The 57,671-nt window shown below is 40.7% G+C and carries 53 protein-coding genes, 1 tRNA gene and 1 pseudogene; 21 read left to right on the forward strand and 34 right to left on the reverse strand.

The features are described 5' to 3' along the window. Positions 1 to 88: 88 nt before the first annotated feature. Positions 89 to 307 (reverse strand): annotated as a pseudogene (locus JMX13_RS10835) (TrmO family methyltransferase); the annotation flags it as partial. A 431-nt stretch (positions 308 to 738) separates the two neighbouring features. On the opposite strand from JMX13_RS10835, the gene JMX13_RS10840 reads away from it, so the two are divergent. The 5 genes from JMX13_RS10840 (at position 739) to JMX13_RS10860 (ending at position 5,671) form a co-directional block, all read left to right on the forward strand. After that, on the forward strand, positions 739 to 1,512 hold the full coding sequence (locus JMX13_RS10840; RefSeq protein WP_201612505.1) for a ferredoxin--NADP reductase: 774 nt from the start codon (positions 739 to 741) through the stop codon (positions 1,510 to 1,512). 137 nt (positions 1,513 to 1,649) lie between these two features. Further along, positions 1,650 to 1,736 (forward strand) — tRNA-Leu (locus JMX13_RS10845). Between the two features lie 162 nt (positions 1,737 to 1,898). Further along, the gene (locus JMX13_RS10850) at positions 1,899 to 3,263 is read left to right on the forward strand and encodes a tyrosine-type recombinase/integrase (protein ID WP_201612506.1); all 1,365 of its coding nucleotides are present in this window, start codon (positions 1,899 to 1,901) and stop codon (positions 3,261 to 3,263) included. A gap of 88 nt (positions 3,264 to 3,351) precedes the next feature. Then, a complete protein-coding gene (locus JMX13_RS10855) occupies positions 3,352 to 5,187 on the forward strand; it encodes a DUF262 domain-containing protein (RefSeq protein ID WP_201612507.1) in 1,836 nt (611 codons plus the stop codon). A 148-nt stretch (positions 5,188 to 5,335) separates the two neighbouring features. Further along, the gene (locus JMX13_RS10860) at positions 5,336 to 5,671 is read left to right on the forward strand and encodes a hypothetical protein (RefSeq protein WP_201612508.1); all 336 of its coding nucleotides are present in this window, start codon (positions 5,336 to 5,338) and stop codon (positions 5,669 to 5,671) included. 807 nt (positions 5,672 to 6,478) lie between these two features. Here JMX13_RS10860 and JMX13_RS10865 read toward each other — a convergent pair. The 10 genes from JMX13_RS10865 to JMX13_RS10910 all read right to left on the reverse strand — a co-directional run bounded on the left by JMX13_RS10865 (position 6,479) and on the right by JMX13_RS10910 (position 17,003). Beyond that, the gene (locus JMX13_RS10865) at positions 6,479 to 7,075 is read right to left on the reverse strand and encodes a tetratricopeptide repeat protein (RefSeq protein ID WP_227686294.1); all 597 of its coding nucleotides are present in this window, start codon (positions 7,073 to 7,075) and stop codon (positions 6,479 to 6,481) included. A 165-nt stretch (positions 7,076 to 7,240) separates the two neighbouring features. Next, positions 7,241 to 8,959, reverse strand: a complete 1,719-nt coding sequence (locus tag JMX13_RS10870; RefSeq protein ID WP_201612509.1) for a tetratricopeptide repeat protein — start codon at positions 8,957 to 8,959, stop codon at positions 7,241 to 7,243. Positions 8,960 to 9,744: 785 nt separating this feature from the next. Beyond that, positions 9,745 to 10,116 (reverse strand): hypothetical protein, encoded by a 372-nt coding sequence (locus JMX13_RS10875; protein WP_201612510.1) that lies wholly within the window; start codon positions 10,114 to 10,116, stop codon positions 9,745 to 9,747. Between the two features lie 17 nt (positions 10,117 to 10,133). After that, on the reverse strand, positions 10,134 to 10,487 hold the full coding sequence (locus JMX13_RS10880; RefSeq protein WP_201612511.1) for a hypothetical protein: 354 nt from the start codon (positions 10,485 to 10,487) through the stop codon (positions 10,134 to 10,136). A gap of 4 nt (positions 10,488 to 10,491) precedes the next feature. Further along, positions 10,492 to 11,850, reverse strand: a complete 1,359-nt coding sequence (locus tag JMX13_RS10885; protein WP_201612512.1) for a hypothetical protein — start codon at positions 11,848 to 11,850, stop codon at positions 10,492 to 10,494. Positions 11,851 to 12,325: 475 nt separating this feature from the next. After that, the gene (locus tag JMX13_RS10890) at positions 12,326 to 12,946 is read right to left on the reverse strand and encodes a class I SAM-dependent methyltransferase (RefSeq protein WP_201612513.1); all 621 of its coding nucleotides are present in this window, start codon (positions 12,944 to 12,946) and stop codon (positions 12,326 to 12,328) included. 8 nt (positions 12,947 to 12,954) lie between these two features. Beyond that, positions 12,955 to 14,004 (reverse strand): HNH endonuclease, encoded by a 1,050-nt coding sequence (locus JMX13_RS10895; RefSeq protein ID WP_201612514.1) that lies wholly within the window; start codon positions 14,002 to 14,004, stop codon positions 12,955 to 12,957. Positions 14,005 to 14,032: 28 nt separating this feature from the next. After that, positions 14,033 to 14,830 carry a tetratricopeptide repeat protein gene (locus tag JMX13_RS10900; RefSeq protein ID WP_201612515.1) on the reverse strand — a complete coding sequence of 266 codons (798 nt, stop codon included), beginning with the start codon at positions 14,828 to 14,830 and terminating at the stop codon, positions 14,033 to 14,035. A 27-nt stretch (positions 14,831 to 14,857) separates the two neighbouring features. Continuing rightward, positions 14,858 to 15,550 carry a tetratricopeptide repeat protein gene (locus JMX13_RS10905; RefSeq protein ID WP_201612516.1) on the reverse strand — a complete coding sequence of 231 codons (693 nt, stop codon included), beginning with the start codon at positions 15,548 to 15,550 and terminating at the stop codon, positions 14,858 to 14,860. A gap of 502 nt (positions 15,551 to 16,052) precedes the next feature. Further along, positions 16,053 to 17,003, reverse strand: coding sequence for an EamA family transporter (locus JMX13_RS10910; RefSeq protein ID WP_201612517.1), 951 nt, complete (start codon positions 17,001 to 17,003; stop codon positions 16,053 to 16,055). 501 nt (positions 17,004 to 17,504) lie between these two features. Here JMX13_RS10910 and JMX13_RS10915 point away from each other — a divergent pair. Together JMX13_RS10915 and JMX13_RS10920 are read left to right on the forward strand one after the other, a co-directional pair. Further along, positions 17,505 to 17,861, forward strand: a complete 357-nt coding sequence (locus JMX13_RS10915) for an IS630 transposase-related protein (protein ID WP_201612518.1) — start codon at positions 17,505 to 17,507, stop codon at positions 17,859 to 17,861. Beyond that, positions 17,782 to 18,354: an IS630 family transposase gene (locus tag JMX13_RS10920; RefSeq protein WP_201612519.1), complete on the forward strand. Its 573-nt coding sequence runs from the start codon at positions 17,782 to 17,784 to the stop codon at positions 18,352 to 18,354. Before JMX13_RS10915 ends, JMX13_RS10920 begins: the two co-directional genes overlap by 80 nt. Before the next feature lie 507 nt (positions 18,355 to 18,861). On the opposite strand, the gene JMX13_RS10925 is transcribed toward JMX13_RS10920, so the two are convergent. From JMX13_RS10925 to JMX13_RS10975, 11 genes are all read right to left on the reverse strand, one after another. After that, complete coding sequence (locus JMX13_RS10925; protein ID WP_201612520.1) at positions 18,862 to 19,359, reverse strand: tetratricopeptide repeat protein; 498 nt, start codon at positions 19,357 to 19,359, stop codon at positions 18,862 to 18,864. A gap of 459 nt (positions 19,360 to 19,818) precedes the next feature. Continuing rightward, positions 19,819 to 20,538, reverse strand: coding sequence for a hypothetical protein (locus tag JMX13_RS10930; RefSeq protein ID WP_201612521.1), 720 nt, complete (start codon positions 20,536 to 20,538; stop codon positions 19,819 to 19,821). A gap of 116 nt (positions 20,539 to 20,654) precedes the next feature. Further along, positions 20,655 to 21,020, reverse strand: coding sequence for a hypothetical protein (locus JMX13_RS10935; protein WP_201612522.1), 366 nt, complete (start codon positions 21,018 to 21,020; stop codon positions 20,655 to 20,657). Positions 21,021 to 21,139: 119 nt separating this feature from the next. Continuing rightward, the gene (locus tag JMX13_RS10940) at positions 21,140 to 21,541 is read right to left on the reverse strand and encodes a hypothetical protein (RefSeq protein ID WP_201612523.1); all 402 of its coding nucleotides are present in this window, start codon (positions 21,539 to 21,541) and stop codon (positions 21,140 to 21,142) included. Further along, a complete protein-coding gene (locus JMX13_RS10945) occupies positions 21,526 to 21,801 on the reverse strand; it encodes an excalibur calcium-binding domain-containing protein (RefSeq protein WP_201555292.1) in 276 nt (91 codons plus the stop codon). Before JMX13_RS10945 ends, JMX13_RS10940 begins: the two co-directional genes overlap by 16 nt. Positions 21,802 to 22,115: 314 nt before the next feature. After that, the gene (locus JMX13_RS10950) at positions 22,116 to 22,355 is read right to left on the reverse strand and encodes a helix-turn-helix transcriptional regulator (protein ID WP_201612524.1); all 240 of its coding nucleotides are present in this window, start codon (positions 22,353 to 22,355) and stop codon (positions 22,116 to 22,118) included. 178 nt (positions 22,356 to 22,533) lie between these two features. Further along, positions 22,534 to 23,445 carry a hydrolase or metal-binding protein gene (locus JMX13_RS10955; protein ID WP_201612525.1) on the reverse strand — a complete coding sequence of 304 codons (912 nt, stop codon included), beginning with the start codon at positions 23,443 to 23,445 and terminating at the stop codon, positions 22,534 to 22,536. Positions 23,446 to 23,568: 123 nt separating this feature from the next. Next, the gene (locus JMX13_RS10960) at positions 23,569 to 24,636 is read right to left on the reverse strand and encodes a YqaJ viral recombinase family protein (RefSeq protein ID WP_201612526.1); all 1,068 of its coding nucleotides are present in this window, start codon (positions 24,634 to 24,636) and stop codon (positions 23,569 to 23,571) included. Positions 24,637 to 24,752: 116 nt separating this feature from the next. After that, positions 24,753 to 25,745 (reverse strand): DUF932 domain-containing protein, encoded by a 993-nt coding sequence (locus JMX13_RS10965; protein ID WP_201612527.1) that lies wholly within the window; start codon positions 25,743 to 25,745, stop codon positions 24,753 to 24,755. Positions 25,746 to 25,790: 45 nt separating this feature from the next. Continuing rightward, complete coding sequence (locus JMX13_RS10970; RefSeq protein WP_201612528.1) at positions 25,791 to 26,072, reverse strand: hypothetical protein; 282 nt, start codon at positions 26,070 to 26,072, stop codon at positions 25,791 to 25,793. A gap of 128 nt (positions 26,073 to 26,200) precedes the next feature. Further along, complete coding sequence (locus JMX13_RS10975; RefSeq protein ID WP_201612529.1) at positions 26,201 to 27,130, reverse strand: inovirus-type Gp2 protein; 930 nt, start codon at positions 27,128 to 27,130, stop codon at positions 26,201 to 26,203. Positions 27,131 to 27,577: 447 nt separating this feature from the next. Here JMX13_RS10975 and JMX13_RS10980 point away from each other — a divergent pair, with 447 nt between their 5' ends. Continuing rightward, positions 27,578 to 28,807: a hypothetical protein gene (locus JMX13_RS10980; RefSeq protein WP_201612530.1), complete on the forward strand. Its 1,230-nt coding sequence runs from the start codon at positions 27,578 to 27,580 to the stop codon at positions 28,805 to 28,807. A gap of 289 nt (positions 28,808 to 29,096) precedes the next feature. Here the strand turns inward: JMX13_RS10980 and JMX13_RS10985 are convergent, their stop codons facing one another. The 5 genes from JMX13_RS10985 to hppD all read right to left on the reverse strand — a co-directional run bounded on the left by JMX13_RS10985 (position 29,097) and on the right by hppD (position 34,274). Then, positions 29,097 to 29,801 carry a hypothetical protein gene (locus tag JMX13_RS10985; protein WP_201612531.1) on the reverse strand — a complete coding sequence of 235 codons (705 nt, stop codon included), beginning with the start codon at positions 29,799 to 29,801 and terminating at the stop codon, positions 29,097 to 29,099. A gap of 247 nt (positions 29,802 to 30,048) precedes the next feature. Next, positions 30,049 to 31,473, reverse strand: a complete 1,425-nt coding sequence (nhaC, locus tag JMX13_RS10990) for a Na+/H+ antiporter NhaC (protein WP_201612532.1) — start codon at positions 31,471 to 31,473, stop codon at positions 30,049 to 30,051. A 96-nt stretch (positions 31,474 to 31,569) separates the two neighbouring features. Then, a complete protein-coding gene (locus JMX13_RS10995) occupies positions 31,570 to 31,911 on the reverse strand; it encodes a 4a-hydroxytetrahydrobiopterin dehydratase (RefSeq protein WP_201612533.1) in 342 nt (113 codons plus the stop codon). Positions 31,912 to 32,031: 120 nt separating this feature from the next. Beyond that, positions 32,032 to 32,997, reverse strand: a complete 966-nt coding sequence (gene phhA / locus JMX13_RS11000) for a phenylalanine 4-monooxygenase (RefSeq protein WP_201612534.1) — start codon at positions 32,995 to 32,997, stop codon at positions 32,032 to 32,034. Between the two features lie 164 nt (positions 32,998 to 33,161). Next, positions 33,162 to 34,274: a 4-hydroxyphenylpyruvate dioxygenase gene (hppD, locus tag JMX13_RS11005; protein ID WP_201612535.1), complete on the reverse strand. Its 1,113-nt coding sequence runs from the start codon at positions 34,272 to 34,274 to the stop codon at positions 33,162 to 33,164. 154 nt (positions 34,275 to 34,428) lie between these two features. Here hppD and JMX13_RS11010 point away from each other — a divergent pair, with 154 nt between their 5' ends. The 4 genes from JMX13_RS11010 (at position 34,429) to JMX13_RS11025 (ending at position 38,990) form a co-directional block, all read left to right on the forward strand. After that, positions 34,429 to 35,358 carry a LysR family transcriptional regulator gene (locus tag JMX13_RS11010; protein WP_201612536.1) on the forward strand — a complete coding sequence of 310 codons (930 nt, stop codon included), beginning with the start codon at positions 34,429 to 34,431 and terminating at the stop codon, positions 35,356 to 35,358. Between the two features lie 177 nt (positions 35,359 to 35,535). Continuing rightward, entirely contained in the window at positions 35,536 to 36,732 is a 1,197-nt protein-coding gene (locus tag JMX13_RS11015; protein ID WP_201612537.1) for an aromatic amino acid transaminase, read from the forward strand. 264 nt (positions 36,733 to 36,996) lie between these two features. Then, positions 36,997 to 38,298, forward strand: coding sequence for a fumarylacetoacetase (fahA, locus tag JMX13_RS11020; RefSeq protein ID WP_201612538.1), 1,302 nt, complete (start codon positions 36,997 to 36,999; stop codon positions 38,296 to 38,298). A gap of 116 nt (positions 38,299 to 38,414) precedes the next feature. Further along, positions 38,415 to 38,990: a VOC family protein gene (locus tag JMX13_RS11025; protein ID WP_201612539.1), complete on the forward strand. Its 576-nt coding sequence runs from the start codon at positions 38,415 to 38,417 to the stop codon at positions 38,988 to 38,990. Between the two features lie 73 nt (positions 38,991 to 39,063). Here JMX13_RS11025 and JMX13_RS11030 read toward each other — a convergent pair whose 3' ends face one another. Then, positions 39,064 to 39,957, reverse strand: a complete 894-nt coding sequence (locus JMX13_RS11030; protein ID WP_227686295.1) for an IclR family transcriptional regulator — start codon at positions 39,955 to 39,957, stop codon at positions 39,064 to 39,066. Between the two features lie 123 nt (positions 39,958 to 40,080). Between JMX13_RS11030 and maiA the strand changes: the two genes are divergently transcribed. Next, positions 40,081 to 40,719: a maleylacetoacetate isomerase gene (gene maiA / locus JMX13_RS11035; protein ID WP_201612558.1), complete on the forward strand. Its 639-nt coding sequence runs from the start codon at positions 40,081 to 40,083 to the stop codon at positions 40,717 to 40,719. Between the two features lie 87 nt (positions 40,720 to 40,806). On the opposite strand, the gene JMX13_RS11040 is transcribed toward maiA, so the two are convergent. Then, entirely contained in the window at positions 40,807 to 41,052 is a 246-nt protein-coding gene (locus JMX13_RS11040; RefSeq protein WP_201612540.1) for a hypothetical protein, read from the reverse strand. Positions 41,053 to 41,504: 452 nt separating this feature from the next. Here JMX13_RS11040 and dinB point away from each other — a divergent pair, with 452 nt between their 5' ends. The 7 genes from dinB to infA all read left to right on the forward strand — a co-directional run bounded on the left by dinB (position 41,505) and on the right by infA (position 49,887). Beyond that, a complete protein-coding gene (gene dinB, locus JMX13_RS11045) occupies positions 41,505 to 42,590 on the forward strand; it encodes a DNA polymerase IV (RefSeq protein WP_201612541.1) in 1,086 nt (361 codons plus the stop codon). 175 nt (positions 42,591 to 42,765) lie between these two features. After that, positions 42,766 to 44,016 (forward strand): tRNA preQ1(34) S-adenosylmethionine ribosyltransferase-isomerase QueA, encoded by a 1,251-nt coding sequence (gene queA / locus JMX13_RS11050; protein ID WP_201612542.1) that lies wholly within the window; start codon positions 42,766 to 42,768, stop codon positions 44,014 to 44,016. A 198-nt stretch (positions 44,017 to 44,214) separates the two neighbouring features. Then, on the forward strand, positions 44,215 to 45,711 hold the full coding sequence (locus JMX13_RS11055; protein WP_227686296.1) for a FimV family protein: 1,497 nt from the start codon (positions 44,215 to 44,217) through the stop codon (positions 45,709 to 45,711). Positions 45,712 to 45,768: 57 nt separating this feature from the next. Then, complete coding sequence (locus tag JMX13_RS11060; RefSeq protein WP_201612544.1) at positions 45,769 to 47,274, forward strand: FimV/HubP family polar landmark protein; 1,506 nt, start codon at positions 45,769 to 45,771, stop codon at positions 47,272 to 47,274. Between the two features lie 194 nt (positions 47,275 to 47,468). Continuing rightward, the gene (locus JMX13_RS11065; RefSeq protein WP_265088411.1) at positions 47,469 to 48,569 is read left to right on the forward strand and encodes an asparaginase; all 1,101 of its coding nucleotides are present in this window, start codon (positions 47,469 to 47,471) and stop codon (positions 48,567 to 48,569) included. Between the two features lie 78 nt (positions 48,570 to 48,647). Continuing rightward, positions 48,648 to 49,502 carry a tRNA pseudouridine(38-40) synthase TruA gene (gene truA, locus JMX13_RS11070; protein ID WP_227686297.1) on the forward strand — a complete coding sequence of 285 codons (855 nt, stop codon included), beginning with the start codon at positions 48,648 to 48,650 and terminating at the stop codon, positions 49,500 to 49,502. A gap of 163 nt (positions 49,503 to 49,665) precedes the next feature. Further along, positions 49,666 to 49,887, forward strand: coding sequence for a translation initiation factor IF-1 (infA, locus tag JMX13_RS11075; RefSeq protein ID WP_010199824.1), 222 nt, complete (start codon positions 49,666 to 49,668; stop codon positions 49,885 to 49,887). A 253-nt stretch (positions 49,888 to 50,140) separates the two neighbouring features. On the opposite strand, the gene JMX13_RS11080 is transcribed toward infA, so the two are convergent. From JMX13_RS11080 to leuC, 5 genes are all read right to left on the reverse strand, one after another. Beyond that, on the reverse strand, positions 50,141 to 51,262 hold the full coding sequence (locus tag JMX13_RS11080) for a L,D-transpeptidase family protein (RefSeq protein WP_201612545.1): 1,122 nt from the start codon (positions 51,260 to 51,262) through the stop codon (positions 50,141 to 50,143). Positions 51,263 to 51,683: 421 nt separating this feature from the next. Continuing rightward, a complete protein-coding gene (gene leuB, locus JMX13_RS11085) occupies positions 51,684 to 52,787 on the reverse strand; it encodes a 3-isopropylmalate dehydrogenase (RefSeq protein ID WP_201612546.1) in 1,104 nt (367 codons plus the stop codon). A gap of 183 nt (positions 52,788 to 52,970) precedes the next feature. After that, positions 52,971 to 53,738: a hypothetical protein gene (locus JMX13_RS11090; protein ID WP_201612547.1), complete on the reverse strand. Its 768-nt coding sequence runs from the start codon at positions 53,736 to 53,738 to the stop codon at positions 52,971 to 52,973. Between the two features lie 243 nt (positions 53,739 to 53,981). Beyond that, positions 53,982 to 54,632 carry a 3-isopropylmalate dehydratase small subunit gene (gene leuD, locus JMX13_RS11095; RefSeq protein WP_201612548.1) on the reverse strand — a complete coding sequence of 217 codons (651 nt, stop codon included), beginning with the start codon at positions 54,630 to 54,632 and terminating at the stop codon, positions 53,982 to 53,984. A 54-nt stretch (positions 54,633 to 54,686) separates the two neighbouring features. Continuing rightward, complete coding sequence (gene leuC, locus JMX13_RS11100) at positions 54,687 to 56,105, reverse strand: 3-isopropylmalate dehydratase large subunit (RefSeq protein WP_201612549.1); 1,419 nt, start codon at positions 56,103 to 56,105, stop codon at positions 54,687 to 54,689. Between the two features lie 373 nt (positions 56,106 to 56,478). Between leuC and JMX13_RS11105 the strand changes: the two genes are divergently transcribed. Then, positions 56,479 to 57,351, forward strand: a complete 873-nt coding sequence (locus tag JMX13_RS11105) for a LysR family transcriptional regulator (protein WP_201612550.1) — start codon at positions 56,479 to 56,481, stop codon at positions 57,349 to 57,351. Positions 57,352 to 57,671: the final 320 nt, after the last annotated feature.

The raw sequence follows: 57,671 nt of genomic DNA on the forward strand, positions 1-57,671 counted from the left end.
TGCTTTGTACTCAATAAAAAACTTGGTAACCCGCCTCTTCAGTTTGATTTGCTTATTTCAAGTTGAGAGTGGGGTCTTTATATAAATAGTTATGATGAAACTGCCAACTGACCCAAATGTGGCTAAAATCCTCCAGTCCGACAAATGCTGCTGGCGTATCATACGGCGCGAGCATTTCAATCACACTGGTGAGCGCCACCAAATTTGGCTGCCTTGGCGCGCCAAATTTTTGCGACAGCGGTGCACGATGGTAGCCAATAATGGGTGATATATGATGGCTTAAAGGTGTCGTAGTCTGACAAATCATAACTCTAATCTCAAGAAGTAAATGGCTAACAATAAATGGCGCGCGCCAATCATAGAAAATTATCCGCTAACGATATTCCATTTTATCATGCTACAGACAGGCAGCCAGACGGATTTTTACTTTAAAGTTTGTTATGATGAGCGAGAAATTTATTGAGAATGGCTTGCATTCATATAGTTGCATTCACAAAGCCTTCATTTATAAAGTACGGGCATCAAGATTTACTCTTATGAACAAGGCTGGTTTGATAAAACCTGACGTCTTATAAAAACTGATAATAATGTTAAAATAACGGTTTTTTGCTGGCGTCATTTGCTTGTCTGAATTAATAAACGCTTTATCTTATTAAAACTTTGCATCACTTTAAACTTTTTTATTTAACACAGATTTCAATTACCGAATACACATTACCACTTACTAACGAGGGCTTTATGTCAAAACTCCGCACCGAAACGGTCACAGAAGTTCATCATTGGAATGACTCTCTATTCAGCATTAAAACCACGCGTGACGATGGCTTACGCTTCCGTAATGGCGAGTTTGCGATGATTGGTATCGTTGTCGATGGTAGGCCGCTATTGCGCGCTTATTCGATTGCCAGCCCTAACTATGAAGAGCATCTGGAATTTTTCTCTATTAAAGTACAAGATGGTCCATTGACCTCGCGTTTGCAGCATATCAAAGTTGGCGATGAATTATTGGTCAGTAAAAAACCGACAGGCACTTTGGTACTGGACGATTTATTACCGGGTAAGCATTTATATATGCTCTCAACTGGTACAGGGCTGGCGCCATTTTTAGCGTTAGCACGTGACCCTGAAGTCTATGAGCGTTTTGATAAGATTATTTTGGTACACGGCGTACGTCAGGTCAAAGACTTGGCTTATCGCGAGATGTTCGAAGAAGAACTGCCAAACGACGAAATATTTGGTGAAGAGTTTCGCGAGAAGTTTATCTACTACCCTACAGTCACCCGTGAAGAGTTTAGAAATACTGGCCGTATCACTGACCTGATGAAATCGGGTAAATTCTTTGAAGATATTGGTCTGCCTCCGATGAATAAAGACGACGACCGTGTCATGATTTGCGGTAGTATGCCTTTTAACGCTGAAGTGTCAGCGATTTTGGACGATTTTGGTCTCACTGTCTCGCCACGCATGGGCGTGCAAGCAGATTATGCCGTTGAACGCGCCTTCGTTGGTTAAAAATGAATTTTTATCGTAAATATAATAAATAATTCTTGACGCTCGAAAATAGGCTGCTATAATACGCAGCCTATACAGAGATAACCCTGTAGCCCAATTCGATACAGTCTAGCACTAAAGACTTTATCACCTAACACGCCGGTGTGATGGAATTGGTAGACATGACGGATTCAAAATCCGTTGCCTTTAAAAGCGTGTCGGTTCAAGTCCGACCACCGGTACCAATACCTAGTCCTATACTATCTTATAGAGTATGCAAAGCCCCTGATATCAGGGGCTTTGCTGTATCTAGTGTCTCATACTGTCCTACTGTATCTACCCCAATCCATGCATCTGATGTACACTACTATGTACACTGGGTTTAAATATACATTGGGGTATCAGTCATGGAAGCACGTAAGCCTATCAGCTCTGATCGCAGCATTAGCAGTCATAAAGCTGATGCCAAGGAATATCTAGTCTCTGTCAAAAACTATCCAATGCTGTATCTAATGGTCAGACCTAACGGTACTAAGTCTTGGGTTTATCGCTACCTCTCTCCTACTCACTCAAAAAATAAACGTATATCGCTTGGTGTTTATCCAAACGTATCTTTTGCACGTGCCTGTGAAATCTGGCGTGACTATGAGGAGCTTCTGAGCCGCAATATTGACCCAAAGAGCTATCGTGAAGAATTAAAGCACAGTCTTATTAGTAAAACTAAAAACTCTTTTAATCACTTTGCATGGGAGTATTTTGACAGTTTAGATCAGACTCAAAAAGGTAATACGTTAATTCGTAAAAAAGGCCGTTTAGAACTTATATGTTCTTATATAGGTAATGAACCTATCAGTGAAATAGACTCACCTAGAATGCTTGAAGTATTATTAGACATCCAATCTAATTCATTAAACAAAGCTGGCAAGCCTACTGATAAAGCTGAACGCTGTGCAGGTATCGCTAGTGACGTATTTGTTTACGCTGGTGCTCGTGGGTTTTGTAGTAGCAATCCTGCGGCGCTTATTAAAAGTCAGTTGGCAAGATCCAGTTATGGTCATCGTCCAGCAGTTACCAAACCAGCAGACTTAGCCAAGTTACTACGAGCCATTGAAAAGACTAAAGGTGATTTGAATACAATCAACTCCCTTAGGCTATTGGCATTAATCTTTGTCCGTAATGGTGATTTACGTCGTATGAGATGGGCTGACTTGGATCTAGAAGCTAGCAGATGGCAATTTAAGCCTTTAAAGGGACAAGGCAAATTGAACATGGTCAAAGACATGGTTGTCCCCCTACCACGGCAAGCAGTAGCCATTTTACGTGAGCAGCAAAAGATTAACGGTCATACCGCATATGTCTTTTATAGTGAGACAGCAAAAAAGCATCAGATCATATCAGACGCTACTGCTAATAATCAACTACACAATTTAGGCTATCAAAATATACATTGCGCTCATGGTTTTAGAGCTACTGCAAAGACCATCATGCAAGAGCAGCTCAAGTACCCTCTCTTGCTTGTAGAGATGGCATTAGGACATACCACTAAAGATCCTAACGGAACGGCTTACGGACGATTTGATTACGTTGATGATCGTAGCGATATGATGCAGAAATGGGCTGATTATTTAGACGCTTTGAGAGAAGGTAGAGATACGGCTGAGTTTAGAGCAGATGCGCAAACCAAGATTAACCCTACTTCTAAGCTACAAGCATTGATTGATCAGCTAGGAGAGGATAAGGTTTTAGAAATGCTTAAAGGCAATGCATCCTAGGTATCTAAACTTATTGAGCAATATAGTATTAAATAAAAATTCACAATCGTTAGATATCTTCACTTATTCAATAAACTAAGAGCAAACTATGGGCATAATGCAGCAATCAAGTAAAGCGCAAGATAGAACGTTAGGTATATGGTATCAACACATTAAACAAGGACAAATTAAGCTACCACGTTTTCAACGTTTTGAAGCATGGGACTATAATCGCGTTAATAGCTTTCTAAATACTATTATTAACAACTTGCCCGTAGGGGTTACGCTTGCACTTGAAGTTGGTAATAAAGAGAAATTTATTTCAAGATATATAGTAACGGCAGAACCAACTACTATCGGTACTGTAAATCAGCACTTGCTTGATGGACAACAACGATTAACAGCCTTTTGGCGCAGTATGCATAACAACTATGAATCTGAGACGTACTTTGTCTATCTACCCGAATTTGATCAACGAGAAGCAAAATATAATGATGAAGTTGACGTTCATTGCCAGGGAAGATGGCGTGACAAAAATGGACGTAGAATGCCATTATGGGCAGATAATCCAGTAAGTTGTTTATATAGAGGATTGGTGCCTATTCATCTTTTGTGCCCTGGAGATCTGACTAATCAAGTTGATAAATGGGTGAATGAATCGACTAACGACTTAGAACCAAGCGATGATGATCCAAATGCTCTTAAGAAGTATAAAGTATATACAGCAACTAAAGAAAAACTCAAAGATGAGATCAAAAGCTTACGAGAGCGCGTCACTCATTTTAATTTACCATACTTATCCCTGCCCATCGAAACACCCAAAGACGTTGCACTACAGGTGTTTATTAATATGAATACAAATAGCAAACCCCTTTCCCTTTACGATATTATCGTTGCTGAAGTTGAGGGTGTTGCAGGAAAATCTTTACACGACTTAGAAGATCAGTTAGTTAACCAATGCCCAAGAGCTATAAGATTTGGTGATGTCAGAAATTTAATTTTATCTACATCCGCATTATTACAAGATAAAGCGCCTAATAATAAAGGCATGATAGAAATGGATAAGGAGATTTTATTAGACAATTGGGCTAAGTTAGAATCTGGTCTAGAAAAAATGGCTTGGTTATTAGACAGCCAAGGTGTTTTCGATGCCGCAAGATTGCCTACTAACGCAGTTCTTGCTGTAAGTGCAGCCCTATATAATTTGATACCAGAGCATGGTGATTTTGTTGCAAAAGCTGAAAAACTACTACGTGCTTATATATGGTCTGCCTTTTTTACAAACCGCTATGAAAACTCAGCTGCCTCTAGAGCATTTGCTGACTACAAAGGTTTAAAAGCACTACTAAGCAAACAAGACTTTTCTAATACTGATTGGAGTATTGTTCCTATATTCAATCAAGAAGAATACCCCTTATCCAATACTGACTCCTTAGCTGAAGCAGGTTGGCCTAAAAATGTTGGGATAGAAGCACGAGGTGTATTGGCTGTAGCAAGTTATTTTGGTGCATACGATTTCGCAGATAATCGTCAGGCAACGTTTGAGAGTATTCAAAATCGCGAATACCATCACTTATTTCCAGATGCTTTACTAAAAGAGATCGAAGTAAAGAGCTTATATGCGATGAACTGTTCATTGATTACTTGGAAAACAAATAGAGTTATAGGGCGTAAAGACCCAATTGAATATCTAAAAGAACGTATTGAGCTTTCAGATATCGATTCCGTTCAGACAAGACTTAGAACGCATCTCATACCTTATGAACTGTTAGCAAAAGCACATTACTCTAATATGAGTAACGAAGAGCTACAATCTAATCTTAATAAGGATTTTATCGAATTCCGACGTGCGCGAGCAAAACTATTTGAGATAGCTCTTAATAAGTTATGTTTGGGGGAGCAGCCAACTCTTGATGCTATTTGGAATGAATATCAAGGTAGCTAAAAGGCCCTTAATGACGTTGCTAATAGACAGATTTGTATCTAGCTATTATTTGTGTGTAGTATATCAACTATAAGTATTTATGCCCTACCAATAGAGCATAAATACTATACAAGGTGCATAGCACATTAATAATTTGCGGAGATCGATAATGACCAATATTTCAAGTGAGAAGTCTTTAGCCGATAGGATTGATGAAGGTACAGTCAAATTCGGTGGTATTAGTGGTAGCGACTCTATACCATCGTCTTGGGCTAAAAGTAGATATAAGATTGGCGCTATTAAGCAAGCTACTTTGCTTACAGCCAATGAGGGTGTTACCGTAGTTTTCAGTGGCTTTGAAGGGAAACCGCTATATAAAGGTGAGTCGCACATTCTGTGTGACGCTCTAAATATATTCCAGGCAACAGTTTTTAGAAACACTGAAGAAGCTACTTATTTTTTGAAGAATTTGGGCTTCGCAGACCAAGATATCATTGCGTCTTGACCATTACTATTTAGTTTAAAGGTTTTCTTTATTTATTAAACATAATAGCCGACATGGTTATAGCTATTATGTTAGTTATTTCAAACTAAAAATTCCTCTAACCCAATACCCCCTCAAACATATCATTTAAATAAGCAGTTTGACTGCCTACCATAAACAACACATTATTATTTTTAAGCTCATCTTCGCTCAATGAATTGTTTATCAACTACTTTATTGGCGTCGTGGTCAAAATAAAGCTATTTAGTATCAACTTATCTTCTAAACGGTTCTCAAGGGTTCTTATTTCTTTATACAGATTAATTTTGGCATCATCAGTATTTATGTTGCGGATACCTTTAGAATCAAGCAAAGTCAGGTATTGCTCACCTGTCTCTTTACTTACTAACCACAATAAAAAGTTTGGATAAGAATTACCGGCTAGTGCAAAATCTAATCCTTTATAGCGATTGTCAGGATTACGAAGTAAATAGATATGGTAATCCTTGAGCGCGTCAATCTGTTTATCAGAATTGATATGGCGCTGTAGATCATCAACGAATTTGACTTCGCTACCCTCACCCTTACTATCATAATCAAATACAGAAGGCGACCAAGTGAAAAGGAAGTAGAGGTAAATTTTGTTTGTAGTTTCTAATTTATATAACCGTTATTTGAGTCGCCTATGACTTCTACACCAGGAATCAAACAACATGCTGTAGCCCAAGTTTTTTCGGTCTTTCTCATTATTAGTTATTCTCTACAGTAACGAGAATACCAACAATCGGCTCGAGAGTGGCTGTTTTGGTACCATGCCTTGGTTACAGACTAACTTTGATTCAATATGCGATAGTTTTGACAGCTATCTTGATCTCCATTTCCGCAAGCCTTTCTAAACCATTCTTTGGCAGTAGCAGTGTTTTGACGTACACCTTTGCCATAATAGTACATGAAACCTAGATTGAATTGAGCCTCAGCATTATCTTGATAGGCAGATTCCTTGTACCACTTTATCGCAGTACCGTAGTCCTGACGCACGCCTTTGCCGTCGCTGTACATTGCACCTAGATTGTTTTTAGCAGTAACATACCCTTGGTTGGCAGCTTTTTCGAACCAAGATAATGCTTGTGTATAATCCTGACGAACGCCTTTACCTTCTTTGTACATCATACCAAGGTTGAATTGAGCTCTAGCATCCCCTTGTTTAGCAGATTTTTCGACCCACTTGGCTGCCTTGGCATAATCCTGACGAACACCTACGCCTTCGTGGTACATTGCGCCAGTCATAAACTGAGCATCAGCATCACCACGCTCCGCTAACGCTTTAGTCTTAGCAAAATCAGCAGCCATTGCTGATACAGACAGCATCGCTGCTGCTAGAAAAAGGATTGATTTACGTATAAATGGGATATTCAGAAAGGTCATGGCGTGGCTCTTTAGTTTGTTTTTTGGGATTTACATTTGTGCGCTGATGCCATGTTAGCAGATATATTTTAGAGCACTCGACCCGATAACTTTTTTTGTTCAGAAACCATTTATCATAACGTCCGAAAAACGAAGTTTAAGATCTTTTCTGCAAATTCAGACAGCCTATCTTTGGTTTATTACACGATAGTTATTACAGCCTTCTTGTTCTCCACCATTACAAGATTTGCTAAACCACTCTTTTGCTTTTGTATAATCCTGACGTACTCCAGTTCCATTCGCGTACATTAACCCTAAATTATTTTGAGCTTTTAAGTGACCTTGGTTAGCTGCTTTTTGGAACAAATCAGAAGCTCTGTTGTAATCTAGACGTACTCCAATGCCCCTCTCATACATTATGCCAAGACTATTCAATGATGGAGTAAAGCCTTGATTGGCAGATTTTTGATATAAATCAAAAGCTTTGTTGTAATCTTGAGGTACTCCAATACCTTTCTGGTAGATTGCGCCAAGATTGAATTGAGCTTCTGCATATCCTTGATTGGCAGATTTTTCATACCACTTTGCCGCCATAGCGTAATCCTGACGTACTCCAGTTCCATGCTCATACATTACGCCAAGATTATTTTGTCCTACAGCATGTCCTTGGTTAGCTGCTTTTTGGAACAAATCAGAAGCTCTGTTGTAATCTTGACGTACAACATTTCCGCTGTTATACATTAAACCTAAATTACTTTGTGATGCAGCAAGCCCTTGGTTAGCTGCTTTTTGGTACAAATCGAAAGCTTTGTTGTAATCTTGACGTACTCCAATACTCTTCTCATACATTACGCCAAGATTGTGTTGAGCTTCTGCATATCCTTGGTTAGCTGCTTTTTCATACCACTGTCTTGCTTTCACGTAGTCTTGAGGCACACGTTCGCCTTTTTCGTACATTATGCCAAGATCATTTTGGGCTGAAGCATTACCACGTTCGGCTAAATTTTTTGTAGTAGTAAAGTCTTTTACTATCGGTGTTACCGCCATTCCAAGATTTTTTTTAGGAACAACTTTGTTCTGACGCACATCTAAGCTCTTCTCGTATATAGAATCAAGACTGTCCTGAGCCCTAACTGAACCTTGGTCGGCGGCTTTTTGATACCATTCGACTGCCTTGACATAATCCTGACGAACGCCATTGCCTTTGTCGTACATTCCACCAAGATTGTGTTGAGCCCAAGCATGCCCTTGGTTGGCAGCTCTTTGATACCACTCAGCTGCCTTGGCATAATCCTGACTAACGCCGTTGCCATCGCTATACATCCCACCAAGATTGTATTGAGCATTAGAATCCCCTTGATTAGCAGCTTTTTGATACCATTCGATTGCTTTAACGTAATCCTGACTAACGCCATAACCTTTGTCGTACATTGCACCCAGTGTAAATTGAGCACGAGCAACCCCTTGGTCGGCAGATTTTTGATACCATTCGACTGCTTTAGCGTCATCCTGACGAACGCCGTTGCCTTTACCGTACATTGCACCCAGACTAAATTGAGCCTCAGCAAGCCCTTGATTAGCAACTTTTTGATACCACTCGACTGCCTTGACATAATCCTGACGAATGCCTCTACCTTGTTCATACATTAAAGCAAGATTGTATTGAGCAAAAGGCATCCCTTGATTGGCAGCTTTTTCATACCACTCGGCTGCCTTGACATAATCCTGACGCACGCCGTTGCCATTGTAATACATCAAACCAAGACTAAATTGAGCGTTGGCGTCCCCTTGTTTAGCTAAACGTTGATTTGGACTAATATCTACTGCTATGGCTGACGCAGATAGTATCGCTACCACTAAAAAAAGAGTTAATTTACGTATCAATGAAGTATTCGAAAAGTTCATGGTCTTGCTCTCATTATTATTTTGGGGGTTCACATTTGTATGTTAGCAGATATATTTTAGAGCAACCGATCCGGTGAATTTTTTGCGTCAGAATCATTTATCATAACGTTTTGGGAGTGTTGAATCAGCTATTTGCAAACCTATCTTCCTGCTCATCGCAAACCCTAAGTTCAACTTGTACGGCTTCGCTAAGATCAGCTCGCTCCTTGATACTATAAGGCACATTTGGAGCCATACCACCTAGCTTCACGCCCTCAACCGCTGATTTATTAAGAGGTGTACCAACATAAGATTCATCAGTGTATCCCTTAGGGTTAAAGTACACCTCACGACCAAAAGCAAGATTTTAGGCACACCCAATCTCACCCTCAGGCACCGTAAATGGATAAGGAGTCGTGTAATTCTCACTCTATGTCTGCTCATTCACTTCGATAAATCCCGAACCATATAAATCAAAAGCATTTGTCGCTGGTGTGCATGCGATCAACCCTATTACTGCTAAGCTAGTTAGCCATTTAATATTATTCGTTTGCATTGAGCGTCTCGCTCATCGATTCAATCGGTTATAACTCATCGCCGCCTTATGAATTATCTTAATCAGAAACTTCGTCATGTCATTACTGCAATTTAATTTTATCTTGCAGAGCACCTATATCTTCTTTATTTTGCCAACATGATCTCGAAGAATGGCTTTACGAAATCAATCTTCAAAAAACTGCAGGCACTTTTATGCTAATAATATACTTGTTAAAGGCGTCAGTATTGAATGCGACTAATGAGGCATATTAATTATTCATTAGTCTCAAGAACTGTGGGTTGGTGACCTGCATTTGCATGTTATTTTTATATTCCTCAATCTTCCCTCTAGCACAGAAACGTCTACCGACGAAACCATCTATCTTACCGAAACGCTCTTCAAACCAGCGATAGTCTTTATTCCACACGAGTACTGTTAATGATTGATTAGGATATTTTTTATCCAAGTTAAGATAATGCCTGTTAGAGAAATGCTTAGTCTCAGCTAATGTGCCACAAGCCATGACTGTTTTCCCAACATGGAACGGTGCTTTAAAAGCTTCAATTTTAGGCTCGGCAGCATATGACAATGTAGAGCCAAATAACATAATACTCATAACGACGGTAAGTTTTTTAAGCATAGTGATCTCAATAATAATCAGATTGAACTGATATTTTTAAAAAATAGAATAATGGCGATAGCAATAGCTATAAATACAGATGAGTAGATAATGAGCTGGCTAACTGTGAGATGGTTTTGACTTGCCTTTTTACTTGCTTCAATTTCTCTCTTTTCATGAGCAAGCTTTGCTTTCTCAGTTGCAAGTCTACGATCTTCTGCATCATTTAGCGCTTTTTTATTAGCTAACGCTGCATCAGTTTCATTATTTAGTCTTTCTCTCTCTTTCTGCCTCTTTCCTTGTTCACTGTACTCTTGATCATACATTGAAGATAAAGCTGGGAGTATCAGTAAAAAAAGGAAAATGAGTATAGCTATAAGAAAAGTCCACATGGCTTTACTGCAACTGATTCATAGAAGATAGTTTAACCTGCGGTGTACCTTTATAGGAGCTGACAGTACCTTGTACACATATATCTCTGCCTTCGTATTGATCTAGGTTATCGAAGTTACCCATATCAGAATTCCATACTACTACAGTGACATCTTGATTGGGGTATGAGGTACCAAGATTGAGATACTTGCCTTTGCTAAAGCCTTTGACCTGAGCAACATAACCACACACGACACGGTAATCACCTATATGATTATAGGCTTGTGCAGCTGGTACTGTGTTAGAGACCGCAGCTTCGTAGCTTTGGTTATTCTGTGCCTGATTAGAAGGCGGTTGATAGACGTCAACTTTTTCAACTTCTCTTTTGACGGTGGCGGCAGGTGGTGGTATATCTTGAAATACAGGTTCATTAGGAGTGTCTTCAAACGACGGTGTGTTGGTATTGCTATTCTGAGCTGCAATGACTGCCCTGCTTGTATCAAAAGCATCAGCGCTCGTTGACGCCTGATCATTACCAGTTATGATGTTACCGCTATCGATACTACTTTGCTCATCATCTGTATCGTACACTAAAGATGACGACTCATCGACTAACGTCATTGGCGCATTATCATTGCTTTTATTAAAGAAGGCATTGGCACCTAATGCCACAATCACTAATCCAGCAGAACCTGCTATGAGCATCTGGTTGCCTGTAACTTTTGTTTTAGCTGGCTCTTTAGGTTTACTTACGATGATTGGTTCGCTTGGAGTGGGTTGTACTTTAGGAGCGTTATTCTGATTGATATTGGCTTGTAGCTCTGCAATTGCTGCTTGGATACTTGCAATTTCGCTACCAGTAATCGTAGAAGAGGATTGGTTATGGTTGGCTTTCTGCTGGGTAAGCTCGTTCTTTAGTTGATTGAGCTCTTGTTGATACTCATCAACACGCTGCTGATTTTGCTTTTCAACTGTTTTTTGACTAAGCTGATTTTTACTTTGCATCTCTAGTGTTTTACGGATCTCAACAACGACTTTATCTGGCTCATGATTCATCTTATTATTGGTGTACCTAAGCAATACACCATAGATTGCCATTAAATCATTCTGTCTTTCTAACATATCGTTAAAATCACGATAGTTATTTACTTTCCAATAGCCATCTAGCTCAATGGGTAATTTATAGCCTTTTGATTCATTTGAGATCATAAAGTCAATGTATCTATTACCGCCATTTGAGTCTCTAAAATGGTATTGAGCGGTGACATCTTCTGGTCTTATCTCAGGTATTTTGGCTAAAATAGTTCTGACAAAGTTTTCTTCATAGCCGGCAACATGTTCAATCTGCTTGCGGTTTTCTGCTATCCATTCGTCCCAATTCATTACTACGTTCTACCTTGTCACTAAGAGATTTTGCTATAACTGAGTTATCGCTGATTGGTATATAAATGCTATTAATAGTTAAAAATTAAAAATCGATTTATGCTATATATGAGCAAATCAACTACCCTAAATATATTGAAAGGGCACTTGACTCCCTAACTGGGATTTCAAACACAACTATATAAAGCACCATAGACTAAAAAGTGATAAATGAGTTATTAGGAGTGGGATGATTAAATGTGGAGATTTAATCTATAATCGATTTATTGTTCAAACAAAATTATAGGCAAGTCAAAATTTTGTGTATGTTAACAGTATCCTAAACTTTAATCTAATAAATAGACGTCAAATCTTGGCTTCGAAATTGGATGAATTTATAAAGTAGTCTTTCGAAGTTATACGCTTAACTTCTGAAATAAAAAAATAAAAGCCGTTGTTTATATTATATTCTAGCGCCTTAAAAATAGAGGCAAAGTCATGATTCTATTAGCTTTATCATGATTATATTAAACCATATAGTTGAATTAGCGTAGCGCTTATCATAGCTTTGCCAGCTCTTAACCAAAGTCACGTTAGCTACTTTAGTTAAGAGCTGCTCTATACGGCTATCATTCATATCACAGAAAAACCTATCACCATCTAAGCGCTCTCTATCACCATACTTAAATGACAGATAAATCACACCATCTGTTTTGAGAGCTATGACTAATGTGTTTAAGATGCTGGGCAACTCATTAAAGGGTACATGGAGTAAAGACGCACAAGCCCAGATGCCGGTAAAGTGATTTATCCAATTTTGCTTAGCAATGTCATGAAAGCTCAGTTGCAGCCAATCGATATCGTGCTCACAATTTTCTTTCGCTAAATTAAGTAGTTTCACGCTTCCATCAACTGCTGTGACAGTAAAACCTAAATTAGCAAAATACTTGCTGTCTCGTCCACTACCACATCCGACATCAAGGATCATCTGAACTGAGTCAGAAGTAAGTTTATCAATAAATTGACTGTAGATATCCTCAAGACTAACTGCGTACGTTTGCTGATAGTAAGCAGATGCTTGTTCATTATAGTAGCTTAATGTACGGTCTTTATTCATAGCGTTATTTAAAAATCTATGTCGTATATTAGTTTAGGACTCCATGGCACTTTAGTATTAGAGATATCAATACAGGCCACGTACCTTTTATTTAGAAAGTTTTCTCTAGCAGCTGGCGTTTTACCACATTGGTCGATGATCGTCTCTTTTATAGGTAGATTGCTTTCAATCAAATACTCATTTCGTCGAGCAAGTTTAGCTAAAAATTCCTTAGCAGGTAGACGCCCACCCTTTTCACTAAAGCCATTACACTGTTTACAAGCCAAAACTAAGTTCCATATTTCGTCTAACTGCAAGTCATAACGTGATTTGTGCATTAAAGAGTGTGGCAAGAAGTGGTCTACTTGACACGTAGCTTCTTTATTAGAGGCAATATCAATGTGTTGATTACAGTAGAAGCATTTACCCTTCTGATAACCATTGAGTGGTCGCCGTAGTGGTGTCAATGCCTTACGCTTATAGTTACTTATGTAAGCGTTATTAGAGATAGGCCTTAGATAAAACAGCTCTTGAGTTTCAGGATCATACTGTACTCTTATAGCTGTTTGTTCACCCCAAGCCGATTCAACTAGATTCCATCTCCCTTCGACCTCTTGTTGAAAATTATCATAGTTGTCGCTTGCAAAAATATCGTACAACTCATCAGTTAATATAATACCTTGCTTTTTATCTTTCAGCGCTTTCTCAAAAAAAGGAATGGACTTTGACTGCTGTGGCAAGTTATGAAAAGCATCAAGAACATACTTAAACCCTTCCGCTCTTACAACTTGTAGCGTCTGTTCTAACGTCAAATTCTCTTGAGCATGATCATACAAAGCACTGATTAATTTTGAGCCATTTTTTGAGGTGTTTTGTTTTTTGCCCGACTTAACGTGTTCTAATAAATGACGAGCGAAAATAGGCGTCAGATCGTCCAAGGAAATAAATGTACTATCGGTGCCCTTCAAATCTAGTAAGCTCTTTGTAAGAGCAAACTTATAGGTTGCTGTATTAGCACCTAGAAGATAAATTGAGCGTAAGTTAGTCTCTATTGAATCGTCCGCGCTGAACTTTTCCACTATTCATCCTCACTTTAGTATTTAAATACTATTGCCTGCTTAGTAAAACATATTGATCACAGCTATCTTCATCTTCGTTATTACAGCCCTTTTTAAACCATTCTAGTGCGATTACAGTATTTCTAGGAACACCTTCACCCTTTGCATACATTTGACCAAGATTGTATTGAGCGTATGATATTCCAGCATTTCTAATATCATTAGCATCATATATTTGGTTAGCTGCTTTTAGGTACCATTCCATTGCTTTCTGATAATCCTGTGGGATACCATCACCATTTGCATACATTTCTCCAAGAGCATTTTGAGCAAAGGAGTACTCTTGATCTGCTGCTTTCGTATACCACTCAAGCGCTTTGTCATTATCTTTAGAAATACCATTTCCTAACTTATATGCCATCCCAAGATTAAACTGAGATTCTGCATCTCCCTTATCAGCAGCTTTTCGGTACCATTTGACGGCATTGGTATCATCTTGTTGGACACCGCTTCCTGTATCGTACAACCATCCAAGTCTACGCTGTGCTGCTACAATTTCTTGGTTAGCCGCTTTTTGTATCCACTCAAAAGCGTTCTCATAACTTTGAGGAACGCTATCACCTCCAGCATACATCTCTCCAAGGTGATATTGAGCTGAGGCATCGCCCTGTTCAGCCGCTTTTTTATACCACTCAAATAATTTATCAGTTTCTTGACCTGGCATACCTTCTTGCTCCGCTAATGTGTCTATTGTTACAAAACCTCCTGCTGAAGCTAATGTAGATAATCCTAACGAAAGGCCTAAAATTAGTGCACTATGAATAATCTTCCCTCTTAATATTCTCATGATTGTTCATACTCCTTATCTAACTATTCATAGTTCATCACAACTAGGTTGATCGCCATTATCACAAGCTTTACTATACCAATCTCTTGACTGCTTTTTATCTTGAAGAACACCTCTGCCCTCAAAGTACATTAATCCCAGACTGTTTTGAGCTAAAGCATATTCTTGATTGGCCGCCTTCAAATACCATATAGCTGCTTTTACGTCATCCTTACTAACGCCAGCGCCTTTTTCGTACATATCACCAATATTATTTTGCGCTCCAGCATCCCCTTGGTAGGCAGCTTTTAAATACCAATCCATTGCTTGATCATAATCTTGTCTAACGCCTCTACCGTTATGGTACATCCATCCAAGATTATACTGCGCATCACCATACCCTTGATCAGCGGCTTTCCTGTACCATTCAACTGCTTTTACAGAATCTTGACTAACGCCATCAGCATGCTCGTACATCCATCCAATATTAAATTGAGCTGATGCACTGCCTTGTTCTGCTGACTTCTGATACCACTCAAATGCTTTAGCAGTGTTTTGAGCAACGCCATTACCTTCGTCGTACATCACACCAAGGTTGAATTGAGCTGATGCATTGCCTTGATTAGCGAGTGCACCCGTCTTATTAAAGTCTGCTGCAATAGCAGGTACTGCAAGCCCTACTGAAAAGCCTAAAACTATCAACCTGTAAAGAAACATCCGCCTCAGTGTTTGTAGATTCATATTTATTCCTTTTCAACTATCCAATATCTGGTCTGCTAAATACTTTGGCATAACTAAGAAGTAGCACTCTCGAATATCTTTGTATTCCTAACTATCAAGCCAGATAATAGTCATATTTGCTCTTCAATTTATATATCAAAATGTTATCTTTAGCTTTAATAAAATAGCTAAAAAAGATAAGCTTCGGTACATTTCTTGCTTTTTTATAGAGCCTTTGAGGCGCTTGGACCTATAACCTGATTGACCTAACAACAAATTATATTGCATTAATACATTAATGTATTTCTATGATAGTACCTTCAATAATAGACATATCTCTAACCAGAATACAAAATGCGAAAAATGCTATCAATAAATAGGATTATAGTGCTATCGATTAATGATTGAGAAACAACTTTATCTATCAAGAGCATATAAAAATACTAGCTTCAACCGAGCTAGTATTTTTTGTGTCTCACAACTATTTGTCATCACGATTTTTTATGAGCACTGGCAGTGAGTATCAAGCCAATTGCGGCTTTCTGCCTATTTTCACATTTGCTAGTAATAGCCCTGACAAGATCAATAGCATTGCCAACATCTTCCACCACGTCACCACTTCCCCTAACAGCAGCACTGAAGTTGCCATACCAAACACTGGTACTAGTAAAGCAAACGGCATAACCTTGGAGGCAATATTTTGACTGAGCAAATGTGCCCACAGTCCAAAGCCTATCAGTGTTGAGATATATACGATAAACCCAAGCGACAACCAAGATTTAACGGGTGCTTGTGCAAATGTTGCTAACTGCCATGCGTCGGTCTCAAATATAAGAGAAGATATGGTTAAAATCACACAAGCGATCAAACCACCCCATACCACTAAAGCTAGGGCAGATAACGCTGATGCCTTATTCTTCTGAGTGGTAGATGAAGCCAGTGATACGCTTGCTCTTTGCTGAGTGACCTTTAAGGCAGCTTGTGTTGAAGCCTGCTTTGAGGCAATGTTACCAAAGCTCCAACCGATGGCCGCAATCAAGATACAGATAAACCCTATCAAAGGCATATCACCGCCAAGGTTTAATGCGATCACGCCAAGCCCCAGCACACCAACTATCATACCGATGATCTGCATACGACTCACTGCCTCACCCAATATGACATACGCCAGTAGTACCGTGATGAAAATCTGAACTTGTAGCAATAGTGCTGTTAACCCTGCTGATGCACCCAAATGCATGGCAGTGAATACAAACGCATACTGCATGACAAACGTACCAATGGCATAGATAAATAGCGTACGGTTAAATTTGGGCGGTTTAAGAAATAAAACCAGTGGCACAGCGGTAAAGAAAAAACGTAAAGCCGTGAGCATGAGTGGTGGAAAGCTTTCAAGCGCCCATGAGATAAAGGTGAAGTTGACGCCCCAAATAAAGGTCACCAGTACTGCTAATGCAATGTGGATCAGGGTCATATAGTTGGCCTAGAAAGTCATGATTGGTTATGTGTTACCTTTTGAGTTTGAAAAGCGCTATTATGAGCCTAGTCTATTATACTTTATGTAGCCTACTCGAGATTGGTAGTTATTAAGGAATTCGACATAGTGATGGCCAACAACGCAAATTGTGATTAGTCGGACTCGGTACCTGTAGTGGGTACCATGCTCAATAGGTAAAGTATTGATAAACAAAGGAATGTTGTTTGATTGGTTCGCTCGGTGTACTTGTGGGTGTACTTGCTGTGAGTATTTCGAGGTGTTTTGACGAATTTAATCTTTCATAGGAGAGTAGAAAAGACGAAAAGAGTAAAATTAGCACTAAATCATGATCGGTGCGCTGTAAAATATCGTCTGTACGTCCAATTTTTACGAGCTTTCTTGAATTTATTTATTCTCGATACAAAGAGTCAGTTATAGTCAAGCCCACCTAAAAGTGTTATAAACTAATTATCAAACCCAATTGTTATTATAAAGACCATGACTTACTCACTAGATTTTCGTATGCAAGTTCTTAAAAGCTTAGACGAGGGTATGACCTTTGCCGAGGCGGCTGAGTTCTATAATCTCAGCCCAACCACCATACAAAACTGGAAGCGGCGTGTTCATAGCAAAACAACCAGACAAACCAAACCCACTAAAATACCAGATGACGTGCTACTTAATGATGTCAAAGAACATCCCGATGATTACCAGTATGAGCGAGCGCGTCGTCTGAACTGTAGTAAAACAGGCATTTATCATGCCCTAAAGCGTCTTGGCATCAGTCAAAAAAAAGACCTTAGAACATCCAAAAGCCTGTCCGATCAAAAGAGCGGCGTATCAGGGAAAGCTTGATCGCTTTACGCAGCAAGGCTATCCCATCGTCTATATGGATGAAAGCGGCTTTGAGCACGAGACCATCCGCTCTCATGGTTACGCGCCTATTGGTAAGCCATGTATCGATAGCTACAACTGGCAAGGTAAAAAGCGAACCAACGTTATCGGCGCTCTGTATAACAAGATGCTGTTTGCACTGGATTACTTTAATCTCAACATTAACAGCAGCATATTCTACAACTGGTGCAAACACACGCTAATCCCAAGTCTTAAAACCAAATGCGTGATTGTGATGGATAATGCCCGCTTTCATAAGAGCAAGCGTATTCAAAAGCTACTCAACAGGCATGGTCATCGTATACTATGGCTGCCACCTTATAGCCCTGATTTGAACCCTATCGAGAAAAAATGGGCTCAGGTGAAGTTTCTACGCCAAGGATGGATGGAGAATGATTTATCTAAATTGTTTTATGATATTTGTCCAAGGCATAACAATTTTATTTTGAACTGACTATAACTAACCTTTAGGTTTTTTAGAGAACGAATAGAACAAATAATCAATATAAAAAAAGAATAGATATAAAAATAAAGTAACTAAGAATGCTCCTAAAGAGAAATATTCCGGATCGTATTCAAAGAATAAAAGCATCATTATGCTAAATATTATTCCGTATACCCAAATTGAGGTATTTTTAACAACTTTTCTGCTTATCAGTCTACTAATTAATCTACTAATTATTATTAGAAAAGCAGGGAAAGCGTAAAATAACGCAGTACCTAAGTAACCAGCAATAATATAAGCCGTACTGTTATCCATATCTATTAAATCCGCATATTTGTTAACTTCGTACTATAGTACAAGATAACCATTTATAGGAACAATCGGCTATTTTTGCAGTGTGACTCCTACACAAGGAAGTAAAATGCAAGCCGTAACCCTTTCTGCTTATGACTTGGCATTTTTATAATTTGCTCTATACCAACAATAATACCAACAATCGTTTTTCAAACTGTTAAATCAGTAACCCTGCTCATTCAATCGTTTGTAGTCATCGCAGCCAGTTTGGTAACCGTTATCGCAAGCCTTGCCATACCATTCTTTCGCAGTCGTTTTGTTCTGTCGCACGCCTTCGCCTTTTTCATATATTATCCCGATGTAATTTTGGGCAAATGTATTATTCTGAGCAGCTGATTTCTTAAACCACTCAAGTGCTTTGCTGTGATCTTGACGCACACCTTTTCCAGCTGAGTAAGCATGTCCCATACTGAATTGGCTAAAATTATTTCCTTGATTGGCTGCTTTTTGATACCAGTAGAATGCCTTGGCGTAATCCTGACTCACGCCCATGCCGTTCTCATAATAAATTCCAAGAATACCTTGCTTCCAAGCATCGCCTTTTTCAGCTAATGCTTTAGCCTCCTCAAAATCTGTTGCTGCTGTCGCTGATAGCGTCAATCCAAACAGCAATGCAAATACTACTGCCCCATTAATAACTGCATTTTTCAGTGATTGCATGGTCTTTATTTCCTCAAGAAGTGGTTCAAATTGGGATTGGTGCGCTGTAGAGGCATCGAACTATAACCTACAACCCCGGTAAATTAGGGCTTCATGGTATCGGCTGCTATTCCTTTAACAAAAGCTTTAACATCACTAGCGACTTGCTACCCACCTTTTCTTGGCTTTCATGGGGTTATTTGCGGTGAGCGGTTTTACCTGTCCGAAAACTGTCTTTTTGAGTTTGGCGGTTACTAGAGAAGTCCAACTACAAGCCATATCACTTGCGGTTATTGTGTTCTTTAATCGTCATTATCAAAATATACCAACAAATAGACCTTGATCTGCATCGATTGCAGCTTACCTTTAATTTAATCTTCGGTAGTTATCACAACCTTGCTGAAATCCATTGTCGCAAGCTTTACCAAAAAAATCTTTGTGCGAACAGTAGGGGGTTTTGAGTATTTTTCTAGGTAAAAACTAAACTTTCTGAGTTGTTGTATAGTAGTTGCTGTTATCACTCCAAAACTCTAGGTCACCTTTTTTATTAATAATGTAGTATTCATTATGATCTTTGTCATTTTCACTTTGAAGCTTTATTCCCTCATCTAATTCAGTCGACTCATAGACTGGATCTTCTTTATATAGTGGTCCAATATTATATAATTGTCGGATATACACCTGACCATCTTTCTTATACGCAGTTATCTTTGAGTCCATTCCTTGACTGGACATCCAGCTTCCTAACACCTCACCTTCAGATACATTAGTGTTTTTTATTCTTTCATAGTCAGATGCAGTGGCTCCAACTATCCTCACCTTAAGATCAGGCTCATAATGAGTAGTTGCCCAAGCACTTCCATCACTTCCATTGGCAAGCCTATAAAAGATGAAAGTGCGTTCAACCTTTACATTTGAAAGAGCATAAATCTTTTCTGCTAAGGCAATAAGGGTTTCCTCATCCATCCGTTCTGATATCTCAACCTCTACAGTACGCTTCACATTACGTTTTACATCGTCCTCTAAAATTTCATATTCAGGTATAGCTTGAACAGTGGTTCGCTTGGTTTTTTGTTCAGATGCATTTTCGACCGTCTTCTCTGAGACTGTCCGTTCAGATGTATCTGGCACACTTTCGGAGCATGCTGTAAGCATTAAAAAAAACATAGTTGCAGCTGAAGTTTTAAATATATTGAGCATGGTTATTACTTTCCTCAAAAGTGTTTCAAATTACAATCGGTGTGCTTTAGAAGCATAGAACTAAGGGTGTGGTTTAAGGTTTACTAGCCGATCCAATAAGTCGTTGAATTACGGTTTTATATTTTTTGTTCAGGGGTAAGCTCTATGTCGGTAATTTTACAGGTCTTACTACCTTCATATTCTTCCATATAAATATAACCAAGCTTAACCTTAGCTCTCACATTGCTTATGCCATAATTGTAGAGTAAGGCACAATCACCCACATCACAGTATGCACTGACTACCTTACCATTTAGCAGCATATCAGCATGATACCCATCACCTAACTCTACACTTTTAATGATGACAGACGCGCTACCTCCTTTAGTGCAGATGGTAGGTAAGACTGGAGCTTTAGCTTGTACTAAAGTGGAGGCAGATAACATAAAAACGATCGCAGTGAGTATAGAGAGTGGGGTTAATTTGGATTTAACGGTAGTCATAACATCGCCTCTTAAGCTCATTAAGGTTTTGGTTAGCCATAAATATAGCCAAACTCTGAAAGACCAAATTTCTAGGTCACTGATTCAACCCATAAAACCAAAGTATTATCTGTAACACGTCAACCTGAATAACTTGCAAGCCTATCCTCTTGCTCATCACAGACCTTCAAACCAATTCGTACAGCCTCATTAAGGTCAGCTCCTTCCTTGACACTGTAAGGCACGTTTGAAGCCGTACCACCTAGCTTAACGCCCTCTACCGCTGATTTATTAAGTGGTGTACCAATATAAGATTCATCGGTGTAACCCTTAGGATGAAAGTACACCTCACGACCAAAAGCAGGATTTGAAGCACACCCAATCTCACCCTCAGGCACCGTAAACGGATAAGGAGTCGTGTAATTTTTACTCCATGTCTGTTCATTCACTACGATATAACCTACACCGTACATCTCGTCTTTATTACCTGAACTGCAGCCTATAATCACGATAGACGCCACCGCAATTAACCACCTGGACATATTGATTCGCATGGCACACCGTCCTTGTCACGATCTAACTTAGTGTTTCCGCATTTAAGTGCTAGTTTGGCTTGTTCACAGCTGACCATTTGCGTACAAACACGAGGCAAGCCTTTGCATTGTGAACCACCAGCACCTTTAGCAAACAACGGATGATCTACTTCAACATCGCTATAAAATGGATTGTCAGTGACCGTGACCACTGCATGAGATGACAGGGCAAAGACAGATAACATCATGCCTAAAATAGCTTTCTTCATAACCAAACTCTTTTTAATACTCAAAATAAGATAAAAAATTTATAGAAAGCAATAATACCCTATATTTGTTTAATATAACGAATGCTATACACCTAAACCCTAATTTACACATCAAATGATTTATAAACAGAATTTTAATGCTGAATATAAGGCGATTGGCGGATAATCTGGTTACTTTACCCTACCCTCAGACGTCATTATCAAATGCAAAAATACGTTCATAGGCGAAGGTAAACCTCCCAGACTTTATCCAAGTACCAAGTTTATCAAAAAAATAGCCGCCTCACTTTGAAGTGAAGTGGCTAATCCACATACTAAGCTGATCTTGCTTCAATTTTGGCATTAATCCAATCAGCAACCTCACTTGCTACCCATGCTACCCTTACCTTAGTAAGCTGTATTTGTTTTGGGAACGTTGGGTCATAGCATTCAGCATTTTCATCAATCATCTTATATATAGTTGAACGGCTAAGGTCTGTATAGCTCATAACGTCTTTCATACTAAGCATTTGCGGGATGTGGTTACATTGCTTAATTAAGTTTAAATTTTCCATGATTAGCTCCTTGTGAGTGATTGAGAGCGTTTCCTCTCATACTCATACCGAGTCTCATATTTATTTACTGAGTCCTATGCTGTACTATCCAGTTAAGACCGTCTTGCCGTACAGCCATAAAAAAAGAGCTGATCTCATCAACTCTTTTTTGTCTACATCTATAAGACGAACCCATGTGTCAACTTACAGCCGTCACGCTCTGCCGTAAGCCTTGCTCAATGCTGCTCACGTTATGAGTGGTTATGCCATTCTGCGCATATCCCTGCTGACTATTTCTAGCATCGCTTACCTCTACCGGATAAAACTCTTCCACCACTTCAAACGCTTCATCGCTATCAATCTCAAAGCAAGAATTCACATAGCCCTGTCTTGCAGCCTGCTCTAATGCACCCTGATCAAAGCCGTGTTCACTCAGCTCACTATCTATCGCTTGTGCATCCTGCACCGCTTGCTTGAGTGTAATGCCATCACGCAGGGTTAGATCAACGAAGTAAATTGGTGTCCGATAGCTTTGCGTCGTGCTTTTGCCTCTTAGGGTTAATTGCAGGGGTAGACACGACAGCTTATTTCCCGATACCGCAGCAAAGTAGCTAAGGCGTGCTGCTAGTGTGCGGATGCTATTAAAGCCTGTGGTGCGAAAGATAAACGTACCCAGCTCATCGTCCTCAGAGAGATTGGCGTACAGTCTGCCATAAGGCTTACAAGCGCCACCTTGCGCCAGTGGGCAGCGATCAGGCGATGGACAAAGATGGCTTTCAACGCCTTTATTGGTGCGACGCTGACACTGCTCACCATCACCCACGCATAGCGGGCGTCCAGTCTGCCGATCAAACAAGGTGTATTCAGCTCGTAGGTTTAGTTCAGGATCATTAAACAGCATGCGTACCGGTATTTGTCTGAGCTTACCTTCATTATTTGCGCGTAGCTTTTCATCAAGTGGGTGGTTGATCCAGCCATCCTTGTTTTGAACTTGGCTGGTAATGGTGAATTGATCGTCTTTGGCAGGTAGACGCTTGCCATCTTTTTGAATGACACGACCGATGCTGATACGACCTAAAACTGGTGGGGTTATGGTAAGACCTTTAATCATGGTGATATTCCTTATGTATTTTGTTTAGCCATAAAAAAGCCCACCTATGACAGGTGGGCGTTTATGCGCGTATTTGATTGAGTGGATTAATTTATGGATTATGATTAATGACTGCGTCTTGGCTTAGTTATCATTTAAGATCACAAAGCGACGGCTACCTTGACGGGTTTTACTAAACTGCTTAAGCATTTCAGGATGCGCTTTGGTTAGCGCTTTGCTATCAAGACTGACACTGTCCTTCGAGCGCTTCCAAGAAATTGCGCCCTTCTCGAATACCGCAACCTCATTGTCGGCAATTAAAGTTTGCAGCTGGTGCTTCACTTGATCATGACGCTCTTCTAACTCTTGCATATAGTCACGGTAGCTAAGCAGTTGCTCAAATAACTTGTTAGCGCCATCATCTTCACGCAGATCAACTTTGCTTGACGGCTCAGGGGTTGGATAAAGCAGCTTTAACGCTCGTGCTGCTGACTCGCTATGATCAGGGGTTGGTGGCGTATCGGTTTCCACGTACTGCCAGAACAGCCGCTCATGTTCGATGATGGATTCAATTAAGCGCTCATCACGCTCAACTTTATAAATCTTCGCTTCATGACCACAAAGCAGCACACAGATATGTGCTGCCTGTTTGCCCGTGACTGCTAGCTGATGTTGCACTTGGCAAGTCACATATAGCGGTACGCCATGCTTCCACAGCTTGGCACCATGTTCCCCTGCGGTTTTACACTCTAGAATCTGCACCTCATCATTGCCTGTGATGGAATAGTCTAAATTCGCCAGCATAAAGTGATTGTCAGAATCAGGATGCTGCAAGATCGCGTTCACACGGCGAACCTTATTACCCGTGTGCTGTTGATAGTACTTAGCAACCATCGGCTCCAAGGTATTGCCCCAATACAGCGGTGAGTAGCCATCGATGTCATCATCTAAATGTGAATGCAGTCGACCAGTCTTAATCATCCACAGCTCAAGCATCGATAGATACGGATGGATACCGCACGCAGCAGCAGCGTCACTACTACCAATACCTTGCTTGCGTACCTCAAGCCATTTCTCATGACTTAAGTTTTTGGTATTGACCAGACGTTTTGCAGTAGTTGATTGAGTGGTGGTTATGGGTGCTTTCACCTTAACGGTTACACGCTGGGTTTGTCTGAGCTGAGCGATATGGTTCAATGCGATTGTGTTCATGATGAATTCCTTCGTTAGATTTGTTATGGGTTAATACTATTTATTAAAAAGATGGCATAAAAAAACCACGCTCAATGGCGTGGTTGTTTGTGTTGTCAGATTTTAAGCGTCGATAATTAGGCAAGCATCAGCAGCGACTCTTCTAAGCCCTTTTGCTTAAGTTTTGCCCCTGCACCGAACCATGCTGAGTTAAGACGGTTATCGGTATTCATTGCACGCCTTTCATGATCGACGTACTCAGTGATGCTACACAGTAAGCCATAAGCAGTATCACGAGCGGCATCAAGATCGGCTCCGCGACCTTGACCGTTGAACATGTTTAAAACACGATTCATCGCTTTGGCATTGGGTACAGCTTCCTTCTCTTTCTTAGCACTGTTAAATAAAATGATGTTATTGTCTTGATCGTTAAATACACGGCTAAGATAATTGGCTGCCTCTGCTTGAGTGACACGGCGCTCAGACAATTGCTTCATCTCGTAGCTGTGTTGATTCCACTGTTTGACCGACACACCTAATTGCTGCTTCACCTTATCGGCATCGAAAGATGTGCTATGCGGTACTTTCACCACACCTCCTGAACCATCCGCTAAGCTGATTGCTAGGGTGTTATTACAGACCACACGTATCGATGTGAACTGTGCTGTGGTCGCTAGAGTGCCGTCACAAGCGGTTGCAAGTAACAGATAGCCATTACTAACATCTTTTCCCTTAAGCGTTGCTGACTGGCCTGTCCTCGCTAAAGCCCATAATTTTTTGCCGCCTTTCAATACCCCAGCAGTCTCCAATTCAAAATCAGACTGCTCAGTAAGATCACGATAGAACTCTAGAATCTCACGAGGCTGCACTTCTTGATAACGCTGACTGACGACTGATAACGGCTCAAAGTTATCGCTACGGTACAGCACCTTTTGCTCAGCAAAGGGCAATATCAGGTTATGCCCTTTATCGTTATTTGCCATGTAGCTGACATCCGATGACTCGATACGCCAATCAAGTCCAGCTTGCTTCGCCCAGACCTCGATAGGCTGCTTAGGGGATAGCTCGTTACCTAAGCCATGCCAAGGGGTTTCGCCGACGTACGCCATTGATTCGATTAAATGTGCCATGAGGATATTCCTTTTATTGTTGAATAAATTAAGTGGATGAATGGATTAATTAAAGCTACTAAAAACATGAGTGCAATTACTACAGCGATACTGCTTGTTCGCTAATAGTGGTAAAGCGTTATTCGGTTGAGCAAGCTCGATCACCGCAGCTAAGGCAATACCTGCTACAGCGCCTATGGCTGGATGGAACTTAAGGGTCTTACAGATACTGACGCCAAGGCTGACTAGCATGGCAGGAGAAAACAGGCTTTCGATAAGCGTGTTATTAGCACCATCACTCAGCTCGTAGACGGCAGATGAGCGACAGCATGGACAGATGGGTTTCATAAGGGCTCCTATTTATTTTGGGCATAAAAAAGGCCTGCACGAGGCAGACCTGAATATGTTGGATTAGGCGCTTTATTAATTACTAATGCGCTATCTCATTACTGTAATATAGGTTTGAGATTGTTTTACTATCGCTTTATGCCTCGACGTTTCTTGATATCAAATTTACCTGTACTAAATGCTTTCATATTAGGAACCTTCACCTTCAATCGTTGATTAAACTTACCATCAACATCCTTAGACTTGGTCGTCAAATACTCTGACACCTCCAATACTTTTTTGACTTCATGGCTATTCTCTCTATGAACCATTGCAACAGGAGATTGACCTCTTTTTTTAAGTGTTTTGATATAGCCTGATGTATGGCTATTAAAGTAGCTTCCTGCACCATTAGTGATAGAATCCCAAATCTCACCAATCTCCTTTGCTAAATAATAGGCATCTTGACGTTCAGCACCACTATAAATTAATAACAGATGACAGTGTAAGTTACCACTCTCTGTACGCCTGTAACCCTGCTCAAGCGACCAAGCATAACCCTCAAGTCCCTTTATACATCCATCCTTATTACTCAAACGCTCTCTCAACACTTTCATATGCTCTCGAAACTCATCCACTCCAATTTCAGTTTTATTACTATTATGATAGCTCACGTCAACCCTGACCATGAGTACTCTTGAATAATGACTTACTAATTGATTTACATACTTAGTCAGCTTCCGTGTGTTACGACGTTCTTGTAACCTAAACTTAATCTTCATTAACGAGTAATCAGTCTCGTAGCTTTGAAGCTCATCCACGAATTCATAGACCAAATCAGTATCCCAAATGATCTCTGAAGCGTAGTACTCACCTTGTAGCATTTGTATCGTAGCGATGAACCAATTGATGGTTTTATCATATTCTAAAGTATCGTTATATTCGCTCATCAGAGCAGTATATAGATAGTCCAGTTTATGACGTAGTTTGCGAATATCAAACTTGTCCTCTAAAACCCCTCTTACTGTTTTATCGATATCTGTTAATACTTGGTGATGCGTTAGTGTGTGATTTCTCATCAGTCTTGCTCCGAACGGTTATGGTTTCATAACTATCCTAGAGTCAGTTTATTTTTAGTGAGTGTCAGTTACGATGAGTTTGATCAATAGATAAAATTACATAGCATTAGCATTACATTAGGCTGGGTGTTAGATAGATATTATTTATAACCCACTAAGGATGCCAGAATTCGCTTCTGCAATAACCTGTATATCCTTACATAGCCAAATAAAAACTCCCTCAATATGCGTTAAAGGAATGAAGATGGAGTTAAGCTTTCTGTGGTCACTCGAAGCTTTAATTTGATCTGGCATTAAATAATATCTTATTTATATAATAAACCTATTATTTCACCACATATTCGCCTATTCTAGGGGTATTGCACCTCTATTCATGCTAGAAAATAAATAGGCTTATTCTAGTTAATTAATATCACTATGCTAGTTTTTTTATATTGGAATTTAATTATGAGTAGTCCTGAATCTAGTATGAATGACAAGTATAAAACTAAGGTGCAAGGCAATATTAAGCTTGCGGTTTTTGATCCGCCTTCAGTTAAATATTTTGGTACGCAACGTCTCAGTTATGTCTCGAAGGAGTTTATAAGCAAAGCTAGAACTCAGAAATCTCTATATATAGATTTCTTCAACATTATTAAAAGTATGAGTAAAGATGAGGCTAAGTCGCTCCTTCTAATTAGAATGTTTCTACTAAACGGTAGCTGGGACTTATCTCACCTTTCTAACAGTGACTACCCAGCTTTATTAGCTGAACATTTGAGAAGCGCTACATTACCGTTAGAGGTTTTTAATGATATTATTTATCATAAATTAAATTATTGTGTTCCTGATACATATCTCAACTGGTTCGAAAAAGACTTGAGAGGTGCGCTTTTTGTAGCCTTCCTGGCTAGCCATCAACTTCGTAAAAATACTTTTAAGGGAAAGGTAGATTTAATTAATAATGTTACTGAGACCTTAAGGTATGAAATCCATATATTTAACAGGAACTATAGTAAAAAGTTGCCTGAGTACTCTTGGTACAGAGACATACATGGTGATGCCAAGATCGCGCATATAGAATTCGTGAAAGATTTATATTTGAAGAATCGAACTTCTGAGAAGGATATTAGCTGGATTGATCCATCTAATAAAAAGCAGGTAGACTGGATATACAGTTACTTATACGACCAAAGATTTGACGAAATTATTCTAAAAAGAATATTTTTTCCTGAAAGTACAAACGAGAAATATCAGCAGGTACTTGCAAGCTTGGATTTATTGTCAAATGTGCCTGATGAAAATATTGGTACTAGAGACAACAAAGGGTATCGCCCAAGAGATTACGTCATATCAAGTATGAAGAATGCTTGGAGAACCCAACTCAATTATGATAAAACGAAACCTCTAAAAAAAGAGAGATACGTAAAGATACTTAAAAAAAATTATGAAATACTGGATAAAATTATTGAAGAGACAAAATCGACAGATATCAAGATAATTAACAGTTATTTATCTGGTAACCATGATTTAATTAACGCACCTAGGGCTGGTATAGTAGATAAGCCTGATACTATCAAGCTATCCCAAAAAAGCTATGATAAGCTTATAAGGCTATCTAACGACTATGGGGTTAGTCTTGAAGAAATGATAGAAAACTTAATTAACGATGAGGATATATGTCAGCCAACAAGTTAATTCTAATTACATAAAATCAATAATTAGTTGCTCACAAATAATGAAACCATCACTTCATGTACACTGTGGTGTACATTTTATTTTTATGAAAAATTTAAATATATAACTATCAACTACTTACAAGTATATGCTGGCACCGACCACCGGTACCATATACGAAACCCTCCAATCTATCGATTGCGAGGGTTTTTTATTGCTTGCTGTTTAAAAACATTCTTTTTATCAAAAAAATGACCACGCTAATTAGCTTAGCGTAGTCATTTTTTAACAGTGGATAGTATATTCAATACTACTCGGCTTCATCCAACAATTTATTAACCGCATCTTCCATGGCGTCATCTATGATGCTGTCTTCTATATAGTCCACTAGCTCATGAATAGTGGTCAGATCCATTTCCCGAATACCCAAGCTTGCCAGCTTCTCATTAATAGATGCCAAGCTCTCAGTATCTTCAGCATTATCTAATAACTGCTCATCAAAACTGTCACTGACAAACCAGTACATTTTTTCTAACAAGCTCTCTCTTTTAGTCAAGGTAGAATAATTATCGCCATGGATAAACAAATTAAAATGATAAGGCATTTCTACCTCATTAATAAAAAAAGTACGCTTACATTCTAGGGTATAAGCTTGTACTTGTTTCTCTTCAGCGCTTTCGCTCTCTACTTCGCTGTCATCTTGTTTAATCTCTTCTTCTACCAAGCCTTCTAATATTTGATAGTGCCCGACTTTGACTTTATGATTATAAATAATGCAAGAGTCAGCAATAGCATCGAAAATCACAGCACTGATATCTAAGGTATGGTCGTCGATATCATAAAAAGCTTTTAAAAAAGGTAAGAACTCTGTAAGTTTGTCTTCTGGCACTTCGGTCAGAAACTGCTGCTCGTAAATGACAATCATGTCTTCAGGCGAATAGGTATTGGCGGTATTGGTCTCATTTCTGCCCGTTGGTTGCAAAGGTATGAGATTATATGGATTATTATTGGTCATACAGGACTGCCTTTTATTTAAGTAAAATGTATGAAATTTCTGCCATTAAAAACGCTAGTAGCGTCTAAAACCACGCTTTCTATACGTCCTTTTTAGGCGGAAATCTATGTTATCTATTATCTCTTATTCAGCTACTTTTAGATATATCGTTTACTGGTTCAAATTAACCAAAAAAACCACCCTAATCAGCTTAGAGTGGTTTTTGGTTCAACTAATAGTATTTGAGTTTATTTTAAAATGCCCCTCGCTAATTGGCCATTTGTACTTTATGTTGCTTACGAATGCTGGATCCATCTTTGCAACTGATAGTGATACCTGTGAAGCCAAATAATATCGTGAGCAATAGCGATAAATAACAGAAGAAGGCATAAGGCAAATAATCAAGTACGGGAACACCTAATGCTTGGCTGATAAACACCCCGCACACACTCCAAGGTACTAATGGATTGATAACCGTGCCCGCATCTTCGATGGTACGCGATAGGTTTTTGGGGTGTAAGTTTAAACGCTCGAACGTCGGGCGAAACGCAGTCCCTGATAATAAGATACTCAAATACTGCTCACCAATCAGCACGTTAATGCTTAGAGCCGCCATCGCCGCGGCAAAGATGGCACGACCTGAGCTTGTCAGCATATGTCTAATGCCTAACAATAACGCTGGTAAGATGCCCAAGGCACGTAATAAACCGCCCAAACTTAACGCCAATATCACAATAGTCTGCGTAAAGAACATACTTTGCATACCACCACGTGAAATCATACCTGCCACTTCGCCTAGCTCTAAGTTTTCGGCAGGCGTATAACCAGCGAACAGATAGCCGCCTAGCTGACCAATACTTGGGCTACTATGCAGATAAGTAAGTACTAAAGCGGTCGCAATCGTACAAATGATGGTATAGATGGCATTTACTCGGCATAACGCTAACACCACTAGCACGACAAACGGCAGCACGGCATAACCATGCACTAAGCCGCTATCGACCAATTGCGATTGCAATAAGGTCACTTGACCCAAATCGCCGGTACCCGTCTGCCCAGAGAAATACCAAAATAGCCCCGCTGTAATGAGCCACGCTGGTACCGTGGTATACATCATATTGCGAATATGCTCGAATAAATCGATACCGACGACAGAAGAAGCAAGCGTACAAGTATCTGACAAAGGCGACATTTTATCGGCAAAAAAGGCACCCGAAACCACCGCGCCAGCAGCAATGGCGACGTTGGCATCAAAGGCATTGCTCATACCAATAAAGGCCACACCTAGCGTCGCGGCTGTGGTCAAACTACTGCCTAAAGCCACACCAATAATAGAAGTCAAAACAAAAGCAGAAATATAATAATACTGCGGCGAGATAAGATCGAAACCATAATACATAATGGTAGGAATAGCGCCTGACATCATCAGCGCCGCGACCAGCAAACCAATAAAAAATAATAAATAAATAGCACCGATACCACTGACAACGCCCGACGACATCTGCTCTTGCATCTTCTCAAAGCTTAGACCTTTATACATACCAAGGCCTAATAAAACAACGATAGCAAGCATCAATGACAGATGCGGCACCCAGCCAAAGCCGATCATGGTCACACCCATAATCGCGATGACAACGCTAGCAATGATAAAAGCTACCTTAGGAGATAGCTCGGTAAGTACTTGTGGAGGCATAACACATCCTTATGGTGCCATCATATATATTCTGGCGTTAGGGTTGGTTTTGGGTAGGACAAGTTTAATGAGTTGCAATGATTATTGCCAGTCTCATCACTTACCCAGTAGGCTATCGGTCTTGGCTGCCATGACAAAATCATTGCGATGCAGACCTTTAATGCTATGTGACCACCAAGTGACGGTCACCTTGCCCCACTCTACCAAAATACCCGGATGATGCCCCTCTGCTTCAGCGATGTCTGCAAGCTCGTTGGCAAATGCCATCGCTGTAACGAAATTCTTGAATTTATATTGACGCTGTAATTGCTTGATGCCGTCGACTTCGATGAGCGACCAATCAGGGATTTGTTGTAATAGCTCGCGTGCCTCTGTGTCATCGACGGTTGGAGCGCCGATACGGCAGGCTTCACAGCTGGCTTGTGATAATGTCGTCATTATAATGTCCTTTTAAGTTAACTATTATTTTTTTAATACAGTTACGTCCGTGTTAATACTGTTTTTTACAGCATCATTTTTTACCACATCGTTCATTTAACAATGCAGTTTTTTTATTCATTAAGAGTTTTTTAGCGCATAAGTCGGTTCAAACAATCCTAGTGACATCGCTTGTTTGACCATGCCCATGATGTCGCTATCGACGATATCGAACAGCGTATCTAAATCATCAATGACATAATAAATCGGCTGAATATGATCAATGCGATAAGGGGTACGTAGCACATCCAGCAAGTCAAACGCTCTATACTCAGGTCGTCGGTAATGGGGCTGCTCATATTGAGATTGTTTGCATTGGGGCTGTTGGTGCTGAGATTGCTGTTGTTCATCGCCACTGAGCGCATAGAGGGTTTCAGAGGGTGAGCTTAAGATGCCACCGCCATAAATTCTGCGATTGTCAGGACGACTACCAACCAAACCAAACTCGATGGTAAACCAATAAAGCCGTGCTAAAAACCATCTTTCCTCTTTACTGGCATTCAAGCCCAGCTTGCCATACGTCTCATTAAAAGCCGCAAACGCAGGGTGGGTCAGCAGCGGACAATGGCCAACGATTTCATGGAAAATATCAGGCTCTTCTATATAGTCCATGTCTTCAAAGCGACGAATAAAGGTCGCCACAGGGAAGGATTTATTTGCTAATAGTTTAAAAAACTTACCAAAGCTGATAAGCGCAGGAACGGCAGCGGTTTGCCAGCCGGTAGTGGCTTGCAGGATTTCGTCAATATCATGTAGCTGCGGGATATGCGTCAATGGCAGGTTTAGTTTTTCTAACCCTTCTAGATAAGCTGAGCAAGCACGGTTAGGTATTTGCATGGCTTGACGTTCAAGCAGCGCCTGCCACATAGCATTTTCATCGGCACTATAATGAATATGACCCTGACTGTCTGGCTGATGCGAGACATAAAGCTGCTTTTTAGCAGATGAATCGGTATAGCTAGAACCATTAGCGCCGAGAGCTTTTGAAGTAACACTCTTGGCACTAAGAGCTTGATGGATAGAATTGTTAGCTTGTAGGCGTTCCATGCCTGTGTTCCTTTTATTAGCGTTAGCACATTTACTTTTCGTCAGTAAACCCTAAATCTAGGTGTTTTGGACTTACCCTCTTAAGCCATACTTTGCTTATTAAGAACAAAACAAATTCCTTTTGCCCTGCCCATTTATCGTACTTATAAACTATGAATCAAAAACTATGGCGTTTCAGTCTCTGGCTGACCAACCGTACCGCGACGAACTTGGTCACGCTCGATAGATTCAAACAGCGCTTTAAAGTTACCTTCACCAAAACCATCCTCGTAATCACCTTTACGTTGGATAAACTCAAAGAAAACTGGGCTACCCAGAATAGTTTCAGAGAAAATCTGTAGCAATAAACGTGGTTTGCCGCCTTCAGTCGTACCATCTAGCAAGATACCGCGCATCTGTAGCTCAGAGATATTCTCACCATGACTTGGTAGGCGCTCATCCAGCATTTTATAATAGGTCTCATTCGGCGCTGTCATTAATGGAATACCGGCAGCTTTTAGCTTATCGATACTGGCAAATAAGTCATCACTGGCTAAAGCAATATGCTGAATACCTTCGCCATTAAAATGCATCAAGTACTCTTCGATTTGTCCACCGCCTTGCTTAGACTCTTCATTTAAAGGGATACGAATTTTGCCATCAGGGGCGGTCATCGCTTTACTGGTCAGTCCGGTATACTCGCCTTTGATATCAAAATAACGGATTTCACGGAAGTTAAAGATGCGCTCATAGAAATTTGCCCAATATGCCATACGACCGCGGTAAACGTTATGAGTTAGATGGTCAATGACTTTAAAGCCATAACCTGCAGGGCGTCTGTCAATATCTGGTAAGAATTCAAAATCGACGTCATAGATAGATTCGCCGTCTTTAAAACGGTCAATCAAGTAGATAAGCGAGCCACCGATGCCTTTGATAGCAGGTAGTCTTAACTCCATCACCCCTGTTGGCACATCTACTGGCTGCGCGCCTTTTTCAATCGCCAGCTCATAGGCTTTTTTGGAATCCTTGACCCGAAAACCCATGCTACAAGCCCCTGCGCCATGTTCTTCAACGAAGTAACTGGCTTGGCTTTTTGGCTCACGGTTAATGATAAGGTTGATATCACCTTGACGGTATAAGGCAACGTCTTTTGAGCGGTGATTGGCCACATGGGTAAAACCCAGCTGCTCAAACAATTCTGCGACGGCTTGTGGTTGAGGTGAGGCGAATTCAACAAAGTCAAACCCTTGCAATCCCATTGGGTTTTCAAATAAATCTGCCTTTAACTCTGACATTGTCATCATCCTTAATTTTAATTGGTAGTATAAATCGCTAAAAATTAGCAAAAAATAAGTTTCATCAAGTATTCCTATTGACGAGTGAGTTATATTAGATTAGCTTGATTTATAAGACTAATCGTTTTTTTTGATTTATTTATCAGGTTTACTTATGAATATCAGTATTCGCCAATTGACCGCTTTCGTCAGCGTCGCCGACAATGGCAGTTTTACCCGTGCCAGTGAGCAGATGCATTTAACCCAATCTGCCGTCAGTGGTTTGATTAAAGAGCTCGAATCTAGCCTCGGTATCGTGTTGTTTGACCGCACCACGCGCCAGCTGTCTTTATCCGTCGTCGGGCATCATTTACTGCCACAAGCGCGGCGTATCTTAAATGAGATGCAGCTGTTTGAAAATGAAGCCAGTAGCTTGACAAGTTTGGCGCAAGGTCAAGTCAGGCTTGCCGTCTCGCAGTTTGCCGCATCTTCCATGCCAGCGGTCATTGCCCAATTTGCTAAAGTCTATCCCGATATCAGCGTATCTTTGCTTGATTGTTCGGCAGAAAATGTCTTAGAGCACATTCAAAACATCGAGGTGGATTTAGGTGTTGGAACTGAGCGTGGTTTTATGGAATCAGAGGATGACATCAGCGCCGATTTGTTATATCAGCTGCCGTTTTGTGTGGTGATGCCTGATAGCCACATGCTGGCGCAAAAATCAGAAATTATATGGCAGGACTTGGTAGACATTCCACTTATTACATTACAAGGGCCATTTATTGAGCAAGTAACCGCCGAGCTTGATGAGAGTATTGCCAGCCATATCCAGCAAGCGCGCTATAAAGTCAACTTTATGTCCACCGCCCTTGAGATGACCCGCCAAGGTTTCGGTATTACCTTGTGCTTGCCTTATATGCCGGAGGTGATAGATTGGGTCAGTGCCAATGGCTTGCAAATGCGCCCATTGGCACAACCGGTTAAAATGCGCCGCTTTTTTATTTACCAACGCTCCTCACGGGCATTATCACCGGCCAGCATTGCTTTTAAGCAATTTTTGCAGGCTTATTTTGCCAGCCACTTTGATGATTTACAGAGTGTTTGAGCTTCCTTAATCAAATCATTACTTAAGTTTGGCAAAGGCTTAAATTCAGCAAAAAACTTGCCAATAAACAAAAAAATGCGTTAATTAATCAGTATCACTGAATCTAACATTGAGTTAATCGCCAAACTGGTTTATGCTTTTTAACGCCTTAACTCATCTCCCTTGTAAGGAAAAAAAATGTTTGAACGTATCGATTATTATGCCGGTGACCCGATCTTAGGATTGATGGACAAATTTGCCGCCGACACTAACCCAGATAAAGTCAATTTAGGCGTGGGCGTTTATTATGATGAGGATGGCAAATTGCCCGTCCTTGAGTGTGTCAAAACGGCTGAAGAGCGTATTGCTGACCCAATCTCTCCTCGTCCGTATTTGCCAATGGCCGGTTTACCAGGACACCGTAAAGGTTGTCAGGAATTGCTGTTTGGTAAAGACGCACAAATCTTACAAGACGGTTTGGTGGCGACCATTGCCACTATCGGTGGTTCTGGTGCCTTAAAAGTAGGCGCAGAATTTATCCATGAATGGTTCCCTCAGTCTAAGTGCTATGTCAGCGACCCAACGTGGGGCAACCACATTGCTATCTTTGAAGGTTCTGACGTCGAAGTCGGTAAATATCCATACTACGACAAAGCGACCAGCAGCATCAAGTTTGATGAAATGATTGCTTTTTTTGAAACCTTGAACAAAAACGATGTCGTCTTACTGCACCCTTGTTGCCATAACCCAACCGGTATGGACTTGACTCGTGAGCAGTGGGATACCGTGCTAAATGTCATTCAAGCGCGTGAGCTGATTCCATTTATGGACATCGCTTACCAAGGCTTTGGCGAAGATATGGACAGCGACGCTTACGCTATCCGTAAAGCGGTCGAAATGGGTCTACCAGTATTTGTGAGTAACTCATTCTCTAAAAACTTATCGCTATATGGCGAGCGTGTCGGCGGTCTATCAGTCGTTTGCCCAACAGTAGATGAGACTGAGCGCGTCTTTGGTCAGCTGAACTCTACGGTACGTCGTATCTACTCAAGCCCACCATCACACGGTGGTCGCGTGGTCGATATCGTCATGAACGACGAAGCTCTACATGAGCAATGGGTTGGCGAAGTATATGCGATGCGTGACCGCATCAAGTCTATGCGCTCAAAGCTCAAATCGGTATTGGAAGAAAAAATTCCTGGTCGCAACTTCGATTACTTAACTGAGCAAAACGGCATGTTTAGCTTCACGGGTCTAACGCCAGAACAAGTCGAGCGACTACAAAGCAAGTTTGGTATCTACATGGTATCGAACTCACGTATGTGTGTTGCTGGCCTAAACAGCAGTAATATCGATTATGTTGCCAATGCGATGGTCGACGTCTTAAAAGATTAATTATCTGACGCGATTAAATAAAAAACTAATTAAGAAAAAGGCTGAGTTATTTCTCAGCCTTTTTTTATGCCTTACATTCATGTTGTCTAATATTGAAAACAGCCACGATATATATGCTTCCTCTAGTAAGAGAGGACAGTGTAGGATTCATACTTGTAAAAACACTGCATAAAAAACCTTGCAATGTATCAAGCTATAAATTACATTATACGTAAGTAGTTAATTATAACGTAATTCAATAGACGCTTTAGCAAGGAGCTCCCCATGTCAACGATTGACAAAAACCTCACTTCATTTATCGATATCGCCGCTGATTCTGACTTTTCTATCCATAACCTACCTTATGGCATCTTTAGCGAAACCAAAGACGCTGCTGGTAATAACAACCGTCGCGCTGGCGTCGCTATCGGTGAGCAAGTGCTGGATTTGTCGGTACTTGAAGCAGAAGGTTTATTAAGTTTAGATGGCGGCTCTTACTTTGATCAGCCAACGCTTAATGCCTTTATTAATTCTGGTCGCGATAATTGGACCAAGGCTCGCACAACCATTCAAACGCTGCTATCTAATGCCAGCGAAACTTTACGTGACAACACAGACTTGCAGAAAAAATCCCTGTTTAAGCAAGCAGATGTCACCATGCATCTGCCAGTTCAGGTGCCAGGCTTTACTGATTTCTATTCGTCTAAAGAACATGCAACCAACGTCGGCACCATGTTCCGTGACCCAAATAACGCCCTACTCCCTAACTGGACTGAAATGCCAGTCGGCTATAATGGACGCGCCAGCACCGTTATCGTTAGTGGCACTGATGTGATACGCCCATCTGGTCAGCTGAAACCCAATGCTGATGAACGCCCTATTTTCTCCCCTTGTAAGCGTTTGGATTTTGAGCTTGAAACCGCGTTTGTCGTTGGTAAAGGCAATAGTATTGGTCAACCGATTGCAGTAGATGATGCAGCTGAGCATATCTTTGGCATGGTTTTGCTCAACGACTGGTCAGCCCGCGATATTCAAAAATGGGAGTATGTGCCTTTAGGTCCATTTAATGCCAAAACCTTTGCTTCTGAAGTATCGCCTTGGATTGTAACCATGGATGCTTTGGCACCCTTTAAAACCTCATGTCCGACACAAGAGCCAAAACCACTGGCCTATCTAAACGAAAAAGATTCTGATAACAGCTTTGATATTACTCTATCGGTTGAGTTATTGCATAAAAATGCTGACGAAGCCACTGTGGTTTGTGAGACCAACTTTAAATATATGTATTGGTCAATGGCGCAGCAGCTAACCCACCATACCATCACAGGTTGTAAAGTAGAAGTCGGCGATATTATGGGCTCAGGTACGATTTCAGGGCCGACGCCAGACTCTTATGGCTCAATGCTAGAAATTGCGTGGAATGCGACCAAGCCCGTCACTCTTAAAGGCGGCGAGACACGCAGCTTTATCGAAGATGGCGATACCGTGATTATGAAAGGCTACAGTGAAAAAGACGGAATCCGTGTCGGCTTTGGTGAAGTGCGCGGCAAAGTACTGCCTGCTCTGACATTTGATTTTGACAAATAGCAGTCGAATATAAACTGGGCGTACAAACAAACGGAACACACTGTCAGATAATTATTACCTGTTAATGATGCTCTGACAGTCTATTAAATCGCACGCTTTATCAAAAGGACATTGATATGAGTTTTAAAATAGAAAAAATCCATCATGTAGCCTATCGCTGCAAGGATGCTAAAGAAACCGTTGAATGGTATAAAAAATACCTAAACATGGATTTTATCTTAGCATTTGCTGAAGATCATGTGCCTTCGACTAAAGCCTTTGACCCTTATATGCATGTTTTTTTAGATGCAGGTAATGGCAATGTCCTAGCATTTTTTGAAGTACCCAATCAGCCTGAAATGGGCTTTGACCCCAATACGCCAAACTGGGTGCAACACTTAGCTATGAAAGTCAAAGACCGGGATGCTTTAATGGCAGCTAAAAAGCATTTGGAAGAAGGCGGTATTGATGTTATCGGCGTGACCAATCATGGTATTTTCCATTCTATTTATTTCTTTGATCCTAATGGTCATCGCATGGAACTGACCTACGATGATATTACCTCAGAAGAAAAAGTCTCGATGATTACGGAAGAGATGAAGCATGACATGCTAGAAGAATGGTCACGTACCAAACGTGCGCCCGTTCATACTCAGTTTTTACATACAGAGGAACTGGCTAAATCAAGAGAAGTCGCGCCTGTCGGTGAGTAATATCGTCAATTTATTGGACGGTTAAACCCTTACCTTATTAATTAGATAAATTAATTAGCTAGGCGAGTCTTGGCTACGCTATTTGATAACGCTGCGCGATGGTTAGTATTTTCTCAACCACATTATGTTGCTCACTCATTGGTAACTGCTCTGTGGTGCCAATAATAGTGATGGCATGTTCTAATGGCAAATTGTCAGCAGATGACTGGTCATTAACTGATGAATTATTATTGGAGGACTGAGTAACGGTGCTAAGCTGCGGTACGATAATAGGAATGGTGATGGCATTGATACCCATGAGCATATCACCAGTGACCGTTGCGTAGCCTTGGGTACGAATCTTAGCTTGTAATTGGCTGAAATTCTGCCATTTTTCTGCGATGGCAGATTGATTGTCTTTCTGCCATTCAGCTATCACCAATGGCTGAATAATGGCATCTGGCTGATAGCTAGCAAATAGCTGCCCTGTCGCCGACGTCGTCAATGGCATACGGGAGCCAATTCGAGTAATGATACTGATTGGACTATCTGGCTCAACAGACTGAATGATAATCGGACCTTCACTAAACCATTTGGCAATCTGCACGCCGCAATTTAGCGTATCTTTAATCTCATTGGCAATATGGGTTAGCCGCTCCAAGATATTATTTTGATTAAACCCAGTACGCCCTAATGCTGCCAGTGCATTAACGCGCACGCCAAGTCCATAACGCCCATCGCTGAGCTGGCGCGCATAACTTTTTCGGATAAGACTGACCAAATAGCGATGACACTTGGCTGGATGCATTTGTATCGCTTGAGCAATGTCTTTTAGCATCATAGGCTCATTATGATCAATAAGGACGTCTAATACTGATAATCCAATTTCAAGTGACTGTACGCCACCTTGGTTTTTAGTGGTTGTCGTAGAATGGTCTGTCAGGTTTTCAGATACTGGCATGTTTTGCTCAATCAATGGTTTACTCACGGAAATTTCATAACAATACGACTTAACAATACTTATCTTTGATTATATAACATAAGCGTGCTATCAATAATTATACCCATTTATGGCACCAACAACCTACCATTATAAAGGGAATTCATAATGATGAAGCTATATAGTTACTTTCGCAGCGGAACATCACATCGCACTCGTATCGCGTTAAACCTTAAAGGTTTGGCGTATGAGTATATCACTGTTAACTTGGCAGAAGACCAACAGCTTGAGTCAGCATTTAAAGCTATTAATCCACAAGGGTTGGTGCCTGTATTAAAAGCAGATGATTTGCTGCTATTTCAGAGCCCCGCTATCTTAGAGTGGTTGGAAGAGGTTTATCCTGAGACGCCGCTATTGCCTAAAGACGCCGCTGGTCGTATGAAGGTACGCGCGCTAAGTGCCATGATTGGCTGTGATATTCATCCCATTAATAATCGTCGTATTTTACAATATCTGCGTAATGAGCTGTCGATAGACGAAGATGAAGTTATAAAATGGTGTAATCGCTGGATAAATGAGGGTTTTTCGGCGTTAGAAAAACGCTTGGCACAAGATAACAGCCGTGGGAAATTTTGCTATGGCGACAGCCCTACTTTTGCAGATTGCTATTTGATTCCGCAAATCTCATCGGCAAGGCGCTTTAAAGTAGATTTAAGTATTTATCCCAATATCGCCCAAATTGATGCACATTGCCGCACACTTAAAGCCTTTACAGATGCTGACCCTATGGCTCAACCCGATGCAACCTAATGCACTAAGCGCTTAATATTGACAAAAAAAATAGCCTCTATATTAGGAGGCCATTTTTTATAAATGAGTGCTCGCGTAAGATGTTACTCAAATTTTCATCTCATGCTGCGTAACTGCACTTATTTTAATAGGTACCGCAAATAGCCAAGGTGTGCCGCAACTACAATAAAAGCAGCCGTTTTTAAAGGATACGATATAAGCGGTAAAATCGTTACCACAATGATCCATCATTGCCTGCTCATCACTTTCATCATCTACCGCACACCAGACTTGTTTATCACCACGCTCAAGTAGCGCACGCGTCAGATCGCTTCCTGTTATCTCACCATTCATGTCAAGCTCCTTAGCTATACTGCACCATCACTAAACTAACTGGCTTTTATCCTTGCTCGCTCCCTGAGCATGATATGAGCTATAAAAATATTTTTTCTGCTGATAAATAAAGGCAAAAAAATATTACCCATTTATTTAACCGATATTGACTTCATTAGATACAGTATTGTAAAACAATAGCAGCAAAACTGTAACATATAATAGTATTATCCCTGATAGATGGTAGGGATACGCTGATGAATGGTAATAAACACTTAGCAGAATCAATTAATATATTATTAAGCGTCTTTAGTATCTTAGTTTACATTGCTTGTTTTCTGTTTAATGAGATTGCATTACCATCATAAACCATTTTAAACATACTGAAAGACACTAAAACGACAGATGATAAAATTAAAGGTTTGGAATCAAAGCATTAAAAACAAGGTATAAAATCAGGTAAAATAGTGGCTATGACTGCTCCTACTAAACCTAGCCTTCGTAAAATTATTCATATAGACATGGATGCCTTTTATGCCAGCGTAGAACAGCGCGACTTTCCTGAGCTGAGCGGTAAGCCGTTAGTCGTCGGTGGCGACCCAAATGGTCGCGGGGTGGTTGCGGCGGCCAGTTATGAAGTACGTAAATTTGGTGTACGCTCCGCTATGTCGTGTTATGAAGCACGCAAACGTTGCCCCGGCGTCATATTTGTCAGACCACGCTTTGACGTTTACCGCGCGGTCAGTCAAGATATACGCCGCATTATGCACAGTTTAACCCCGCTTGTTGAGCCTTTGTCGTTAGACGAAGCCTATCTTGATGTGACCGCACTAAGCGCGCATCATGGCTCAGCCACGCTAATGGCAAATTGGCTAAGAGCGCAAATTTTGGTGCAGACAGGACTCAATGCCTCTGCGGGCGTGTCCTTTAATAAAATGCTCGCCAAGATTGCCTCTGATATCAATAAACCCAATGGCACGGCGGTTATCACGCCAGCAGATGCCGATGCTTTTATTAGCTCATTACCCATTGAGCGTTTTCATGGGATTGGCAAGGCAACTGCTAGGCGCTTACATGCGATGGGTATCAGTAACGGTGCTGACCTGAGGCGCACGCCTGCTGCCCTGTTAGTCAATGAATTTGGTAAGCGTGGACAGTTTTATCATGACATTGCTCATGGCCGTGACGAACGCCCCGTTAAATCGCAGCGTATTCATAAGTCGGTTGGTTCCGAGACCACTTTTAGAGACAATTTAAGCCGCGATGATGAGCTACGCATACAAATCTATGAACAAAACGCCGATGCTTTTAAGCATTTGCATAAAAAACAGCTCATCGCCTATACCATTACCCTTAAAATCAAATACGCCGATTTTACCCAAGTCACGCGCTCACATACCTTATCTACTGCTTTTGATAGTGCCGAATCTGCCCACTACTGGCTTGATAAGCTGTTTTTAGATATTCCGCGACTATTGCCTATCAGGCTAGTCGGTGTGACTTTCTCTTCGTTAACGCCCGCTACTCAAATTTTGCCTCAGCTCAATTTATTTGAATAAAGTCGTTCAACCTTTCTAAGCGAAGCCACGACTTTTCCAGATTCCAAATATTATACTTAGGCTATTTTGATTATTTGTCTTTATTTATGAATGGTAAGCGCTTAGGAAACCGTTCTTTCATATCCGCATTTCTGCTACAATTACATCAAAATTCCTATCTATTAAAATACCGACTATGACTGACTCTCAACCTATAAACCGAGATTTTAATCTTGGTAATACGATTAATAACAGCGCTGATAAAAGCCTAAATAACGATATTAATAAGAACGATGACGTTTTAGAGTATCTTAGCGTTGATGATTACGATTATGAGCTACCAGACAGCTTAATCGCTCGTTATCCATTGGCACAGCGTTCGGCATCAAAGTTGCTATATTTAGCTAAAAATACGCAAAAAAATAATGACAGTCAGATTTTAGACAAACAATTTTCTGAGCTACCTGACTTACTAAATGCAGGCGATTTAATCGTCTTTAATGATACTAAAGTTATGAAAGCGCGCTTGTTTGGGCAAAAAGATACTGGCGGTAAAATTGAAGTACTTATTGAGCGTTTGGTTGATTTCTCAAACTTAGATAGGGCAGCTCTGCATTTACAAACGACAAATGGCGAAATCGTCAACCAAGAGCACATAGCCCTTTGTCATGTTAAAGCCAGTAAAGCACCCAAACTTGGGCAACAGTTGCAGATTGCTGATGGTCAGATGCACGCTGTGATGATTGGTCGCCAAGAAAATTTATTTATTTTGGCTTTTGAGGCGCCTATCCTGCCTGACTTAGAACATTATGGTGAGCTGCCTATTCCGCCCTACTTTGAGCGCCACGCCGATGCGACTGACAATACCCGTTATCAGACGGTTTTTCATGATCCAGCCAAACTTGCCAGCGTCGCAGCGCCGACAGCCAGCTTACATTTTGATGAGCTCGTATTAGATAAGCTTGCCACAAAAGGTATTAACACTGCTTTTGTTACCTTGCATGTTGGTGCTGGTACCTTTGCCCCTGTAAAAACAGACAACTTGCTCAATCATACCATGCATAGCGAATATGCTCACCTGCCCCAAGCCACCGCTGATCTCATTAACCAAACGCACGCTAATGGTAAGCAAGTGATTGCGATTGGAACGACGGTCACTCGAGTACTTGAAACTGCGTATCAAAAAACGGTGGTCAATGGACAAGCACTTTCTAGTTGGGCGGGTGATACTGATATTTTTATTTACCCTGGGTTTAAGTTTGGCGTGATAGATAAATTGCTCACTAATTTTCATCTACCAAAGTCTACGTTGCTAATGTTAGTCTCAGCCTTTGTAGGTAAAGCAGCCATCGAACAAGCATATCAACATGCTATTAATACCCAGTATCGCTTTTTCAGTTATGGTGATGCGATGCTGCTTGATAAAAAATTAAATTTGCCAGCGTAAACATTAAGCAAACAATTCATGTATTGTTGACAACAGCAGTGAAATAAACTGGTAAACTAAACGCTATTTTGTTATAACACCACAGATAACTCTCATTTTAAAGGGCTGCACATGTCTTGTCACTTATCTCATCGCCTGACTATGGTACATCGATCAGTATCAATGGCGCTGCTTTATTCAGTCGGCTATGCAGCTCTTATGTCTAATGCACAAGCAGCTACCATTGGTAAGACAGTCATTACTTCGGCGCAGCACGAACCACTAGCCGCTAGTATAATAGTCACTGACATTAAGAGCACTGATTTTTCAGCAAGTTTGGCGAACTCTAGCATTTATCAGCAAATGGGCTTGACACCAACTGACTCAATGACAGTTCGTTTCCAACCGACGTCAGCCACTAGCGGACAAGTTTTTATCACGACCACCAAACCTATTTCTCAGCCTTTTGCAGATGTTGTTTTAGCGATTAATGATGGTACTCAGCGTAATGTTATTCCTAAGACGTTATTGATGCCTCTGAAAGACAGCTTACCAGTTACACCTCAAGATACCGTTACTGCAGCAAAAAAACCTAACTTACCTGTGATTTCTACGACTAATGCGCAACCATTAATCGTTAAAAAGGGCACGCCTCCACCGTTGTTATTAGCACCTACAGTGGTCATTACACCCGCCACGCAAAGTAATACGATGGTATATTCTCCTAATCGCTTAGACAATAATCTCTTAAATAACGATGCAACAGGGAGTCTAGGTAACAATGGATCTTCTACTAGTTTTATGAGTCCGAAATTCGATACATTAAATATTAATATTACCCGTCAGATACAGCCTAACAAGGCAAGCAACACTAATATGATCGCTGCTACACCTATGGCAACAATAGCAGCCAATCCTTTGTTAACATCGACTACTAAAAACGCTTCCAATGAAGCCGCTACCTATAGCAATACCTCATCGAACCAAATCACCTCCGAGCAAACCGTATCATCTAGCAATCTATCTACGCTAGGTTCCAATGATAAAAGAGTTATGAATCTTGACAATAACAGCAGTGGCTCAGACTTCAATTACACAGTACAGCGTAATGATAATTTATGGATTATTGCTCAGCAAATCGCAGATAAGAATAACCTTGATGTACAAATCGTGATGAATGAGATTCAAACACAAAACCCCAATGCATTTATTAATAAAAATGCCGATCAGCTAAAAGCCGATGCTCAGTTAAGTCTACCCAAATATGATGTCGTGCCATCACAAAAAAAGCTACAGGCCGCTATCAGTGAGCAAAGAAAGTATAATAGAAAAGCAAATACATCAATAGTTAAAAAACCTGCTGCATCGAAAGCTGCCCCTAAAACAAAAACCGAGAAAGCTCAAGCGGTAAAACGCACCGAGAAACCAGCCATAAAGAAAACGCAAAAACTACCAACTGCTCAGTTTTCTGTTCTTGCTCCTGGTCATGACGGTAGCGCAGATGGTACTAGAACTAAGGCAGGTATGGCTACGGGTAATGGGCTTAGCACAGATGTTTTAGATATCCTGAAGTCATCTCGACAAAGTACCGCCGACCAAGCACAGCGTTTGTCGAAAACCAACAGCACGCTTAACAGCTACACTAAAAAATTGCAATTACAAAACCAAAAACTGGCGGAGCTACAAGCTCGTCTCAAAAAACTACGCAATCAATAATTGCCTAACTGATCAGTATACTTTACTGCAAAAATGGTCACGGGCGCAGGAGTAACTATGGACAACATGCTATATATTATTGCCGGATTGGTATTTATTCTACTAATAGCGGTATTATTGATACGTAAAAACAAAGCGAAAAAACCATCAGAACAGCCACTTATAAATGCTGAGAAAAGCACGCTTAAAGAAGCCTCTACTTTAGCAGAAACCACTACTGACAAAAAATTTAACCACATTGAGATTGCTCAACGCTTCATGGATCAACAGCGTTACGATAAAGCCATTGAAACACTCAATCGCGGTCTCACTGAAATTCCTAATGATAGCCAATTATCCCTTAAGCTGCTTGCCGTATATGCCACGATAGATCAATCTGATAACTTTAATAAAGTCTATGATTCTATTAAAGCTCATGCTGACGCAAAAAGTATTGCTCAAGCTGATGAATTAAAAGCCTTGTTGACTGAAGAACAAAATCAAGCAGCCATACGCGCTTTGCCAGCTGATAATGACCAAGACGTGGGCTTTGAAAGTATTGATTTTGATATACCGGCAAATAAAGTTGAAAGTCAACACTCAGCTGTCGATGTCGATTTTGAAAAAGATGCTAGTCAGACTTCTGCTTATAGCAGCGACTTAGCAGATAGCTCTAACACTACTTTAGAGACTTCTAATGATTTCGATAATATTGAGCAAGCTTTTGAGCTCAGTCTGGATGACTTACAAGAAGATAGTAGCGAGCCGGCCGTTACTAGCACGACACCTATTACTGAGCTAGATATCACTGATGAAGAGGTAAATAGTAGCGAAAGTGCCAGTGAAACCGATTTTGATTTCGACTTAGCAGAATCGCATGATACTTCTTCAAAAGCGCCCATCACAACTCTATCTAATGATTATTCTAACGACATTATATTAGATGATAATGAAGATTTCGTTTTAGATTTAGCGGATTTAGAAATTCAAACTATTGATGAAAATGTCAATAATGAAATCGCTACAGAAGCCACTCTAATAGAGCAAGAAGATTTTACATTATCTCTTGACCCTAATGCTAACAGTGATGCTATCGATACCTTTGCTGTAGCAGAGACAACGCCTTCAAGTGAAACCCCTGTTTTTATCGCAGACGATTTTGAAGATTTTATTTTTGACGACAATGAAGCGCAAGAGACGAATGAAGCGATCCATGAAACACCAACCACTGTAGTGTTCGATGACACCACCTTAATCGATGATGATTTTGACTTTGGTTCTTTGTCAGATGCTCCAACAGCGACGACGCCAGTTGACCTTGCAAGTGAAATTGAAAGCAACGTTGATAGTGAAGTTATTGCTGAGCATGAGATTGAAAGCGCAGAAGATTTCTCATCACGCTTTGCCGCTGACTTTGATTTTGTCAAAACGTTAGACAGCAATCAAGTCACTTTAGACCTAGCCGGTCAGTATGTGCAACTGGGTGAATATGATAGTGCCAAACGCTTACTTAATGAAGTTATAAGCCAAGGTACGAGCGAGCAACAAAGCCAAGCGCAAACATTATTAGATCGCACTGCGTAAAGAGTAGCACTTTCTCTTATCAGCAAGTATTCTATTATTATAAGAATACTTGCTGATTTTTTTTGCATTGAACCTTTATAATATTTATTATTAAGTTATTATTAAGCGTCCTATCATTACTCATTATTTTTGCTAGAACGCTCTAAGACTTAGCCTCGTTTTCTTCTCACAATTCTCTTTAATGCGCCTATACTATGCCTCCCTCTGCTATGATAAAAACACTCTCAGATCCTATTCGACTCATTTATGCTGGTGGTACTTTTGGTAGCTACGGGCGACCTTTGGCACCGTTATCCGCAGATATTTTTTTACCGACCTTACAGCAACTACTGGCTGAGCCAGATAATGCTAATAATCTGCCTCAGGTTTCATTGCTTGATAATGCTTTAATTAAAGATAGCAGCCAACTTACCGCTAACGACTTTGTACATTTTTACCAGCTTTTGCTAGCGGCTTATGCACAAGGCGACAGGCGTTTTGTGCTTATTACTGGTACGGATACTTTGAGTTATTTGGGGGCGTTTTTAGCAGAGGCTTTTGCGGGTAGTGATATTTGCGTGGTCGTTACAGGTAGTATGCGCCCATTATTAGATAGTGAGATATTACACTCCTACGCGATTGACACTCACAGCGACGCTTGGGACAACCTTACCGACTCATTAAAACTGGCAGCAGCTGGTGAGTCAGGCGTAAAGATTAGTTTCAGCGGTGAGTCTTGGCCTGCGCAAACAGTACAAAAAATCCATAGCCACGATTTAATGGCATTTACCGGTCACTCTCGAGCGGCATATCCTGCCAATAGTTATATCAAAAGCTTACCAGATACCCGCCGCCAACATTGGCTAGATGATCAGCAAGAATTGGTTAGCAATATTGAAGCTCGCGCTAAGCACGCACGTATTCATGCTTTATATTGCTTACCAAATGATACTGAGGTAATGAGCGATCAGTTACAGGCATTAATATCACAGCCGCCTTGTGGAATTATCTTATTGGGTTTCGGCGCCGGCAACGTTCCTTATTCGCCAGCGCTAGCAAAGTCATTAGAGCTAGCTTATGAAAATGGCCACATGGCGGTATGCGCTAGCCAGTCGCCATTTGGCGGGGTCAGTGATAATTATGCGGCGGGAAGTTGGCAATACGATTATCACGTGATTAGTGGCGGACGTTTAACGATTCCTGCTATCTATGCACGGCTGTTATGGCTATTACTGCGTTATGATAGTCCGACAAGACGCCGTCAGCGTTGGCTCAACAATGTTAATCAATCTGGCACTACTATCAAAAAACGTTAGACTAGCGTTGAATATACTTACTTTATAAGCGCCAATACTGGAATATAAGTACCAATACTAAAATGTCCAATACCAACCATGTCCGAGATTAACATGCCCGAGATTAATAACATCGAAGCTAAAGCTCCTCCACTCTACACATTAGCAATCGCTATTGAGTTTTTGGGTACGCACTATCATGGTTGGCAGCGGCAACGAGAAGTATTGGGCGTACAAGAAGCGTTAGAGACAGCTATTGGTAAAGTCGCTAATGAGGCAGTAGAGGTCATCGCGGCTGGTCGTACCGATGCAAGCGTGCATGCCAGCAATATGATTGCCCATTTTACAACGCGCGCCTATCGTCCTACTAACAACTGGCTTCGCGGCGTCAACAGCTTATTACCTGATGATATCGCCCTACGCTGGATACAACCGATGCCTGACGACTTCCATGCCCGTTTTGGTGCCATTGCTCGTCGGTATCGTTATATCACGCTCAATCAAGCCCAGCGCCCTGCTATTTTGAATCATCAAGTGACTCACATTTATGAGCCGCTGGATTTAGCAGCGATGCAAGTAGCGGCAGCCGATATTGTTGGTACTCATGATTTTAGTAGCTACCGTGCCGCTGCCTGTCAATCTAATCAGCCCGTCCGCTCTGTCAGTCATGCAAAGCTCTTTGCCCACGGTCAATTTATTGTTTTTGACATTCAAGCAGATGGATTTTTGCATCATATGGTGCGTAATTTGATGGGCACGCTATATGCGATTGGTAGGCACGAGTTAGAACCAGCAGACTTTTTGAAGATTTTGACTAAAAAGGATCGCACGATAGCGCCGCCTACCGCTTCTGGTGATGGGCTTTACTTTATTAACGCCTATTACCCTAAGCACTTTCAACAGTTACTGCCAGATGCACCTTTAACGCCTGTTTGGCTCAATCTACCCGACTAATTTAATCCAAGCGGGCATAGTGTTTATCTACTACAGCCCCTCATTAAAAGATAACATACATATCACTTACAAGCTGTCAAGCAAAAATCAGGTTCCGTATTGCTTTAACCTGCTAACTTACGTATAATATGGGCTTATTTTAAATTGATTGATGATATAAATTATGGCAAAAGACGAGATTATTGAATTTGAAGGCGAAGTTATTGATACCCTTCCAAATACATTGTTTAAAGTTCGTTTAGAAAACGGACACGAAATCATTGCGCACATCTCAGGTAAGATGCGTAAGCACTATATTCGCATTTTGACTGGCGATAAAGTTAAGGTCGAGATGACGCCTTATGACTTATCGAAAGGTCGCATTACTTACCGTGGTAAAAACTAAATTCTTATTGGCTAAAATGGTTATAAAAGCATGCTTATAATGCTTGAGTGGTTTAACTGATAATAATAATGATACTGCTAACCTACTCATTATTGCCTATCATATTTTAGTCTAATAATATTTATTTTAATAATACTGTTTTTTGCTTTTACCATAAAAAATACCGCTACTTCTAGCGGTATTTTTTTGTTTCTATTTTAAAATCTAAACGTTTAGTTGTATAAAACTTAAACCCTTTACACACAAGTACGTATTATTTAAACTCAACGGTTGCGCCATTTTGAATGACACCTAGCAGCGCAAGCGCATCCCAGTTCGTTAAACGTATACAACCTGCCGATGCTTGGCGGCTGATACGAGCAGGGTCAGGTGAGCCATGAATGCCATATGATGGCTTACTAAGTCCTATCCATACTAATCCTACTGGATTATTAGGACCTGGTGGCAAAATAGACTTGCTGCCATTTTCTGCTGTATAAGTATAATTAGGCTCGTGTACCTTTACTTCTACCGTATGCGTCCCTGTTGGTGATGGCGTTGCCGTACTGCCTACCGTGGTCGGATAACTGGCAACTAAGTTATTTTTATCATCATAAGCGTATAACGTTTCAGTAGCTTTATCAGCAACGACTCGACTGACTGGTTTAGTATTAGGATTACCAGGATTATAAACGGTAATGGTTTCGCCTACCGCAAATTTAGCGTTTGGATTAAGTGCTTTAAGATAGTTTTCACTGATATGAAATTTTTCTGCCAAACCTTCAATGACCGTTTCATAGTACATCCCTTCCAGTTTGGCTTTGGCTTCTGCGCCTGCTGGAATGGTTATAGTTTTGATATTAACATCTGCATCAGTAAGCTGATAGCTCACTAACACTGGTTGCTGCATTAATTTATCGTTTTTGGTTAATGCTTGCCAGGTCTCAGTATTTAACGTATCAGTCACTGCCAACCCATTTGACATTTGAAAAGCTTGCATCGCTTTACGAGAATTCTTGCCCCAAGAGCCATCTACTGGACCAACACCATTTTGGTTCCAGTTCAACAAAGCTTGTAGCTTAGTACCGACATTACGATCGATTTTAGCGCCTTCCTTCCAAGTAGATGCATTTATCTTTTGCGCGACTGCTGGCAGATTTTCTGTCGTATATTTAATAGTAGGTAACAGCTTATTTAAAGATACAGCTGTCTTGCTTTTACCGGTAACCTGTTGACTCACACCATTAGTCACTGGACTTATATCACTAGTATTGCTAGCTGTAGTTTTATTGGCGACATTTGCGTTGTCAGTCGCAGCAATACTTTGATTCATAAACAAAACTGTTGATAAACCAATCGCTGCTATTGCCGCACTGATTTTCGTTAATTGATACATATAACACTCCTAATTTTTAAATGATATTTTTATTACTCTTAAATTTTTATAATTTTCGAAAACATTATTTACTCAAATGACTACTTTTACAGGTCGATATTTAGATAAATATAAATACCTATATATCTTTAATTAGCTAGGTTATTCATCTCAATTACAAGTGACCTATGTTGCCACACGCTTTTGTAGGCTTATAACGGCATTGTGTTAATAAGCGTCTTACAATGCAGCGTCTGTGTTAAAACAAAGGTCTTTATACAGCTTTATAGTGAAAAGCGTTAACAATAATTTTGTATAACAGCAAGATGTATAATAAAGAGCACATAAAAACCCATAAATTGCTCGGCAACTTATGGGTATATAATGGTAGGTTTACTATTGTCAATATTTAATAAGGCAGCTCATGTTAAGTCGATATCAATTAGAGCAGTTTTGCCAATACTGCCTGCCCCATCTCTTGACAACCTACTTGTTTGAGGCCTGTTTCGCTACGATCTAGGATATCAATGGTACGTAAACCATCGTCAAGCACATCACTGACTGCTTGCTCAATCGCTTGCGCAGCTTCTTCTTTCTTAAAGGTATAACGTAGCATCATCGCCACAGATAAAATGGTCGCCAATGGATTGGCTTTATCTTGACCAGCGATATCAGGCGCTGAACCATGGCAAGGCTCATACATACCTTTACCCGCCTCATCTAGGCTTGCTGAGGGTAGCATACCAATAGAACCAGTCAACATTGCTGCTTCATCAGATAAAATATCACCAAACATGTTGCCGGTGACCATCACATCAAACTGCTTAGGGTCTTTAATCAGCTGCATACAAGCATTGTCCGCATACATGTGCGATAACGCCACATCGCTATAATCCGCTTGCTGCATCTCAATCATGGTCTGCTTCCACAGCTCAGTGACTTCTAAAACATTGGCTTTATCTATCGAACAAATCTTGGCTGGCGTACCTGCTGCTTGCGCGCGCGTTTTTGCCAATTCAAAAGCGACTTTACCGATACGCTGAATCTCACTGGTGCTATAAACCATGGTATTATAGCCTTGCTGCTCACCATTTTCTAGGGTACGAATACCACGCGGCTCACCAAAATAAATACCACCTGTTAGCTCACGCACGATTAGCAAATCTAAACCTGAGATAATCTCAGGCTTGATGCTTGAAGCATTAACAAGCTGCGGGTAAAGTTTTGCCACACGCAGATTGGCAAACAAACCAAGCTCACTACGGATTTTAAGCAGACCTCGCTCAGGGCGTTTGCTACGCTCGATAGCATCCCACTTAGGACCACCAACCGCACCTAATAACACTGCATCTGCTGCACGCGCGCGCTGTAACGTTTCGTCGGGTAGTGGTTCACCCGTTGCATCAACCGCCACACCGCCGATTAATCCAGACTCAAGAGTTAATCCCAAATCAAACTTATTATTAACTGCTTCGAGCACATCAATGGCTTGAGTCATGATTTCAGGGCCGATGCCGTCGCCTGCTAATGTTAAAATCGTTGCCATACTAATCCTTGTGGGTAAATGGGGAAGTAAGTTGTTGTTTATGGTATTGCTAGTTATATTATTGCTAGAAAGGCTTGTAATAGCCTGTTAAAAAACAACTTCTTGAGCAATGAGCTGCACAAGAAGTCGTGGTCTATCCATCTAGATGAGTTTTAAGTTGTCAATATTTTAGAAATCTATTTATCAAGCTTTCATTTTTACTTTGTTTTTTGCTGGTGGCTTTGATGGCGACTGAGAAGGTTCAGCTTTAACCACACGGGCTTCTACAAACTCTCCTTCATGCTCAGTTCCGACCTCTTTACAAAAACGGCGTTGGACATTATTGCCTTGATATAGCTCAACACATAACGGCTCTGGTGAAGCACTATCAAGCAAACTACCTGAGTTTGCGCTAGATTTTTTTTGATAAGCACGTAGCTGATACGTACCTGCTTCAGCAAAGTCATGAATCATCGCAAACCGCTCGACATAGCCCAAATTATTTTCTGGATAGAAATTTATTTGCACTTCACGTTTTGCAGGTTTTACCCGCGCATAATAATTGGTTAGCCCAGGCATAGCAGACGCCGACAAAGGGACAATTTTAATCGCATTTTTATGAATGAGCGGTGACATGTCCATACTCATTGCCGCTGTCCCATGCTTATTAACCGTGCGACTTTTACTGTCTGTATTCACGTTTTGCATCGCTACCAACATGGCAGGATTGATAGGTTCATGAGTATCACTGCCTATAATGCGCGTCTGATCAATGCGAGCAATTTCGCAGTGATAAGTCCCCACGCAGGCAATATTTACTTCACCGGCGATAGGGGTGATTTTTCCTGTCCAGACCTTGGCATTTTGCGCCGTTTCTATTTGTTGATAACCCGTCAATGCCTGACAGCCAGATAATAATAAGCTTGCGGCAATAGCGGTGCTTGTCAATATAGCAAAACGTGTTTTATTCATAATGGCGGCTACTATTTATAAGGTAAAAAATACAATAAGATAAAAAATAGATTACCATTCATTTTAGCCACTTAATTGCCATAACTCAACGCTGTATTAGCGCTGAGCGCTTTTATATATTGAATAAGTTTATATTGAATAATATTTTTCTATTGGAGGTTTTTTATCAACCTTATTATGAAAATTTTTATGATTCAAAACTTTGCTGTAAAAGGCTTTATTGTCAAAAGCTTTTTTTAAATATCAGGCTCTGACATCATTAAATATCCAAGGTGTTTTTTGCATCATTTTATGCTCATAGTCTTTAATAGCATCGCTTTGCTGCAAAGTCAGCCCGATATCATCAAGACCATTTAGCAAACAATGCTTACGAAACTCATCGACTTCAAAAGCGTACTCTTCACCAGTTGGTGTAATGACCACTTGGCGCTCAAGATCAGCTGTCAACTCATAGTCTTCATTGGCAAGCGTCGCTTTCATCAAGGTATCAACGATGGCTTCATCCAAGACGATTGGCAGCATGCCATTCTTAAAGCAGTTATTGTAAAAAATATCAGCAAAGCTTGGTGCAATAATAGTACGAAAGCCATATTCTGAAAGCGCCCAAGGTGCATGCTCACGGCTTGAACCACAACCAAAGTTTCTGCGTGCCAGCAATATAGTCGCGCCTTGATAACGGGGTTTATTCAAGATAAAATCTGGGTTAAGAACGCGAGTGCTATTGTCTTGACCCGGATAACCTTCATCGAGATAACGCCAATCATCAAATAAATTGACGCCAAAACCGGTACGCTTAATAGACTTCAAAAACTGTTTGGCGATAATTTGGTCGGTATCGACGTTTGCGCGATCGAGCGGACAAACGATACCGGTTTGAGTGTTATAAGCTTGCATAAGATTTCCTATCAAATATATTTATTATTGATAAATAAAGCATAAGGTCAAAGATTAAAACGTGCGCACATCGACAAAGTGACCAGCTAATGCAGCAGCTGCAGCCATCGCTGGGCTGACCAAATGCGTACGACCACCATTACCTTGACGTCCTTCAAAATTACGGTTAGACGTTGAAGCACAGTGCTCTTGTGGCTCAAGCTTATCAGCATTCATGGCAAGGCACATAGAACAACCCGGCTCACGCCACTCGAAACCTGCCTCAGTAAATAAGGTATCCAAGCCTTCTGCTTCTGCCTGCAATTTCACTTGCCCAGAACCGGCCACGACAATGGCTTCTTTAATATTATCGGCAACTTTACGACCTTTAATCACAGCTGCTGCATCACGTAAATCTTCGATACGTGAGTTGGTACACGAACCAATAAAAATACGATCAAGCTGAATATCGGTAATTTTTTGCCCAGCTTCTAAACCCATATAGGTATAAGCGCGTAACCAGCCTTCTTCTTGCGCTTCATCAACTGCTTGATCTGGTGTTGGCACCGACTGAGTAATATCCACGACCATTTCAGGAGAAGTACCCCAAGATACTTGCGGGGCGATCTCGCTACCATCCATCTCAATCACGGTATCAAATACGGCATCATCATCTGAATAAAAAGTGCGCCAGTAAGCTTCCGCTTGCTGCCACTGTTCTTCACTCGGCGCATAAGGACGACCTTTGACGTAATCAATAGTCGTATCATCGACGGCAACCATACCGACGCGCGCACCCGCTTCAATCGCCATATTACAGACCGTCATCCGACCTTCCATGCTCATGTCTTCAAATACTTGCCCAGCAAATTCAATCGCATGTCCTGTGCCGCCAGCGGTGCCAATTTTGGCAATAATGGCAAGCACCACATCTTTTGATGTCACGCCAGCACCAAGTTTACCGGTGACCCGAATTTGCATATTTTTTGATTTCTTTTGAATCAAACACTGAGTTGCTAATACATGCTCAACTTCTGAGGTACCGATACCGTGTGCCAAGCAGCCTAATGCGCCATGAGTAGCCGTATGTGAATCACCACAAACTACTGTCATACCAGGCAAGACCAAACCTTGTTCAGGACCGACCACGTGCAGAATACCTTGACGGGCATCATTAATGGTAAATTCAGCGATATTAAACTTGGCACAGTTTTCATCCAAGGTTAATACCTGCAGGCGCGATACCTTATCTTTAATACCAGCCACGCCTTCTGAACGCTCTTTAGTGACCGTTGGGACGTTATGGTCTGGGCTTGCGATATTAGCCGACAGACGCCACGGCGCACGATTGGCAAGCTCCAAGCCTTCAAACGCTTGCGGGCTTGTCACTTCATGCAGCAAATGGCGGTCGATATAAATCAGGCTCGAACCATCATCACGCTTGGTGACTTCGTGAGCATTCCAAAGTTTGTCATATAACGTTTGACCGGCCATACTGCTATCCTTTTTAGTTGCTAATGACTTAATATTTCACTTGCTTACTCGGTGTAAGCAAAAATTTTGTTCAATATTTGATTATATCAACGGCTGATTATCTATATTCTGACTATATATACAGTTATGCATTCGCCTCATACTTAGATATTTATTGTTGCAATGAACTTTTAAAACAAGGGTAATGCTACTGATTACCAAATTAATAAAATAAATATGTGACAATACGTCTTGATGTCTTGTGATTATAGCAGGCTAATCCTATAATAATAATTGATGATTTTTGCATAGTCACAAACTTTTATTTCTAATTCATTATGATTAGGCTAGCCAACTTTTATTTATAGCTCGCTACGTAGCTAAGGACATCGGTGTGAATACCACAAATTTGACAACATTTGTCACTGTTATGCAAACAGGCAGCATTTCAGGTGCAGCAGAAAAACTGTTTATTACTCAGCCTGCGGTCAGTAAACGCATCAAAAACTTAGAAGATGAATTTAACATCACCTTATTTGATACAGTCGGGCGCGGTATTGTACCGACTCAAGCCGCCAGTGAGATGTTACCTCACGCCAAACGTTGGCTTGAAGATTATGAAAACTTTAAAATAAACCTCCAGCATTCGAAGCATATCGTATCCGGTAAACTCGTTATCGGCACCAGCCACCATATCGGCTTGCACCACCTCGCCCCTGTGCTCAAGCATTTTATCCAAGCCTATCCTGCGGTACAACTAGAAGTACATTTTGTCGATTCAGAAACGGCTCATAAAGCGGTACTCGATGGCGATTTGTCATTGGCATTTTTAACCTTGCCGCCCGTCTATGATAAGCGTTTGACCTATCATACTTTATGGTCAGATCCGCTCTACTTTATGACCGGTACTTTATCACCTTTGGCAACCAAGTCTAATGTGACGCTTGAGCAATTAGCGCGCTACCCTGCTATTTTGCCGTCTGCCAATACCTTTACCAGTCAGATTACCTTAGCGGAATTTGCTAAGCATAATCTAAAACCTTATGCCACCATGAGTACCAACCCATTAGAATCTATCCGGATGTTGGTTTCTGTAGGACTTGGCTGGTCGGTACTACCGCAAACCATGGTCAGTCAAGATTTAGAACGTATTGATATGGCAGATAATATTGAATTGCAACGTTATTTGGGCGTGGTTATCAACCCAAAACTCACGCAATCCAGCAGCGTGACCGCATTGTTAGATTTGCTTGCTCCAATTGATTAAACATTGAGCAAGCGATTTTAATTATTTGCCAACAGAGATATTTATTCGATAAATTAGCGCGTTCGCATTTGTGCCACTCATACGTTATAATATGGCTGACGTTGTTTAGATAACATTAATTTACCTTAACCACACTGATAATTATATATTGAAGACTTCTAGTAATATATGATAGTAACCAGTAGGTTGAATGGTTTTAAATGATTGGTTATATAAACGACTGATATTTATAGATGATGAGCAGATGCGAGCAATGAAAATATAAAATTGAACTATGTATTGCCGCTTGTGTTTCATCATGACTTTATAAGTATCAGCCC

Origin of the sequence: Psychrobacter immobilis (assembly GCF_904846285.1) — a bacterium.
GTDB lineage: Bacteria > Pseudomonadota > Gammaproteobacteria > Pseudomonadales > Moraxellaceae > Psychrobacter > Psychrobacter immobilis_D.

Excerpts from the sequence above, each read along its gene's own strand:
- JMX13_RS10840 (WP_201612505.1), top strand. The coding sequence starts at position 739 with ATGTCAAAACTCCGCACCGAAACGGTCACAGAAGTTCATCATTGGAAT.
- JMX13_RS10850 (WP_201612506.1), top strand. The coding sequence starts at position 1,899 with ATGGAAGCACGTAAGCCTATCAGCTCTGATCGCAGCATTAGCAGTCAT.
- JMX13_RS10855 (WP_201612507.1), top strand. The coding sequence starts at position 3,352 with ATGGGCATAATGCAGCAATCAAGTAAAGCGCAAGATAGAACGTTAGGT.
- JMX13_RS10860 (WP_201612508.1), top strand. The coding sequence starts at position 5,336 with ATGACCAATATTTCAAGTGAGAAGTCTTTAGCCGATAGGATTGATGAA.
- JMX13_RS10865 (WP_227686294.1), bottom strand. The coding sequence starts at position 7,075 with ATGACCTTTCTGAATATCCCATTTATACGTAAATCAATCCTTTTTCTA.
- JMX13_RS10870 (WP_201612509.1), bottom strand. The coding sequence starts at position 8,959 with ATGAACTTTTCGAATACTTCATTGATACGTAAATTAACTCTTTTTTTA.
- JMX13_RS10875 (WP_201612510.1), bottom strand. The coding sequence starts at position 10,116 with ATGCTTAAAAAACTTACCGTCGTTATGAGTATTATGTTATTTGGCTCT.
- JMX13_RS10880 (WP_201612511.1), bottom strand. The coding sequence starts at position 10,487 with ATGTGGACTTTTCTTATAGCTATACTCATTTTCCTTTTTTTACTGATA.
- JMX13_RS10885 (WP_201612512.1), bottom strand. The coding sequence starts at position 11,850 with ATGAATTGGGACGAATGGATAGCAGAAAACCGCAAGCAGATTGAACAT.
- JMX13_RS10890 (WP_201612513.1), bottom strand. The coding sequence starts at position 12,946 with ATGAATAAAGACCGTACATTAAGCTACTATAATGAACAAGCATCTGCT.
- JMX13_RS10900 (WP_201612515.1), bottom strand. The coding sequence starts at position 14,830 with ATGAGAATATTAAGAGGGAAGATTATTCATAGTGCACTAATTTTAGGC.
- JMX13_RS10905 (WP_201612516.1), bottom strand. The coding sequence starts at position 15,550 with ATGAATCTACAAACACTGAGGCGGATGTTTCTTTACAGGTTGATAGTT.
- JMX13_RS10910 (WP_201612517.1), bottom strand. The coding sequence starts at position 17,003 with ATGACCCTGATCCACATTGCATTAGCAGTACTGGTGACCTTTATTTGG.
- JMX13_RS10915 (WP_201612518.1), top strand. The coding sequence starts at position 17,505 with ATGACTTACTCACTAGATTTTCGTATGCAAGTTCTTAAAAGCTTAGAC.
- JMX13_RS10925 (WP_201612520.1), bottom strand. The coding sequence starts at position 19,359 with ATGCAATCACTGAAAAATGCAGTTATTAATGGGGCAGTAGTATTTGCA.
- JMX13_RS10930 (WP_201612521.1), bottom strand. The coding sequence starts at position 20,538 with ATGCTCAATATATTTAAAACTTCAGCTGCAACTATGTTTTTTTTAATG.
- JMX13_RS10935 (WP_201612522.1), bottom strand. The coding sequence starts at position 21,020 with ATGACTACCGTTAAATCCAAATTAACCCCACTCTCTATACTCACTGCG.
- JMX13_RS10940 (WP_201612523.1), bottom strand. The coding sequence starts at position 21,541 with ATGTCCAGGTGGTTAATTGCGGTGGCGTCTATCGTGATTATAGGCTGC.
- JMX13_RS10945 (WP_201555292.1), bottom strand. The coding sequence starts at position 21,801 with ATGAAGAAAGCTATTTTAGGCATGATGTTATCTGTCTTTGCCCTGTCA.
- JMX13_RS10950 (WP_201612524.1), bottom strand. The coding sequence starts at position 22,355 with ATGGAAAATTTAAACTTAATTAAGCAATGTAACCACATCCCGCAAATG.
- JMX13_RS10955 (WP_201612525.1), bottom strand. The coding sequence starts at position 23,445 with ATGATTAAAGGTCTTACCATAACCCCACCAGTTTTAGGTCGTATCAGC.
- JMX13_RS10960 (WP_201612526.1), bottom strand. The coding sequence starts at position 24,636 with ATGAACACAATCGCATTGAACCATATCGCTCAGCTCAGACAAACCCAG.
- JMX13_RS10965 (WP_201612527.1), bottom strand. The coding sequence starts at position 25,745 with ATGGCACATTTAATCGAATCAATGGCGTACGTCGGCGAAACCCCTTGG.
- JMX13_RS10970 (WP_201612528.1), bottom strand. The coding sequence starts at position 26,072 with ATGAAACCCATCTGTCCATGCTGTCGCTCATCTGCCGTCTACGAGCTG.
- JMX13_RS10975 (WP_201612529.1), bottom strand. The coding sequence starts at position 27,130 with ATGAGAAATCACACACTAACGCATCACCAAGTATTAACAGATATCGAT.
- JMX13_RS10980 (WP_201612530.1), top strand. The coding sequence starts at position 27,578 with ATGAGTAGTCCTGAATCTAGTATGAATGACAAGTATAAAACTAAGGTG.
- JMX13_RS10985 (WP_201612531.1), bottom strand. The coding sequence starts at position 29,801 with ATGACCAATAATAATCCATATAATCTCATACCTTTGCAACCAACGGGC.
- nhaC (WP_201612532.1), bottom strand. The coding sequence starts at position 31,473 with ATGCCTCCACAAGTACTTACCGAGCTATCTCCTAAGGTAGCTTTTATC.
- JMX13_RS10995 (WP_201612533.1), bottom strand. The coding sequence starts at position 31,911 with ATGACGACATTATCACAAGCCAGCTGTGAAGCCTGCCGTATCGGCGCT.
- phhA (WP_201612534.1), bottom strand. The coding sequence starts at position 32,997 with ATGGAACGCCTACAAGCTAACAATTCTATCCATCAAGCTCTTAGTGCC.
- hppD (WP_201612535.1), bottom strand. The coding sequence starts at position 34,274 with ATGTCAGAGTTAAAGGCAGATTTATTTGAAAACCCAATGGGATTGCAA.
- JMX13_RS11010 (WP_201612536.1), top strand. The coding sequence starts at position 34,429 with ATGAATATCAGTATTCGCCAATTGACCGCTTTCGTCAGCGTCGCCGAC.
- JMX13_RS11015 (WP_201612537.1), top strand. The coding sequence starts at position 35,536 with ATGTTTGAACGTATCGATTATTATGCCGGTGACCCGATCTTAGGATTG.
- fahA (WP_201612538.1), top strand. The coding sequence starts at position 36,997 with ATGTCAACGATTGACAAAAACCTCACTTCATTTATCGATATCGCCGCT.
- JMX13_RS11025 (WP_201612539.1), top strand. The coding sequence starts at position 38,415 with ATGAGTTTTAAAATAGAAAAAATCCATCATGTAGCCTATCGCTGCAAG.
- maiA (WP_201612558.1), top strand. The coding sequence starts at position 40,081 with ATGAAGCTATATAGTTACTTTCGCAGCGGAACATCACATCGCACTCGT.
- JMX13_RS11040 (WP_201612540.1), bottom strand. The coding sequence starts at position 41,052 with ATGAATGGTGAGATAACAGGAAGCGATCTGACGCGTGCGCTACTTGAG.
- dinB (WP_201612541.1), top strand. The coding sequence starts at position 41,505 with ATGACTGCTCCTACTAAACCTAGCCTTCGTAAAATTATTCATATAGAC.
- queA (WP_201612542.1), top strand. The coding sequence starts at position 42,766 with ATGACTGACTCTCAACCTATAAACCGAGATTTTAATCTTGGTAATACG.
- JMX13_RS11055 (WP_227686296.1), top strand. The coding sequence starts at position 44,215 with ATGTCTAATGCACAAGCAGCTACCATTGGTAAGACAGTCATTACTTCG.
- JMX13_RS11060 (WP_201612544.1), top strand. The coding sequence starts at position 45,769 with ATGGACAACATGCTATATATTATTGCCGGATTGGTATTTATTCTACTA.
- JMX13_RS11065 (WP_265088411.1), top strand. The coding sequence starts at position 47,469 with ATGCCTCCCTCTGCTATGATAAAAACACTCTCAGATCCTATTCGACTC.
- truA (WP_227686297.1), top strand. The coding sequence starts at position 48,648 with ATGTCCGAGATTAACATGCCCGAGATTAATAACATCGAAGCTAAAGCT.
- infA (WP_010199824.1), top strand. The coding sequence starts at position 49,666 with ATGGCAAAAGACGAGATTATTGAATTTGAAGGCGAAGTTATTGATACC.
- JMX13_RS11080 (WP_201612545.1), bottom strand. The coding sequence starts at position 51,262 with ATGTATCAATTAACGAAAATCAGTGCGGCAATAGCAGCGATTGGTTTA.
- leuB (WP_201612546.1), bottom strand. The coding sequence starts at position 52,787 with ATGGCAACGATTTTAACATTAGCAGGCGACGGCATCGGCCCTGAAATC.
- JMX13_RS11090 (WP_201612547.1), bottom strand. The coding sequence starts at position 53,738 with ATGAATAAAACACGTTTTGCTATATTGACAAGCACCGCTATTGCCGCA.
- leuD (WP_201612548.1), bottom strand. The coding sequence starts at position 54,632 with ATGCAAGCTTATAACACTCAAACCGGTATCGTTTGTCCGCTCGATCGC.
- leuC (WP_201612549.1), bottom strand. The coding sequence starts at position 56,105 with ATGGCCGGTCAAACGTTATATGACAAACTTTGGAATGCTCACGAAGTC.